The organism is Algoriphagus algorifonticola (assembly GCF_007655305.1).
GTDB classification, from domain to species: Bacteria; Bacteroidota; Bacteroidia; order Cytophagales; family Cyclobacteriaceae; genus Algoriphagus; species Algoriphagus algorifonticola.
In genome coordinates this window covers 119,674-165,235 of sequence record NZ_VLOG01000045.1, presented here as the reverse complement: position 1 = coordinate 165,235, position 45,562 = coordinate 119,674, and the positions used below count along the sequence as shown (strand labels likewise).

Here is a 45,562-nt window from a genome sequence, read left to right as displayed (position 1 = left end):
AAAGGAATCTTTGCCTCTTCTCTTCTTTGCGGGAGACTTAGGACTTTGCGCCGCTGCGCCGCTGCGCCGCTGCGAGCTTTTATAGACCACAGAGGATTAAAAAAATCTTTATTCTTTTCGGACGATTTCCAATTTTCTGACTTTAGAAGTTATTCTCCTTGAGACCGCTTCGTTCCTCGCGGTGACGACTTTAGATTTGTAACAAGCAAGTTTCCTACTGCCTACTTTACTTTGCTTCTTCCATCCTTTGCGGGAGGTTAAAAACTCTGCGTTGCGTTGAGATTTATGAGACTCCTTCGTCGTTCCTCTTCGCAATAACGCTACCGTTTTTTCAGACTTCAGATTTTAGCTTTCAGATTTCCCCAATCAATTCATCCATTTCCCCATAAATTCCAAGAAGGGTTCCTTGTAATTATCACTTACGGAGATGTGGTGAGTGCCGATGGTAATCACATTTTTTGAAACGGACTCTATATGATCCAATCCAATGATAAAGGAGCGATGCACACGCATAAATTTGGAAGTGGGCAAAAGCTCCTCCATACTTTTTAAACTGGTCAATGAAAGCAGTGGGTTAGGCTTGGATTTTAAGTGAACTTTCACATAGTCTTTGTAAGCCTCCACATGCGTGATATCTGAAAGCATTACTTTGACCAATTGATATTCTACTTTCAAAAATATATACTCGGGACTACTTTCCGTCGGGATTGCAGCAGGATTTGGAATCTTGTTTTCCAGCTTTTCAAAGTAATTATAAGCCTTGGTAGCAGCATTTAGGAAATCCTCATAGCTGTAAGGTTTAAGCAAATAATCCAAGGCGTCTACCTTATATCCTTCTATGGCAAATTGATGGTAAGCCGTTGCGAAAATAATTCTGGTTTTGTCAGAAGCTTTTTTTCCATCCAGCACCCTTGCGAGCTCCATCCCGGAAAGATCGGGCATTTGGATGTCCATAAAAATCAATTGAACCTCCTCCTTATTTAGAAATGCTAGGGCATCTATGGCACTGGAAAACTTGCCAACCAAGTCAAGAAAAGCCGTCTGCTGTATGTATTTGCATACTAGTTCGAGAGCAAGTGGCTCATCATCTACGGCTATACATTTGAGTTTCATTCCAAGTTGATTGTCAGATTGACATAATATTCGTCCTTGTCTTCAACTTTGCCAAATTTCAAGCGGTGTTTGTTGGGATATAACAGACTTAGTCTTCTCTGGGTATTGACCAGTCCGATTCCACTTTCTTTTGCCTCTGGGCTATCCTGATTGATAGGGAAAATCTGATTTCTGGTTTCAAAGAATAAGGTGTCCCCCATGATTTCCATTTTAATGTCAATTTTGCTGGGATGCTGAGAACTGATTCCATGTTTGAAGCAGTTTTCCAGAAATGGCAAAATCATCATCGGAGCAATAGTATGGTTGTTTTTGGGTTCGTCCATACTAATATTTAATTGGACTTTATCAGTCAATCTCATTTTCATCAATTCAATATAATCTCTGATGAAATCTACCTCCTTGCTAAGCAGAGTCGACTCCTTTTGATTTTCATAAAGGACATAGCGCATCATTCGGGAGAGCTTTAATAAGGCTTCCTGTGCTTTTTTAATGTCCAGATTGGTTAAGGAGTAGATATTGTTTAGGGTATTGAAGAAAAAGTGGGGGTTAATTTGAGCCTTGAGGTAAGAAAGCTCGGTGTTGATTCGTTGTTTTTCCAGTTCCTGTCTTACAGTTTCGTCTTTTTGCCATTTTTGAACCAATGCCAAAGAAGTACTCAAGCCAATAGATACGGTGTAAAGTAAAAGTTGAAAAACATCTCCGGGCAGCCAGCGTCTTCCGGGTACGAATGGTTTGTCAGGATTGAAAAACTCATGCATTTTCATTGGATACTTGATGAGCTGCTCGAAATAAATAATCGTAAAGTAAAAGACTACAGCTCCCGCTATGACCAATAGGAGGTATATGTAATTTTTTCCTTTGAGTAATATTTTTGGGACCCCAATCGAGGCATTGGTGTAAAAGATGGATACCAAAATTGCGACCAAGAATACCTGTTTGTACCAGAAAGCTATGGGCAATTCATTTTCTCCCATTCTCCAGGATAGAGGAGATAGTAGGATAAGGACTATACATAGCATCAGCCATCCCAGTATGTGAACTAGGAAAGAAAGGTTTTTTTTGGAGGTGATTGATGGCATACGTCTGATTTTCAGGTCCAAACTAATATAAAGAATAGAATTTCAGTTAGAAAATCTACCAATCTGCTGTTTTTCACGGCGAAACTCCCTGATAAGCGGATGAATCGCTTAATCGATGATTTCTTCTGCCTTATCAGGTGAATCGACCTATTTGTCGACAAATACCAATGAATGGTCTATTACCTAAAATAATGCTGAACAAAGCCTTCAATTTTGGGGTATCAATGAGGTGACAGCCCAATATTTGAAAATAAACCACGAAATCAAATTTGAGGTGAAGCTCGCAAAATGAATTATGCGAGTGCCATTAAAATTTTGAAATCATTTATCTAAAACAGATGAAAAATCTATTCAGTCTATTCATTCTTTTTGCAGCCATCGGTTTAAATCAAACCTTCGCCCAGCAAAACCAAGAACAGCCAGCCAGAATTATCGGTGTGGCCAAAGATGCTAAATCTGGCGAACCTGTTGGCTATGCTACCGCGGCCTTATACAGAAAAGGGTCAGATGTGAGTTTAGCAGGCGCCGTCGCTGACGGAGAAGGTAAATTCTTTATTACAGGTTTCGACCCGGGAGAGTACTCCCTTCAACTGACTTTTATCGGATTCGAAACGCTAGTAGTAGACAATATTTCCGTCAAGTCTAAAACAGGTGACATCATCCTGGGAGACCTATCCATGAGCGATGAGGGCTTGGCATTGGAAGAAGTGACCGTACAAGGTCAAAGACAATTGATTGAGGAGCGTGTGGACAGAACAATCTACAAAGCAGAGAATGACAGAACAACCGCAGGTGGAGATGCGACAGATGTGTTGAGAAGAGTGCCTATGCTTTCCGTAGACTTGGATGGAAATGTATCCATGAGAGGAAGTAGCAATATTACTGTTTTGATTGACAACAGACCATCTGCAATTGCCGCCAGCAGTATTACGGACGCATTGAAGCAAATCCCGGCAGACCAAATTAAAGAGGTAGAAGTTATTACTTCACCTTCCGCACGATTTGATGCCGAAGGTACCTCGGGAGTAATCAACATCGTAACCAAGAAAAATAACCTTCAGGGAGTAACTATGAGTATCAACAGTGGCGCTGGCTTGAGAGGTTCTAACTTGGGATTGAATGGAAGTGCAAGAATCGGAAAGTTCGGTTTTTCTCTGGGAGGTTTTGGCCGATCTGGCTATAATATTTTAGGAAGATTTGACAACGAACAGCAATTGATTGATCCATCCGGAAACACGACTACAATTTTGCAGTCAGCAGACACAGAAAGAAGAGACCTTTTTGGTAGATATAATTTTGGAATGGATTATGAAATCGATAAGTATAATTTTATTACCGGTGCGGTAAACTTCGGAATCAGAAACTCCAACAACTGGCAAAATGATTTCCTGACGCAGAATTTTGTGGGAGGTAACCTGACAAGAGAGGCTTTGAGAGAGACTAATTCCAAAGATCAGTCCAATTCCATTGATGTGAGTTTGAACTACACCAAAACCTACGAGAAGAAAGGTAAGGAGGTAAGTTTATTGACTCTTTACAGCAGAAATAACAGAGAAAATAACTTCGTCAATACCCTTTTCAATGAAGATTTTCAAACTATTGACTCAAGGCTGAGAAATGATAACCCAAGCCGAAATGAAGAATTTACAGTTCAGTTGGATTTCGTAAATCCACTAGGAGATAAGGGAAATCAGATTTTGGAGTATGGTGCTAAAAACATTTTAAGAAAAGCCTATTCAGACTTCGCTTATTTCCAAGCAGAAGGAGCTGATGGAGCTTATGTAGAACTGCAGGATCCATCCTTAAGTAATGAATTCAGTTATGATCAAAATGTAACTGCAGGGTACCTTTCATATACTTTTAGCTTCTTGAAGAATTACACCTTGAAGCCGGGATTGAGATATGAGTATACAACCATTTCCGCTGATTTTGCCAATGAATTGGAAGTTGATATTCCTTCTTACGGAACTTTGGTGCCAAGTGTGAACGCTAGCCGCAAATTGAAAAATGGAAACATGATCAAGGCAGCATACAATAGAAGAATTCAGAGACCATCCTTGAGGTTTTTGAACCCGAACATCGAAGCTTCCAACCCGCTTCAAATTTCCCAGGGTAATCCTATTTTGGATCCTGAATTGACGGATAATTATGAATTGGGATATAGCACCTTCATCAAAGGTACTATGCTAAACTTCACCGGATTCTACAGAAATACTACGGGATCGATTCAGGCAGTAAGAACTGTTCAGGATGATGATATCATCTATACGACCTACGAGAATATCGGTCAGGAGCAGGCTTTGGGTACTAACATCTTTGCCAATGTTAGCATCAGCAACAAGTTCTCTTTAAATGGTGGTTTTGATCTTTACTATGCCATGTTGGACAATGGATTGACAGATCCGCTTTTTGCGGCATCTAATCAGGGGTGGGTTGTAAGTGGTAGAATGTTCGGAAACTACTCCTTACCAAAAGACTGGCAGATTCAGCTTTTCACCTTTGCAAGAGGTAGAAGAGTACAACTTCAAGGCTCAAGCGGAGGATTCGCAGCTTATGGTTTAAACTTCAATAAGCAATTCAAAGAGAAAAGAGGAAGTATTGGATTTGGAGCTGAAAACTTCTTAGCGAAGGAATTTATCATCAGAAATGAGACCATTACGCCTACCATTGTACAGAACAGTACAAGTGCTTTGAGAAATATGAATTTCAAGATCAACTTCAGCTACAGAATTGGTAAGCTAAGTATGAACGATAGACCTAGAAGAAGAAGGTCAGTATCTAATGATGATTTGAAAGGCGGTGAAGAAGGTGGAGGAGAGATGATTCAAAACAACCGCTAAAAGAACTTAAAATAAGGGCTGTCTCAAAAGTGATTTTGTCACATTGAGCGGAGTCGAAATGTAGGCCAGGATGATATAATTGGCCTTCGACTACACTCAGGCTGACATTAGAACGATTTATGAGACAGCCTCTTTTTTTGAATATTGTGAAACATTTCTTCTGAATTATCGATTTAGTAATTAATAAACAGATAGATAGATTGGGTAACAAAAAACCCTGACTTTGGTAAGTCAGGGCTTTTTTTGTTAGTAGATATAACTACTCTTGGTAAGTTACTTTTTTGATAGCAGCTACAGTTCTGGCTACATTAGGAATTGTTGCCTCAATGTAAGTAGGAGCATAACTCAATGGAATATCCATGGAGTTAACTCTAATCACAGGGGCATCCAAATAATCAAATGCATATCTCTGGAAATGGTAAGTCAACTCAGATGAGATAGCGGCCAATGGATTAGCCTCTTCTACAATTACTGCACGATTGGTCTTCTTCAAAGACTCTACGCAGGTAGCATAATCGATAGGTCTGACAGTTCTCAAGTCAATTACTTCACAATCCACTCCTTCTTTCGCCATTTCTTCGGCAGCTTCTAAAGCCACTTTCATCATTTTACCGAAGGAAATCAGCGTAACATCTTTCCCTTTTCTTTTGATGTCAGCAACTCCGATTGGTAAAAGGTATTCTGATTCAGGAACTTCTCCTTTATCTGAATACATCAATTCGGATTCCATGAAAATTACTGGATCTGGATCACGGATTGCAGCTTTTAATAAGCCTTTAGCATCATAAGGATTAGAAGGTACTATGACTTTCAAGCCTGGAGTATTGGCGAACCAGTTTTCAAAGTTGGAAGAGTGTGTAGCTCCTAACTGACCTGCATTTCCTGTAGGTCCTCGAAAAACAATAGGAACTGAATAAGCTCCGCCTGACATGGCTAACATCTTAGCAGCAGAGTTGATGATCTGATCGATCGCAACTAGGGAGAAGTTGAAAGTCATGAATTCAATGATTGGAATCAATCCATTCATTGCAGCACCTACTCCCAAACCGGCAAAGCCCAATTCAGAGATTGGAGTGTCATATACTCTCTCTGGACCAAATTCGTCCAGCATTCCCTGTGAAACTTTGTAAGCTCCGTTATATTCAGCTACTTCTTCACCCATCAGGAAGACGTTCTTATCACGTCTCATCTCTTCGGACATGGCCTCTCTGAGGGCTTCGCGAAATTGTATTTCTCTCATTAGTTAAAGACAAAATTTTGGCTCGTAAAAATAGGAAGGAATCGGGCAATTGCAAAAATAGACCGATCGATTATCCCTTTCTATCAGCCAAGGTATACTGTTTTGGTGTTTACAAATTCCAATATTCCATGGCGACTCAGTTCTCTTCCATAACCGGACTTTTTGATTCCTCCAAAGGGAAGATGTGGATTGGATGCCACCAATGAATTGATAAAGACTGCACCGCTTTCTATCCTTGAGGCCAATGCTTCAGCTTTTTCTTGATTTTTTGTCCAAAGTGATGAGCCTAAACCAAACTCAGAATCATTGGCTATTTGAATTGCTTCATCAGCTGATTTTACTCGAAAAACGAGAGCAACCGGTCCAAATAATTCTTCTGAATATGCCGGAGAATCTTTTGGAATATCTGTTAAAATAGTTGGGGAAAATTTGGTGCTTCCTTTTTCTGGGGCTTTTCCTCCCAACAATACCTTGGCGCCTTTTTCTACAGATTTTTGAATTTGTTCATAGAGTTCCTGAGCTAAATCGGGTCTTGCCATGCAGGCATAGTCAGCATTTTCATCCAGAGGCTCCCCGGCCTTAAGGTTTTTTATTTCATTGGAAAATATTTCTAAAAATTGATCATAGACTGTATCCTGAACAATAAACCGCTTAGCGGCGATACAACTTTGGCCAAAATTGATCATTCTAGCTTTAGCTGCAGTTTTGGACGCTTCTTCTATGTCAGCATCTTCCAATATGATAAATGGATCACTGCCTCCCAGTTCTAGTAGGGATTTTTTGATATGTTTGCCCGCAGCTGAGGCAACTGCTGCTCCGGCTTTTTCGCTTCCTGTCAGGGTAACGGCTTTCACGATTGGGTTTTCTATAATTGCCGTGGTTGTTTTCGAATCGATTAAAAGTGATTGAAAAACTCCCTCTGGAAAACCAGCCTTGGTAAATACCTCCTCTATCGCTAAAGCACACTGAGGTACATTGGATGCATGCTTCAATAAACCCGTATTCCCTGCCATCAAGGTTGGAGCAGCAAATCGAAATACCTGCCAGAATGGGAAGTTCCAGGGCATTACTGCCAAAACAGTTCCTATTGGTTGGTGAAGTAATTTGGCCTTTTTTCCATCAGGAAGAGAGATGGGTTCAGGCTTCAAAAATTCCTCGGCATTGTCAGCATAATATTCACAGACCCAGGCGCATTTTTCAACTTCTGAAACTGATTCCTTGATGATTTTTCCCATTTCCAGGGAAATAATTTTCGCATAATGTTCCTTATTTTCCCGTAATTCCTCTGCTGCTTTACGCATCAATTTTGATTTATCAGAAAAGGGAGAAGTTTTCCATTGCTGATAGGCTTTCTCGCCTTTTTGAAGTTTTTCCTGAACTTGATTTTCCGTCAAAAGTTGAAATTCTTTCAGGATTTCACCGGAATAGGGATTAATAGATTTTATTTGACTCATTCTTCTATGGGTTTTCCTTGTTCTTTCCAGGCAGTAATTCCGCCGTCCAACATGATTACTTTTTTAAATCCGGCTTCTTTCATAGCAGCTCCTGCCTTGGCTGTTCTTTTCCCAGTTCGGCAATACAATAAATAAGTTTTAGCCTTGTCCAATTGTTTTATTTCATTTTCAAAGCCATCTGAAAGAAAATTGATGTTTAATGCGCCTTCCAAGTGACCCTCCTGCATTTCTTCAGGTGTTCTAACATCGATAAGGATATTTTTCTTCTTGCTGCTTAGCTTTTGAAATTTTTCAACTGAGACCACTTTGGCTGAATCTGCTGGAGACTGAGCATAAGAAAGTGTGGAGATTCCAAGTATGGCCAGAAAAAAGAGGCCAAGAAATGCTAGGTTTTTCATAGTGATCGTATTGTTTTGGGGTAAGACTTACATTATCAAGGAAAAATTAAAGCCTTTCGTTTCAAATGTCCACTAAAATCGCATTGATTTCTGATTCTCACAGTTACATTGATCACAAAACTCTCCAATATATTGAAGAAGTAGATGAAATCTGGCATGCAGGTGACATTGGTGAGTTGACTGTCATGAATGCATTACCTGATGGGAAAACCATCAGGGCTGTTTATGGCAATATAGATGATACCAATACTCAGAATTTATATCCTGAATGGTTGGAATGGGAAATTGAAGGTGTTCGGTTTTTAATGACTCACATCGGAGGGAAACCTCCCCGCTATGCAAAGGGGGTGAAAAGTAAAATCAAGGAATCAAGACCTCAAGTTTTTATTTGTGGCCATTCACATATTTGCAAAGTGGAGATGGATAAAGAGTTGAACTGTCTATATATGAATCCCGGGGCCATAGGGCAGCAAGGTTTTCACCTGATGAGAACTATGCTTCTTTTTGAAATCAATTCTGGAAAAATAGCCAATCTACGGGTCATAGAGCTTGGGAGAAGAGGAAAACTTACTGAATAGGCAAAAAAAAAGCGGCTCAAGGCCGCTTAATATCTAGAAGGGAAATTATTTCTTCTCGAAAGACTTTTTCAATTCCTCTACATCCACGTTCTTAATCACCGGCTGAGCAGTCAATTGCTTAATTTTGATGATACGTGTATTCTGGCTTTGTCTTTTTCTTCTTAGCTTTCTTTTCAGAGTAGTAACTGCCATGACTATATGTGTTTAAAGATTTTTGTTTCGAAACGGAACGCAAAGGTAAAGAAACATTTTTTGATTGCCTATTAATCTGCGCGAATAAATTGTGGATTATCTCTGAGATCAGGGATTTTTCTGCTTTTTTTCGGTAAATTTGGGCTTTAATCACCAAAATTAATTGCATGCAAAAGCCGAGTTTACCGAAAGGAACCCGAGATTTTGGACCTCTTCAAATGGCCAGAAGAAATTTCATCCTAGATACAATCAAGGATACATTTCAGTTGTTTGGCTACAATCAGATAGAGACTCCTGCCATGGAGAATTTGAGCACTCTGACAGGAAAATATGGAGACGAGGGGGATCAATTACTTTTTAAAATTCTCAATAGTGGAGATTTTTTAAAAAATGTAGGTCCTGAAGATTTACAAAACGGACCTAATGCCACCTTGTCAAAAGTTTCTGAAAAAGGACTTAGATATGACTTGACTGTGCCATTTGCCAGGTTTGTGGTGATGAACCGTAATGAATTGACATTCCCTTTCAAGAGATTTCAGATCCAGCCCGTTTGGCGGGCGGACAGACCTCAAAAGGGCAGGTATAGAGAATTTTATCAATGTGATGCCGATGTGGTGGGCACGGATAGCTTGGTTTGTGAAGCAGAAATTGTTTTGATGATTCGTAGGGTTTTTTCCAAGCTGAATATTGCTGACTATGATATTAAAATAAACAACCGGAAGATTTTAACCGGGATTTCAGAGGTCATTGGTGAAGCTGGAAAAGAAGGGCCTTTGTGCGTCGCAATTGATAAGTTGGATAAAATCGGATGGGATAAAGTTCAGGAAGAATTAGCACAAAGAGGCTTTCAAAATGAATCTATTCAAAAGCTTAGTCCTTTGATTAATTTCACTGGGGGAGTGCAGGAAAAATTAGACTTTCTCAAAAATTTCCTAGCCGGCAGTGAAGTAGGCTTGCAGGGAGTGGAGGAGTTGAAAGATACTTTCGGAATTCTACAGGACATGGGTGAAGACCTGAGTCATGTGGAGTTGGATATGGTTTTAGCTCGGGGTTTGTCGTATTATACTGGAGCAATTTTCGAAGTAAAAGTCAATCATGTTTCCATAGGATCCGTTAGTGGTGGTGGACGATATGATAACTTGACCGGAGTTTTCGGTATGGACGGGGTCTCCGGTGTAGGATTTTCCTTTGGAGTAGATAGAATCTATGATGTGATGGAGGAGCTGAATTTATTTCCTCAGTCAACTGCACAGGGCACACAGGTATTATTGACCCATTTTGATCAGAAAGGGTATCAATATGCTTTGAGTATTCTGACCCGTTTACGCTCAGCAGGGATTGTTTCTGAAATCTATCCAGACCAGGCTAAAATGAAAAAGCAACTCGACTATGCGAGTAAAAATCAGATTCAGTTTGCAGCAATTTGTGGAGATCAAGAAATTGAATCCCAAACTATTGCGCTAAAGAATCTTGAAACAGGAGTTCAGGAAAACTTGGGAGTTGAGGATGCCATAAAGACAGTTTTGGAGTTTATTCCACAGAAAGGATAGAATTGGTGGGAATAGTTACCCCTCCTTTTAGTACTATATATTCCGGCCCAACAGCCCAAACAGTGGTGTTGACTTCATAAACTTGATCTTCTGCTGTACAGAAAGTGATACGTACTTTCGAATGCAGTAAATTACCAAGGGTCTGCGATCTCTCCAGTTTTTGAGATCGAATTTTCCTTTCTTCAGGGGTAGAGATCACCTCTTTTTTGGAAAAGCTCAGATTCTTAACCTGCTCTTTATCAATTTGGACTATCGACTTCATAACTAATTGGCTTGATATTCCTACAGACAGAGAATGCTTGGTTAATGTTGCGTTTTAAACAGTGAAAATTTCCTAAAGAGTTTAATTCGAAATAAAAGTTTGAAATTCAAGAAATTATAAAATAAAATTATAGAGCTATGTTTGATTTGATGAACATGATGAATAAGGTAAAAGAGGCTCAGGCTAAAATCAAAGAAGCCCAAGCCAAGCTAGTTCATCTGACTGCTGAAGGAGAATCCGGTGGTGGATTAGTGAAAGTAACAGTCAACGGGGAGCGTAAAGTGTTGAAAATTGAAATGGATGAATCACTGTTAACCCCTAATGATAAGGAAATGCTCAGTGACCTGGTTGTTGCAGCCACCAATATTGCTTTGGAAGCAATTGAGGTCAAAATCAAAGCTGAAATGAAGTCAGCGACTGAAGGGATGATTCCTAATATTCCCGGAATGGACTTGGGCAGCATGTTTGGATAAAATGAGATTAGGTCAGAAGATTAAAAGCCTTAAAGGACAAGGTTTATTCAGTGACCATTTATAGATTTTTTTTCAATAACCTATCATCAGGAGGATGCAAAACTGCGCAATTGTCATCTTAAATTACAACGGGGAGGAAATGCTCAAACGTTTCCTCCCTTCTGTTATAAAGTTTTCCCAATCTGATGTTTGGGTAATTGACAATGCTAGCCAGGATCAATCCAGAGCCATCCTCGAGAAGAATTTTCCCCAAGTTCAACTGATCTCTCTTGCTGAAAATTTCGGTTACGCAGGTGGGTACAATTGGGGTTTGGAACAGCTAAGAGGGAAGTACGAATTTTTCATTTTGCTCAATTCAGATGTGGAGGTTTCCGAGGGTTGGGATAGCAAACTGCTGGAAGCTTTTCAAAGAGATGAAAAAATAGCAGCTCTTCAGCCCAAGATCTTATCTGCCCAAAATCCCAAAGTTTTTGATTATGCAGGTGCAGGAGGTGGTTTTTTAGACACCTTATACTATCCTTATTGCCGGGGGAGAATTTGGAATGTAATTGAGGAGGACAAAGGGCAATATGATGATTTTTGTCTGGTAGATTGGGCTTCCGGAGCTTGTTTGGCGATTAGATCAGCTTGTTTTTTTGAACATGAAGGCTTTGATGCTCATTTTTTTGCGCATATGGAAGAAATTGATCTCTGTGTGAGGATGCAGCAAGCAGGTTGGAAAATTGCATATACAGGCGACTCTGTTGTTTACCATTTGGGCGGTGCAACTCTTGACAGAAGCAGCCCCAAAAAACTCTACCTAAACATCAAGAATAGCATTAGTTTGATTTATAAGGCAGAATCGACCTTCAATTTTGCTGTAATTTTTATTCTAAAGTTTGTAGTAGAAATGTTAGCTGCCCTAGCTTATACCCTAATTGGAAAAAAGGAGTATGGAAAAGCTATCCTCCAGGGTTATAAAGATTTTTTTCAGAGTAAGGAACAGTTTTTGAAAACTGAAGGATATAAAAAGTTTAGGAAAAAAGGACCCTCATTCTGGATTTATTGGGACTTTTGGGTGACCCGGAAGAAAACTTTTGATAGACTTTAATCAAAAAGAACTGGGTTGTTCATTTTTCTAAAGTACTTTCGAATTTTCATCATCATTGCCATGGATACGTAGATGATTACCGGCGAACCTAGTGTAATGAAGGATGAATAGATGAAAAATAAACGAATACTATCGATGGGGAAATTAAGTTTCTCTCCTAGTCTGGAACAAACACCGAAGGCGCTTTCTTCGAAAAACAGTTTCAGTTTTTGCATGACGTTGATGGTTTAGTTTGGTTGTAAGTTACAAAAATTCAAGTTAGGATAACAAAAGCAAAATGTCTGCCCGAATGTTTTCAAAGAAAATAAAAATATTCAATTTTCTCATTTTGAGTATGTTAGTTCAGGTCTCCTTTGGGCAGGACTTACGTTTTCTCAATGATATTGATGTTAAGCAAGAAAAACTGGTTTATCTGCGAGACTCTGTGAGATTTACAGTGAAAGGAAAAATTCCAATTGAATCTGTAATGACTCCCAGAAATCCACAGCTGAAGATTGTGTGGAAATCTGAGACAGATAGTATCAATTTTGGTCTGCTCAATTTGAAGAAAAATCTTTCGGATTATTCGGTAGAAAAAGATTTTAAAGTTCCATTTAAACCCTGGATGGAATCAGCGGTTTTGGAGGCCCGATTTTTTCAAGGTAAAAAAGCCAGTAATCAACCCTATGAAATTAAGATTTTAAAAAGGGGGGTTGACACAACTCCTTTTTTAGCAAAAATAGGAAGAGTTGTTCCTGATGAACAGATCCCTTCTGTTGGATTGGCTATTCCACTCGGAGTGACAGGACGAGAAGCGGTTAGAAACAGGGAATTTCAGTTTTTTTTCAATTCAGGTGAATCGACTTATTTAAAAAACTCCTCCAATGAATCAGTTTTTGGGGATATGATTTCCTTTTTAACTGAAAATCCTGCTATCGTTTCAGTGAAAATTACGGGTTTGCAATCCCCAGAACAAAGGGAGGGAAGGAGTAGTCGCTTGGGAATGGATAGGGCAACTTCTATAAAAAGCGAAATCGTCAAAAGAAATTTATTACTCAGAGATTCCATCATTCAAGTCTCCTCACGATGGAATGATTGGTTTGACCTTCGACTTCTTTTAAGAGATTTCCCTGAACTTTCCACATCTAAAAAAGACAGCTACTATGCTATTTTAATGAATGGGGAAGATTTTTTGACACAGCAAGAACAATTGAGGTCAATTAGTGGCTTTGACCAGCTTTCCCGCCAGTTATTTCCTAAGTTGAGAGTAGCCAAAGTAGAAATAGTAGCAAAACCGGGATCAGGATTGGGAACTGAAAAGACTGCTATTTTACGGCAAGAGCTGGAGGAAAATAGTGCAACTTCGAAACTTTCATTTCTGGATTGGGCTATTGCTGGAGAGACTGCGCCGAGATTGGAAGAAAAAGCCAGAATTTATTCTAAAATGACCACTTTATTTAGGTCCCCTTTGCCTTATAATAATTTAGGATTAGTGAGAATGAGAGAGGCTCAGCGAACCTTGGATAGAGATGTTCAGGAAAATCTTTGGAATGAGGCAGAATGGTTATTGCAACAGGCCATCAAACTTGAAAATAATCCCTATTCACTCCATAACTTGGGGCAGATTTATGCCTTGAAAGGAAATTACTGGGAAGCATATAAATATCTTTCGGAGGCCTCTGTTTTGACCAGAGATCCTGAGTTTTTGATGATAAATGAAAGTTTGAGAGGTGCTCTGGATATTTTGAGGGGTGATTATAAGTTGGCAACCTTGAGATATGATTATGAATTTACTGATCCAGCAGACTTTTTTAATAAGGGGCTGGCTTATTTTTTGGCGGGTAATTATGGAGAGGCTTCCCTTGCATTTGAAGAATCTGTGATTCGAAGTAGGGACTTTGGCTATGGTTATTATGGTTTGGCTTTGATAGCTATAAATAGTGGTCAAAAGGAAATAGCAATGATCCAATTGGAAAAAGCAGTAGCTGCTAATGAGTCCCTTTACCTTAAAGCTCAGTTAGATCCAAATTTCGAAGAATTAAGAGGAATTCCTGAATTTTTTCAGATACTGAGAAGGAATAAATAAAATTTTTGAAATAGTTTCATTTTCTGTTTCGGGTTAAAAAGTTTCGCTTTTTTGGAGAAATTTTTCAAAAAAGGCCGAAAACAGGTTTTCTTTCAGCTATAAAACATCTAAATTGTTATGAGTATTACTAAGAAAGTGGAATAATGTCTTTCAGAAAGACTCAAATTGCCAAATAATATTTAACCTCTAGAAATTTGATATTTGTTTAAGAATAATTAACATTGATGATTAAGATTACAATAAAACCTAAAATTCTGCCTATGACCTATATTACCTAGCTATTTTCCATCTCTCAAATGGCATCGCTGGATGCTCTCAAACCTAAGAGGAATCTCTCCTTTTGCAGGTATTCGTACCACGGTATAACGGCAATAGAGCTCTGAAATTTCAGACAATACCTATTGCAATTATTTTAAGAATAATCGCAAACGATTGCACAAATCAATTAACAAACAAGTATTTGAGATTAATCTTGTTACCCAATCTATCTATGTTTATGAAAAATGTTTACAAAAGTCTAAGCGCTTTAATATTGCTCTTAGTATTTGCCAGTTCGGTTGCCATGGCGCAACGCGTAGTGACTGGTACTGTGCTAGATGAGTATGATGTGGGGCTACCGGGTGTTTCTGTTTTAGTGAAAGGAACAACCACGGGAACCGCCACAGACATTGACGGGAAATTCTCCCTCAATGTGCCTAATGATCAGGCAGTTCTAGTATTTTCCTTCATCGGCTACACCAAAATCGAGCAGGTTGTAGGAAATAGAAGTGTTGTTGATGTCAAAATGAGACCTGATGAGCAAACTCTTACGGAGTTGGTTGTAACAGGTTATACAATTGATAGCCGTAGAGAAACTACAGGAGCTATCGCCACAGTCGATCCAAAGGACTTGACAGTAATACCAACTGGTAATATTGAGCAAACCCTTCAAGGTCGAGTTTCAGGTGTTACCGTAATTACCAACGGTCAGCCAGGTACTTCTTCTATCATTCGTGTTCGTGGTTTCGGTGCCTTTGGAGGTAATGAGCCATTGTATGTTGTGGATGGGGTGCCAGTTGGATCAACTGACTTCTTAAATCCGGATGATATCGAATCCACTACTGTATTGAAAGATGCGGCAGCAGCTTCTATCTACGGTGCAAGAGCAGCAAACGGTGTAATTATCTATACTACTAAAAGAGGTAGAAGAGGTAACCAAAAATTAAGAGTAGATTACAATGGTATGTTCGGTTTGACCACCCCTGGTGAAGGACTTGACATGATGAACCCTCAGGATTTTGCAACCTATACTTGGCTAGCTGAAACAAACCAAGCTCGAATTGACGGAAGATCTCCAAATTATGGTCATCCTCAGTTTGGAACAGGGGCTACACCTGTATTGCCATATTATATTAATGTGGGTGGAGCTGCAGGCGTTTCTGGTCCTTTCTCTCCTCAAAGAATTGAAGAAGAAAGAGCCAAATACAATATTGACCCTACAAAAGGTCCAGTTTACCAATTGGTAAGAGCTGCTACAGGAGAAGGTACCGATTGGTATCAGGCTTTAACGAGAAATGCTCCTTTGAACAGACATTCAATTGGTTTGAATGGTGGATCTGAAACAAGCAGATTCTTCATAGGTATGGGATATCAGGATCAAGCTGGTATCATGATCGTGAATAACTTCAGAAGATTGACATTCAGAGCTAACTCTGAATTTGATGTGACCAAGAAATTCAGAATCGGTGAAAACTTCCAAGCTACCTACCGTCAGGTATTGGGTCAGCAAGGTGGTACCGGTGGTCGTGGTGTATCAGATGATGAAAATGATATTCTTCAAGCTTTCCGTATGCCTTCTATTATTCCGGTTTACGATGAATTTGGCGGATATGCAGGTACTGCAGCAAGAGGTTTCAACAACCCAAGAAACCCAGTAGCTAACAGAGACGGTCAGAGAGACAACAGAAACTTTAACGCGAATATCTTCGGTAACATTTATGCTGAATACGATTTGATGGAAGATTTGAGATTCAGATCTAGCATCGGTGGTCAGTATAACAACTATTACTACTGGGGTTATTCTAGATTGCAGTATGAAAACTCTGAAAACAACTCTGCATTTGGATACAATGAAGGTTCCGGATTTAATTTTGCTTGGACCTTTACCAATACTTTATCTTGGAAGAGAACCTTTGATAAGCACGCATTTGACGTGATCTTAGGTCAGGAAGCCTTGAATACAGGTGCTGGTAGATTTATTGACGCGTCTGGACAGAATCCATTCTCAAGAGATCCAGACTTCGTAAATATCTCCAACTTGCCTGTATCAACCAGACAAGTAAACTCCGGACTATTTAGAGGTGTAAACTTCTACTCTCTATTTGGTCGTGTGAATTATACCTTCAACGATAAATACTTATTCAGTGCTGTTGTACGTAGAGATGGATCTTCAAGATTCGGTGCGAACAACAGATATGGTGTATTCCCTGCGTTTTCTGCGGCTTGGAGACTTTCTTCTGAGCAATTCTTGCAATCAGCTACTTGGATTGATGATTTGAAAATTCGAGGTGGATGGGGACAAATGGGTAACTCCAATAACGTGGATCCAAACAACCAGTTCTCTCTATTTGGAGGAACAGTTGGAGCTTCTTCTTATGATATTAATGGTTCCAACTCTTCTGCAATTATTGGATTCAGAAGAACAAGAATTGGTAACCCTAATGCACAGTGGGAAACTGCTGTTACGCAAAACATTGGTTTTGATGGTACATTCTTCAACGGTCGTTTGGATGTAATCTTTGACTGGTGGAGAAAAGATACTGAAGACTTATTGTTTACTGTTCCAATTCCATTGACAGCTGGTAGTAACGCGGCAGCGCCTGCGGTAAACATTGGTGAAATGTTGAACAGAGGTTTAGACCTTTTGGTAACAACCAGAGGTAACCTTTCTTCTTCATTGACTTATGAGTTGACAGTTACAGGATCTACTTTGAAAAATGAGATCGTATCTCTTGCTCCAGGTTTGGAAATCATTACTTCCGTAAACCCAGCGTATAGAGGCATTCGTCCAATCCGTAACCAAGTTGGACAGCCTTTGTCTACTTTCTTCGGATATAAAGTAGTAGGCCTATTCCAAAGCCAAGAGGATGTGAATTCTCACGCTACTCAGGCTGGTGCCGCTCCTGGTAGATTCAAGTATGAAGATACAGATGGTGATGGCGTAATTACTCCTGAGGATAGACAAGTTCTTGGTAATCCAATTCCTGACTTTACAGGTGGTGTAAACTTCACAGTAGGTTATAAAGGATTTGACTTATCAGCTTACTTGTATACTTCTATCGGAAACGAAGTATGGAACCAGTCTAAGTGGTTTACTGACTTCTTCTCTACATTCGAAGGAGCAGCTATTTCAGAAAGATTGAAAAATGCTTGGAGCCCATCCAATACCAATGCTACTATTCCAATTGTAGACCGTTCTTCTACATTCTCTACTTCAACAGTTGAGAATAGCTATTACGTAGAAGATGGATCCTATTTGAGATTGCAAAACGTGACATTGGGTTACACGCTTCCTCAAAACTTGCTTCAGAGATGGAGAATAGAAAGATTGAGAGTATTTGCTTCTGCAAACAACTTGTTTACAATCACAGGATATGAGGGGCTTGACCCTGCGGTAGGTGGTGACGCTGACTTGACATTTGGTATCGACGTAGGTAACTATCCTGTTACCAGAGGTTATACTTTAGGTCTGAATGTCAGCTTCTAAGCTAAATACAACAAAGCGAATCGAGTTATAGAAACTATAATAGATTAAATCAAATGAACAATTTTAAATTAAAAATCGGAGCCCTATTATCATCAGCAATGATGATGGTAGCAGTGAGTTGTAGCGATGATTTCCTAGACGTTGCGCCTACAGGCTTGCTAGCGGAAGCTCAGCTTTCCTCCCTTGCGGGGATTGAAGCTTCCTTGATAGCAGCTTATTCTCAGGTGAATGGTCGAGGAAACCGCTTGGGATCCCCATCCAACTGGGTTTGGGGAAGTATCAGAGGGGGAGAGGCTAATAAAGGTACCGACCCTGGTGATTTCACGACCATTAACCCAATCCAGCGTTATGAAAATGATGCTGCAGGAGGGGAAATGGGATCAAAGTGGAATGTATGTTACGAAGGAATAGCTAGAGCAAATAATGTTCTAAGGCTATTGAATAATCCTGGTCCAGATGTAACTGAGGCGGATAAAAAGAGGATTAGTGCGCAAGCTAGGTTCTTGAGAGCACACTACTACTTTGAGTTGAAGAGGGATTATAATAATACTCCTTACGTAGACGAGACGGTGGATTATGGTAGTGGTTTGGAAGATGTGAAAAATGATAAAGACCTTTGGCCATTTATCGAGGCAGACTTCCAATATGCTATTGACAATTTACCAGCTACCCAGGCTCAAGTAGGTCGTGTTAATTCATGGGCTGCAAAAGCTTACATGGCTAAAGCTTTGCTTTATCAAGGAAAATTTGCTCCAGCTAAGTCTTTGTTCGACGATGTGATTGCAAATGGTGTTACTTCTAATGGATTGAAGTATGACTTGGTTCCTTATTATGATGACATGTTCAGAGGAGCTAATGATAACCATCAGGAGTCTGTTTGGGCTTATCAGTCTGCAGCAGGTACTGGTTCTGTAGCAAATGCAAACCCAGAGTTTGACTTGAACTTCCCATACAACACCGGTCCTTCTGGTCCTGGTAACTGTTGCGGATTCTTCCAGCCATCTTTCACTTTTGTGAATGCATTTAGAACTGATGCTAATGGTCTTCCTCTATTGGATAAGTCATACAATGATCCGGCAAATAGGGTTAAGTCTGACATGGGCTTAAATTCTGATCAAGCATTTACTCCAGATTCTGGAAATCTTGACCCAAGATTGGACCATACTGTAGGTAGAAGAGGAATTCCTTATTTGGATTGGCAAGATCATCCAGGTGCTGCTTGGATTAGAAATCAACCAAATGGTGGACCTTATTCTCCTAAAAAGTATGTTTATGAGAGATCTGAGCAAGGTTCTTTCCAAGATAACTCTTCTTGGACTCCAGGATATACTGGTATCAACTTCATGATCATCAGATTCGCTGATGTGTTATTGATGTCCGCAGAAGCTGATATCGAAACTGGAGCTTTGGAAAGCGCTAGAGCTAAAGTTAATAGAGTTCGTGAAAGAGCAATGAACTCTAAGTTGATGAGAGCTGATGGTACTATGGCTGCTAATTATGTAGTATCTACTTACACTGCTCCTTGGACTGACGCAAGCGTTGCAAGAAGAGCTGTTCGCATGGAGCGTATGCTTGAGTTGGGTATGGAAGGTCATAGATTCTATGATTTGGTTAGATGGAATACAGTTCAGGCAGAGCTTGATTTCTACCTAGCTTTGGATGGAACTATCCTAACCGGAGCTCTAGGTGGAGCTAAGTTCACCGACAAATTCCGTTTGGTACCAATTCCTCAAGATCAAATTGACTTGGTAGGAGCTGATATACTTATTCAGAACCCTGGTTTCTAATTTTCTGGAAACAATAATAATTAAGAAGGCCTTCGGGCCTTCTTTTTTTTGTCCTTTCTTTATTAAAAGCCCTTTTTTATTTCGAGACTTTCCAGAGATATGCTAATTTCATAGCTGACTCATTCATCCAATTTACCTATGAAAAACCTATCCTTTTATTTGGCTTTGTTTGCAGGAATTTTACTCCTTTCCTGCAAAAAGTCCGATACCTTATTTGAATTAAAATCACCTGAATCAACCGGAATTTCATTTAATAATGAGATTATAGAAACCGATTCCTTCAACATATTAACAGACGAATATATTTTCAATGGTGGAGGTGTAGCAGTTGCGGATTTTGATCAAAATGGATACCCCGATTTATTTTTTACAGGAAATCAGGTTTCCAATAAATTATACCTCAATCAAGGAGATTTCAAGTTTGAAGACGCATCTGCTTTGGCGGGGATTGAAGCAGCAGACTTTTGGTGTACAGGCTCTGCAGTAGTAGATATCAATGGTGACGGGTGGATGGATATCTATGTAGTTTCTGCCATGAAAACTGGTCCCGGAGAGCGGAACAACTTGCTTTTTGTCAACCAGGGAAAAAATGCGGATGGGCAAATTACTTTCAAGGAGATGGCCGAAAACTATGGAATTGCAGATGCAGGCAACGGGATGGGAGCTGCCTTCATCGACTATGACTTGGATGGGGATTTGGACTTATATGTCTTGAATAATGAGCAAAGTAAAATCATTCCTTCCAACTATAGAGAAAAAATTACTGACGGTTCGGCTATCAACAACGATGCATTTTATAGAAATAACGGAGATGGAACCTTTACCGATGTTACTCTTGAAGCTGGTATCACCATTGAAGGTTTCGGTTTAGGACTTTTAATCGCAGACCTCAATAATGATGGCTGGCCGGACATTCATGTTTCGAATGATTATGTGACTAATGATATACTATATATCAATAATCAGGACGGTACTTTTTCAAACCAATCTTCAAAAAAGCTAAAGCATCAAAGCCAGTTTTCAATGGGATCAGATATTGCAGATTTTAATAATGATCTCAAACCTGACTTGATCACCTTAGACATGCTGGGAGAGGATAATTACAGGAAGAAAACCACCATAGGTAAAAACTCTTATCAGGTATATATCAGTAATGAGCAGTGGGGCTATGAATATCAGCATGTGCGAAATATGCTTCATCTCAATAATGGAGAAAAAGCCCCATTTAGTGAAATTGGGATGTATGCGGGAATATATCAAACAGACTGGTCTTGGTCTCCTTTATTTGGAGATGTAGATAATGATGGACAAAGAGATTTATTGGTTACTAACGGTTTTCCAAGGGACATCACGGATAAGGATTTTGCAAATTATAGGGCTGACGTAGGGAGTATTGCTACCGTCCGGCAACTTCTGGATTCAATTCCGATTGTTAAAATCCCTAACTATGCTTTTAAAAACCAAGGAGATCTGACTTTCAATGATTCTGGCAGGGAATGGGGTTTGGACAAACCATCTTTTTCCAATGGAGCAGCATTGGTAGACTTAGATCTAGATGGGGACTTGGATTATGTGGTCAATAATATCAATGACCCTGCTTTTGTTTTTGAAAACAAGCTGAATGAAAGAAAAGAAAAAGGAGGGTTTCTCAGAGTCAAACTTCAGGGGTCTGTTCAAAACTCTCAAGGATTAGGCAGTAAGGTCATTGTTAGCTTATCGGATGGCAATCAGCTTTTCCAAGAGCAACAAGTTATTAGGGGCTATATGTCTTCCATCGAGGAGGTTTTACATTTTGGAATTCCTGCAGCCCAAACTATCACAAGCCTCAAGGTTCTTTGGCCTGATGGAAAAGTAAATGAACTGTCATCTCCTGAGGTAAATTCCAAAGTTGAAGTTTCATACAAAACTGCAATTCAAGGCCCTAATCAATTGGCTATACTTAAAGGAGGTGGGGAAGACCCCTTATTTGAAGAGGTTTCTGAAAACCTTGGTCTTGTTTATGTTCATCAAGAAAGTGATAAAATAGATTTCAATGTCCAGAGAACTCTTCCTCACAAGTTAACTCAATATGGACCTGCATTGGCTGTAGGGGATATCAATGGGGACTTAATGGAAGATTTGATTATTGGTTCTTCCTCCGGATTCCATCCTCAAGTATTCCTACAGAGTGCAAATGGCACTTTCTCTCAAAGAGATTTATTACCGGGAGAAAATCCAAATTTCGAAGAAATGGGGGTTTTATTGGTAGACCTGGATAATGATGGAGATTTAGATTTATACCTCGTCAGTGGTAGTAACGAATTTCCAAACAATTCTGCAGAATACACGGATAGGGTCTATCTCAACGATGGTGCTGGCAATTTCTCCATAGACAAGAATTTCAACGCGATTAAAGCAAGTGGTAGCACAGTCAGAGCTGCAGATTTTAATCAGGATGGGTTTATTGATCTTTTCGTTGGTGGCCGAACTCCCATTGCACAATATCCTTATCCTGAGAATAGTTATCTCTTGCAGAATAATCAGGGAATTTTGGAAGATGTGACTGATCAAATTGCACCGGAATTAAGGACTGTAGGAATGGTTACAGATGCAATCTGGTCGGATGTGGATAGTGATGGGTTGATGGATTTGATAGTAGTAGGTGAATTGATGCCGATTACATTGTTTAAAAATGATGGATCCCAACTTAAAAAAGTTGAAACGGGATTGGAAAATCATCTAGGGTGGTGGAATTCCATTCAGTCAGGTGATTTTGACCAAGATGGAGATATGGATTTCGTGGTGGGGAATCTTGGAGCAAATAATCATTTTCATCCAACCTTCGAAAGGCCGGTGAAAATCTATGCCAAAGACTTTGATAACAATGGAAGTGTAGATCCTGTAACTTTTGCTTGGTATAAAAATAGGCAAGGATCATATGAATCTTTCCCAAGTCATTTTTGGGATGATCTGTACGGACAAAGCACTCTTTTCAGAAGGAAATTTGAGCGATATAAGCTATATGCTTTAAGTACTGAGCAAACTCTTTTTTCTGAAGAGGAAAGAAAAGATGCCTTGATTTTGACAGGAAATTATGATCGATCCTCTTATGTGGAAAATCTAGGTAATGGAAAGTTTAAAATTCATGAATTGCCAAGTTTAGCTCAACTAGCTCCTGTAAATGGTATTCTTGCGGAAGATGTAAATCAAGATGGTTTCTTAGATATACTCCTGGTCGGAAATGATTATGGGAATGAAATCTTTATTGGAAGATTGGATGCCCTGAACGGCTTGGTATTATTGGGAGATGGTAAAGGTGGTTTTACTCCTGCCAAGTCAGATAAGAGTGGATTTATAGTGCCGGGAGATGCTAAAGCATTGGTCAAACTAAGCTCCGTAAATGGAAGTCCACTATATATTGCTTCTCAAAATAGAGGAGAATTAAAGGTGTTTCGTGGGAAAAATCAGGAATCCCAGTCTATTGAGCCTAGTCAGGAAGTATCTGCTATTTTGGTTGAACTTGAAAATGGGAAAACCCAACGCCTAGAAGTAAACTATGGGTCGGGTTTTTTATCCCAATCCTCCAGAGAAATAATGCTTCCTAAAGGCCTTAAATCTCTTAAGATAGTCGACTATAGTGGTGCGATAAAAGACTTTGACTTATCTGTGTTAGATTAATCAGCGATAGAGTTCATTAGAGTTGACAGAGCAAATATCCAAAATCAACTCTGCGACTTTGTCTGTAACGTCCTCAAAATAACGCCTTCCCTTTTCAGGGGAGGCTTTTTTGGGATTTCCAATGCCAGTATCCTCAGATACCTGCGACCATTTTCTTTCTGCCCAAGCCCATTTTTCTCTGACCCCTGCTATTACGGATTTCTTTTCTTTTCCATCTCCCGCCTCTTCGAGAGGTAAAACCAATTCAGGATGCAAATGCATAATCAAGGCCGTTTCCATTTCGTCCGCATGATCCCCACTTTCTTCGAAGTATTGGGTTTTATCCAAAGCCTGAAACCAATTGCAGGTAAAGAGCATCATGTCTGGGTATTGGAGACCGAGTTCCCGAAGGGCAGTTTTAAAATCATTCCCTCCATGGCTGTTGAGAATTAGGAGTTTTTTTGTGCCTTGTCGATTCAATACTTCAATCAAATCCTTCAAAATGGCAAACTGAGTGCTTGGATTTAGATTCATGTCCAAATAAATATCAGACTGACCTGTATTGACCCCAAATGGAATGGTGGGGAGGATCACTACGTTGCCACCTTTTTCCCAAGCTTTTTTTCCTGCTTCTTCGCCTATTGCATCTGCTTCGTACACATCTGTGCCATAAGGCATATGGTAATTATGAGCCTCGGTGGCTCCCCAAGGGAGAACAGCAAGGTCAAATCGATGTGTCTTTAGAGCTTTCCAATTTGCTTCTTTTAGGATATAGGGTCTCATGGAATTTTATAAGGATTTGTGCGAAAAAAGGCTTATTTAGGGATTTGAAATGGATTTTAAACCCTAAAACCTAAATTAAGCCTAATGTCCCAAAGAAGAAAATTTATCAAGCAATCCCTTTTAGGTTCTGCCATTTTTATACCTGGAGTTTCTCAAGCCTTTACTCAAAAAAAACAAGGATTAGTAAATGGAGAGAAGCCTTTGATTTTGTCAACTTGGAATCATGGCTTGCCTGCCAATGAGGCCGCTTTGAAGAAACTTCAAGAGTCTGGGAGCATAGTAGACGCGGTAGAAGCTGGAGTAAAAGACACAGAACTGGATTTGGAAAATTTATCAGTTGGACTTCAGGGTTTGCCGGATAGAGAAGGAATCACCACCTTGGATGCTTCCATCATGAAAGGTGACGGTTCTTGTGGTTCTGTGGCCTTTGTACGGCAGGTTAAGCATCCGATTAGTTTGGCTAGAGCAGTGATGGAAAAGACGCCACATGTAATGTTGGCTGGTGAGGGTGCCAAGCAGTTTGCTATTGCTGAAGGTTTCCCCATAGAAGAAGAGATTTTAAGTCCCAAAGCCGCAAAAGCCTATGAGGAGTGGAAAAAGACTAGCCAATACAAACCGGTGATCAATATAGAAAATCACGATACCATAGGAATGATAGGTATGGATGCCTCAGGTAAGCTTGCGGGAAGTTGCACAACCAGTGGATTGGCTTATAAAATGCATGGCAGAGTGGGGGATAGTCCGATTATTGGAGCAGGACTTTATGTAGACGATGAAGTGGGTGCAGCTACTGCTACAGGATTAGGAGAATCGATTATCAGAATTTGTGGGAGTTTTCTGATTGTGGAGCTGATGCGGCAGGGAAGAACTCCTCAAGAAGCTTGTGAGGAAGCTGTCAGAAGATTGATTGCCAAAAACAAAAAGGACATCAAGGATATTCAGGCCGGGTTTCTTGCCATCAATAAGGAAGGGCAGATCGGAGCATTTGCAGTTCATCCAGGCTTCAATTTTGCCAAGGGAACTACTCAAGAAAATATCTTGATTGACTCAAAAAGTCATTACTAGTATGAATCAGTATATTTTAGAAGCGCCCGTTTTCAATTTGAACTCGGCATTGGATGCAGCTGATTTTGGAGTTCATAGATTAGAGTTATGTGGAAGCTTCTTGGAGGGAGGGGAGACTCCTTCGGCCGGTATGTTGAAGGTCTTAAAAGAAAAGGTTCAGATTCCGATTTTTGTAATGATTCGACCAAGAGGTGGGGATTTTTGTTATAGCAAAGGAGAGTTGGAGGTGATGAAGAGAGATATTCAACTATTAGGAGAAATAGGCGCAGATGGGTTTGTTTTTGGAGCACTTAAACCAAACGGGGAAGTTGATAAAGTAGCATGTAAAGCGCTTTTGAAATCAGCAGCTGGTAAACCCTGTACGTTTCATAGAGCGATTGATGTCAGCAGAAACCTCTTAGAAAGCCTGGAGGATGTAGTAGATTGTGGATTTACCAGAATTCTCACCTCAGGGGCAAAAAACTCTGTTTCAGAGGGCTTAGAGATGATTAAGCAATTATTGGAAAAGGCTGAAAATCGAATCATCATAATGCCAGGGGGAGGCTCAGAACCAGCACATGTGAAAGAGCTTCAATCTTTTGAAAATTTCAAGGAAATTCATGCTTCATGTAAGGTTAAATTGAAATCCGAAAATCAGTTTACAAACTCAGAAATAAAGTTTTCTCCTGACGAAAATTCATTCTTCGAGCATTTAGGAATTGACGCTGCTAAAGTTCAGAATTTCTTGAAAGCATTTGGCTTATGAGGATTTCCCTACTTCTTTTTGCATTAATCGCTATAGGTTCATCCTGCAACCCTATTTCAGAGCGAAAGCAACCAATTCCAACTCTTTATCAGCTTTCTCAAATGGACTTAAAGTTGGATGGAAAGCAACTTGCTGATGTCTATTGCGGCAATTGCCATCTAAAACCTGACCCAGAGGTATTGGATAAAGCTACCTGGGAAAACAGCGTGCTTCCGGATATGAGACGGCGGATGGGACTTTATTTGGAAGAAGACTTTGGGGTTACTTTACCTCAGGACAAGGGAGTTCCTGAGGGTATTTATTCCAAAATACCGCTAATCAAAGAAAAGGATTGGGATAAATTGAAGGAGTACTACTTGAAAAAGGCTCCAGAATCGCCTTTGCCTCAACCAAAAAAGGAAATACCTCAAAAAGGAATACCTGGATTTGAAGAATCATTGCCTGAGTTTGATTTTGTATTTTCTAATCTCGCTACTATGACTAAAGTAGCCCCGTCTGGCAATATTTGGCTTGGCCATCGATTTAAAAAACTTTTCAAATTAGATTTAAGTAAAGGACCACTTATTCTTGATTCGATTGATACACCTGTTGCTCCAGTATTTATTAAATCAGAAGGAAATGAGAGTTTTGAACTTTTATCCATGGGTTTAATGGATCCTGCCAATGATTCACTTGGAACTTTCAAGAAATTCAAGAAATCTAGTCAAAACTGGACCTCTGAAGATCTTCATCAACAGTTGATCAGGCCTGTTCACATTAGTTTTGGAGATCTAAATGCAGATGGCAAAGAAGATCAAGTAATTGCTCAGTTTGGAGATCATCTGGGAAAGTTGAGTGCTTATATATCTGAAGGAAATGAGCAAAGAGAAATAATTTTGAAGGCTCTTCCAGGCGCTAGGAAAACCTATATTTTGGATTACGATGAGGATGGTGACTTGGATATCATTGGCTTAATGACTCAAGCGCAAGAGGGAATTTATCTTTGGGAAAATGACGGAAAGGCTAACTTCCAAGAAAAAGAGATCCTAAGATTTCAGCCGGCTTTTGGAAGTAGCGATTTTAAATTGAAGGATATTAATGGGGACGGTTTATTAGATATTATTTTAGTTAATGGTGATAACGCTGATCTTTCCCCAATTCTAAAAAATTATCATGGCTTAAGAATTTTTATTAATCAGGGTAATTATCAATTCTCTGAAGAATGGTTTTATCCGATGTATGGAGCAAGCGGCATTGAAGTTGCCGATTTTGATCAAGATGGGGATTTGGATATTGTTGCTATTTCATTTTTTCCAGATAAAGCCCAAGAAGCAAGGCAGGATTTGGTTTATTTCCAAAATAATGGAGGAATGAAATTTAAGCCGTATACAACTCAACTTGATTTTAAAGCTAATCTTTTGGTGGTATCGACGGGGGATATTGATCAAGATGGAGATTTGGATATTTTGGCAGGAACATTTGATTTTGATGATTTGTATAGTCCTGCCAATAAAAAATGGAAGCCAATTTTATTGTTGAAAAATAATATAATGCAATAATAATTATTATGTATATCCGCTTTCTTACCAGTAACAACCAAATACGGCTTATTGTCAGCTAAATGGATCAGAATCACGGAAGCTTCGCCTGCCTGCCGTGGCTGGGTCTTCGGTCATCAGTCGCCTGTACTGAGCGAAGTCGAAGTATCCAATAGGTCGAACAAAGAAAATATGGCAACTGGCATGATTGCGGATAATCAGAATAATAAATTGCAAATAATCTTTTTATCAATACTGAGTTTTAAATTTCATGAAATTTCAGTATCTTATTAGTTCATCTAAAATTCTTTCGACTATGGTAAAAAGTTTTCAAGGAGTAAGGGAAGTAGAACCAAAGAAGTCTCCTATTCATCAAATTTTGGTAAAAGATCATATGAGTACCAACCTTGTGACATTCGGGCCGAATGACACTATAGATAAGGTAATGGAAGTTTTGACTAAGAAAAAAATTTCCGGAGCGCCTGTGGTCGATGAGTCTGGAGGTTTGGTTGGGATTATTTCTGAGGTCGATTGTCTTCGGGAAATTATCAAAGGAAAATATACCAATACCCCTGGGTTTCCCGGAAAGGTAAGTGAGTATATGACCCGAGATGTGATTACCCTAACTCCTGATTTATCATTATTTGATGCTGCAGGAAAATTTTTAGAACTAAAAATTAGAAGATTTCCTGTTTTGAAGGATGGAAGGTTAATAGGTCAAATAAGTCTTTCAGATGTAATACGTGCTTTTCCTAAACTCAAACATACAACCTGGTAGATATGTAAAAAGGTTGTCGAGAGACAACCTTTTTATTTTTACTTTCTACTAAGTTCCAAGGCTCTTTCTACATCAGCAATAATGTCTTCATGATGCTCTAATCCAACAGAAAGGCGAATCAATCCATTGCTAATTCCCACTCTTTCTCTCTCCTCCTCCGAAAGCTTGCTATGGGTGGTAGACGCAGGATGGGTGATGATACTTCTACTGTCTCCCAAATTGGCAGTAACAGAAATCATTTTCAGTTCATCGATAAAGCTTTGGGCTCTTTCTACCCCTCCTTTTAAGTCTAAAGTGATGATACCTCCTCCCTGACTCATTTGCTTTACTGCCAAATCATATTGAGGATGGGATTTTAAAAATGGATATTTGACCGCATTGAGTTGAGAATTACCTTCAAAGTATTCAGCAACTTTTAGCGCATTGCTGCAATGTCTATCCATTCTAACTCCCAATGTTTCCATGCTTTTGGATAGTATCCAGGCATTGAAAGGAGATATGGCTGGTCCAGTGTGACGCGTGAAAAACTGAACCTCCTTGATTAATTCCTGTGCGCCAAGTATTAAGCCTCCCAAAACTCTTCCTTGTCCATCTATATACTTCGTAGCTGAATGCGTAACAATATGTGCCCCCCACTTGGCTGGCTGTTGCAGATAGGGAGTTGCAAAACAATTGTCGACAACCAAAATCAGATTATGTGCTTTAGCAAAATTTCCAGCCCACTCCAAGTCAATAATCTCCAGTCCTGGATTGGATGGAGTTTCTATGAATAGCATTTTGGTATTAGGTTGTATAAGCTTTTCCCAATTTAAATAGTCCGAGATATCTCCGTAGGTAGAGGTAATTCCCCATTTCGGGAACACCCTCGTCAATAACTGGTGGGTTGACCCAAAAAGAGATCGGGCAGCTAATACATGATCGCCTTGCTGTAAAAGTGATGCTATACTTCCAAACATGGCTGCCATCCCGGAAGCGGTTGCTATTCCATCTTCCGTGCCTTCAGCAGCGCAGACTTTTTCAATCAAGTCAGAGGAATTGGGATTGGCATATCTGGAGTAAATATTGCCCTCAATTTCGTCTGCAAATGTTGCTCTTGCCTCTTCTGCAGAATCGAAAGTAAAGCTTGAAGTCAAATAAATAGGAGAGGAATGTTCCTTTTGATTGGACTTGGAGGGGTTGATCCTGATGGAATTGGTCTCGAAATGTTGACTCATAGTCTAAATAGATTTAAGGTTTTTCAGTAAACCGATAGATCTACCCGAGTCAGATTCGAACTAAAAAGGAATAAGGATGAGTTAATGCCAATTTATAGTTCCCGCTTCGGGTAGGATTTGGCACCTTTCCCGAATTAATCGGGATGGTTGCCAGAGGGTCTCAGAGCCTAGTCTCTCGCCTCTTCTTTATAAATCAGTTGCCTGAAGTGCTACAAATAAATAGCGTAAGGGATTCAAATCCAAATAAAAAAATCAATCATTATATTGAGTCATAGTTTGGGCTATTCCAATAGTACAAAAACCCAAAACCATGTCAATGGCCTTATCCATGATTTCCGGAAGTTGATCAAATTCCTCCTGCTTGAATTTGCCTAACACATAGTCAACCTGACGTCCTTTCGGGAAATCGTCACCTATACCCATTCTAAGCCTAGGATAATCCTGTCCTCCGGTCAAAGCTTCAATATTTTTCAAACCATTATGACCTGCAGCACTTCCTTTGGCTCTCATTCTGAGTTTCCCAAAAGGAATCGCTACCTCATCGACTAAGACCAAAATATTTTCTTTGGGAATTGAGAGCTCCTTCATCCAATAGTTTACTGCCTTACCACTGAGATTCATGTAAGTAGTGGGTTTGATAAGATGGATTGTTCGTCCTTTGTGTTTGAATTCGGACTTAAATGCGAGCCGGCCACTTTCCCATTTGGCATCGTATTGATCCGCCAGTCGATCTATTGTCAGAAATCCAATATTATGTCGAGTCAGCTCATATTCAGGGCCTATGTTGCCCAAGCCTACTATTAGATATTTCATGATTCAAATTTGGCTTAAAAATAAAAAATCCTGCCTTTGAGGGGCAGGATTTTAAGAAATGCTCTATGAATTATTCTTCGCCTTTCTTGCCTCTCAATGCTCTTGGGATACCGATGGTAACTACAGAAACATTTGGGCTGGTAAGGATTTCAAATCCTTCTGGCTTCAATTCACTCACTTTGAATGATTTTCCAAGATCCAAGTTGGAAATATCAACTTCAATGAAATCAGGGAAGTTGTTTGCCAAACCTTTTACTTTCAAAGATCTGGTTTTCATTTCCAATTTACCCCCTTTCGCTAAGCCTGGAGAGCTTCCTACAACTTTCACAGGGATTTCAAATTTGATATCTCTGTCTTCAGTGTAAGCCATGAAGTCTACGTGAAGCAATGCATCACTTACTGGGTGGAATTGAGCATCTTTCAATACTGCCTTTACGATAGTACCTTCGATATTTAACTCTACCAAGTGAACTTCCGGAGTGTAAATCAAGTCACGGAAAAGGATAATCGGACTGTAGAAGTGAATTTGCTCAGGGATACCTGGTCCGTAAACCACACAAGGTACGTTACCGGATTCTCTGATCTCATTCAAACTTTGATTGTCGAGATTTGCTCTTTTAAACCCTATAATCTCAATCGTTTTCATATGTATTTTATTTAAAATTGGTTCTTAGATAAATAAAGAACTGATGGAAGTATTCCCTGTCACTGCATGAATTGCTTTGGCGAATAGGTCTGCTACTGTCAGTACTCTGATTTTGGATGATTTTTGCTTCAAAGGAATGGTATCAGTGATTACCAATTCATCCAAAACAGAATTCTCGATGTTTTCATAAGCTTTTCCTGAAAGCACACCGTGTGTCACAATGGCTCTCACAGATTTAGCTCCTTTTGCCATGATGATTTCTCCGGCCTTACAAAGCGTTCCTGCAGTGTCAACCAAATCATCTACCAAAATCACATCCTTTCCTTCTACATCCCCGATTACCTGCATAGAGGCAATCTCGTTGGCTCTTTTTCTGTGCTTATCACAGACCACCATTTCTACTTCAAAATGCTTGGCATAAGCCCTTGCTCTGGCTACACCGCCCATATCCGGAGCTGCGAAAATCATATCCGGAAGGTTGAGCATGCTCAAATAGGGTGCAAAGATAGCTGATCCATTCAAATGATCCAATGGTATATCAAAAAATCCCTGAATTTGACCGGCATGCAGATCGCAAGTCACAATTCTGTCAGCTCCAGCAGAGGTAAGCATATTTGCAATCAACTTGGCAGCAATAGAAACTCTTGGCCTATCTTTTCTGTCTTGCCTTGCATACCCGAAGTAAGGAATCACTGCTACCACCTTGTAAGCACTTGCTCTTTTGGCAGCGTCTATCATCAAGCAAAGCTCTAGGATATTATCGCTCGGAGGAGTGGTGCTTTGGATGACAAAGACGGTACAACCTCGAATTGACTCATTAAAGCTTGGGGACATTTCCCCATCACTAAACTTTGAGAGCGTAATGTCTCCCAGTTTTTTACCATAATTCTTAGCGATTTTTTCAGCGAGATTTTGAGTGTTGGACCCTGCAAATATTTTTACCTCAGATATCATGAAGTCTTGGTTTTAAGGAGGAAGTTTTGATAAGCAATTCATTGCAAAAGTAATAATTTTTGATGGGTTGGGAAGTTGGGATAGCTTTAATCCGAATATTATTTTGATAAGTGGGGCGGAAGGTAATCTCTCTTAAACTCCGATCCTGTAAAAATTAGACGAATGAGCGACTTTCTCCTGAGTAGCTCTCTTTTTAATCTTATTTTAGAGCAAAATACATTGTCCACCAATCTGAAATTTATGAGAAGTAAAATTACCCTTTGGGGTTTGCTGTTTTCATTCTTGATCATTCAAGTTTATGCCCAGCAGGTCCCAACTCCCAAATCACATTTTGGCTTTGAAATCGGGGACGATTATAAATTGGCAAATTTCAGCCAAACAGAAGCCTATTTTAAAAAAGTAGCAGATGCCTCTGATCGAGTGCAAATGACAAGTATTGGAAAAACGGAATTTGGCAGAGAGCAACCCATGCTTATTGTTACAGCCTCAAAGAATTTTCCTCAGCTTGCCAGGTATAAAGAAATTTCCCAAAAACTTGCTCATGCTGAAATTACCAGAGAGGAAGCTGAAGCATTAATCTCAGAAGGTAAGCCCGTGGTTTGGATCGATGGTGGACTTCATGCCAATGAGGTGGTGGGCCCCCATCAATTAATTCAAACGCTCTATGAACTAGCATCCAGAAATGATGAGGAAACTCTCAAAATTTTGGATGAAGTGATTATTCTTTTGGTACATGCCAACCCTGATGGAATGGAAATCATGTCGGATTGGTATATGAGAAAAGAAGACCCGACAAAAAGAGATCAAAATATTCCGGTTCTCTATCAAAAATATGTGGGGCATGACAATAACCGTGATTTTTATATGAATAATATGTCTGAGGCGACTAATATGTCCCTTCAGCAATATGTGGAATGGATTCCTCAAATTATTTACAATCATCATCAATCAGGTCCTGCAGGGACAGTCGTAGCAGGACCTCCTTACCGAGATCCGTTCAACCATGTTTTTGATCCGCTAATTATTACCAGCCTTGATGCTGTGGGAGCTGCTATGATTAATCGCCTCCATCAGGAAGACAGACCTGGATATACCAGATTGGATGGATCAGTTTTCTCAACCTGGTGGAATGGTGGTTTGAGAACTACTCCTTACTATCATAATCAAATCGGAATTTTGACTGAAATTATTGGAAATCCTACACCATCTGAGGTTCCTCTGGTGCCGGAAAGGCTAATTCCCAATAATGGAACTCCCTATCCAATTACGCCTAGAGAATGGCATTTTAAGTCTTCCATAGAGTATTCGGTGTCTTTGAATTATGCGATTCTGAATCACGCTGTAAGACATGGAGATGAACTATTGAGAAATATTTATCTGATGGGCAGAAGATCCATAGAGAAAGGTCAAAAGGATACCTGGACTTTATATCCAAAAAACGCACAGGCTATAGAAGACGCTTTTGAAAAAGCCAGAAAAGAAGGAAAGGCAAAAAGGCCTACAGGTTGGAGATCAGGCTTGCCGGTTGAATTTTATGAGCAAGTATACCAGGACCCTGCCCGCAAAGATCCTTATGGTTATATACTTCCGGCAGACCAAGCTGATTTTCCTACTGCTATTAAGTTTTTAAATGCCTTGATCAAGTCCGGAATCAGAGTTGAAAAGGCTACTGCAGATTTTTCAGTAAATGACAAATCCTATCCTGCGGGCTCTTATGTTGTAAAGACGGATCAGGCCTTTAGACCGCATGTCTTAGATATGTTTGAGCCACAGGATCATCCAAATGACTTCCTGTATCCTGGAGGTCCTCCAATTAGGCCTTACGATGCTGCTGGTTGGACATTGGCGTTTCAAATGGGTTCGGAGATTGACAGGGTTATGCAAGACTTTGATGGGCCATTTGAGCAAGTCCCTTACGGACAAATTCAGACTCCACCAGCCAAGTCTCTGGCAAATGGATCTGGTTATCTAATCGATATCAGAGGGAATAATGCATTCATGGCAGTCAATGATTTGCTGAAGGCAAAAGTAAAAGTGTTCAGGACTCAGCAGGAAGTAAATGGTTTGCCTGCGGGATCCTTTTATGTTGGTTCAGCAGGTAAAAAGATGTTGGAAAAAGCAGCTCAAGAATATGGAGTCTATGCCAAGCCAGCGTCCCTGCCTAAAGGAGCGACAGAAATCAAACCTGCTAGAATTGGGCTATACGATTATTATGGGGGTTCAATGCCTTCTGGTTGGGTTAGGTGGATGTTAGAGCAGTTCCATTTTGATTATAAGCAAGTCTTCCCTCTTGAAATTGATCAGGGCAATCTTAAAGATAAGTATGATGTGCTATTATTTATCGGTCCGGGTATACCTTCTGTAGGAAGCAGAGGTGGTGGAAGATCCCAGCCGGATTCTTCTGAAATTGACCCTCAATACCACCACATGCTTGGGAATTTCTCAGCTGAAAAATCCTTGCCACAGATTAAAGCTTTCTTGGAAAACGGAGGAGAAGTCTTAACTGTAGGTTCAGCTACGGAATTGGCTTTTCATTTAGATCTTCCAGTTTCTGATGCCTTAGTAGAGATGGGGCCTGACGGAAAAGAAACATCATTATCGGGAGAAAAATATTATATCCCGGGTTCGGTTTTGGAAATGCATGTGGATAATAGTCAGGCGATCAATTATGGAATGGGAGAGAAGTCCTACATCATGTTTAACAGGTCTCCTGTCTTCAGACTGGATCCTGAAGCGGCAAACCAAGGAGTAAAAGCTATTGCTTGGTTTGGGGAAGAAGAACCCTTGAGAAGTGGTTGGGCTTGGGGTCAATCCTACCTGAAAAATGGAGTAACTGCCTTCGAAGCTAAAGTTGGGAAAGGAAAGCTCTATGCTTTTGGGCCTGAGATAACTTTCAGAGCGCAATCTCACGGAACATTTAAGATGCTTTTCAATGGGCTATATAAGTAATTAATCCAAAAATTCTTAAGAAGGCCATATCGATTTTCGGTATGGCCTTATTTTTTGAAATTCATTTTTTATCTTAAAAGAAAAAATTAAGAGATGGATTCGGATTTTATACCTGGCATATATAATTGGTGCGATCGATGGTGTGAACGTTGCTCCTTTACTTCCCGCTGCAGAGTCTATGAAAAAACAGAAAACACGAGCAATTCCGAACCTGAGGAGTTTTGGGAGAATCTTTCTCAAAGTTTTCAGGAAACAATTGATTTACTCAAAAATACAGCTGAAGAATTCGGAATAAATTTGGATGAAATAGAAGAAGAGATACCCTTGGAAGAGGAGGAGGAAGAGGAGTATAAAGTTGCGGAGGAACCCTTATATCAAGTCACTAATAGCTATCTGAAAACTGCAAGAGTCTGGTTGGAATCCGATAGCTTCAAAGCTTTTATTACTAAGCTGGAGGAAAAAGGGGAATTAGGCCTGATTACTATTTCTGAAGCTGAAGATAAAGTCATCGCCTTAAGTGAGGCTGTAGAGGTGATACATTGGTATTTATTTTTCATCCATGTAAAAAGTAGCAGAGCACTCAAGGAGAAACAGGAAGATTTTTGGGATGAGTATACAGAGTCAGAAAAATCCTATAATGGAACAGCTAAAATCACCAAAATCGCAATAGAAAGAAGCATGCAGGCATGGATCCATTTGTTAAATCAAATGCAAGAGGATCAAGATAGAATCGTGGAAATCTTGGCACTTCTGGAAAAAAGCAGAAAGCTATTGGAGAAGGAATTTCCGAACTTAGATCAATTTATCAGACCGGGTTTTGATGAAGAATAGGCAGAGTTTAGCTTAACTCTGCCTATTCTTTCATTTCAATTATCCCTGAAATTTGTTTTTCAAGTAAGTAATAGCCATTTCATAAGCTTCTTTACTTGCTTCGGGGTCAAATCTTGGGTTGCTTGGATTAGAAAAGCCATGAACTGCCGGGAAGATTTTGTAAGTCAACTTCTTGTCTGCCTGCTGCATTTTTGAAGCGAAGTCTTCTATGATTTCCTTGGATATATATTCTTCTGTCGCGAATAGTCCCAGCACATCTGAGTTAAGTGTTTTCAAAGTTTCTACATCTCTAACAGGCATGCCGTAATACATGACGGATCCAATATTTTGAGAGCCTGTCAATAGTGCGGACTTCAACGACCAACTTCCTCCAAAGCACCAGCCTACATTTGCTATTTCAGCATTTTCCCCTGCATGCATCAAAGCCCCTTTTACAATGTTTTGTAGCCTTTCTTCTTTCACATTTCGCATGAATTGACCAGCCTCTTGGGGGTTACTGGTCACTTTTCCGTCGTACATATCCAGTGCTAGTACATTGACTGACTTTCCTAAATCAGCATAGAATTTATCTGCTTCTTTTTTGATATGATCGTTCAGCCCCCACCATTCTTGGTACACGAATAGCCATTGATCTGAAGGGTTTTCAGCAGGAATGAAGTATGCATTGGCATTATCTCCATCTGGAGTAGGGAAGCTGATCATTTCCCCAGCTCCATCGAAATTTATTGCATTAGGAGAAGGATGAAAAGAAAGGAATCCAGGAGCATCAACGAATTGCGCCATATCATCCGAGGGATTATGGCAAAGTGTGATGGAGCTGAAAGGGTCTTGAGCCGGATCGGTTTCATTACCGAAATAAAGAGCTCCAATCAGACTCAAAATAAGTAAATAAACTGGCTTTATCATGGGATGATTGTTTTGGAATTGATACCTTGAATAACCTGAATTGGAATGAAAAGTTTGCATGGATAATTATGATCAGTACATACAGGCTGAGGTTGGTTCCTGGCTGTTTCAAATGAAGAAGCCTCCTTCGTTGGGAAGTAAGTTGACGAATGGAGTTCAGAAGAAAATAAATGATTGGATTCCTGAAAAAGTGCACAAGGCTATCACCACAGCTATTGAAAATATGGTTAAGGCTGTTTCAACTGGATCCTCTTGGGTTGTGCCTAGGCCTGAGCAAAACATGTCATTCAAGGAAAGAGAATTTAAGGTGCGAAATAGAATCAAATGGTATAGAAATACAGCCTCAGTGGAAGGTGCTGTAACAGGTGCCGGAGGAATACTCATGGGCTTCGCTGATTTCCCCGCATTTCTGACTATTAAAATGAAAATGCTCTTCGATATAGCTGCACTTTACGGAGTGAATACCAAAGAGTATCAGGAGCGATTGTTTTTGCTTTATGTTTTCCAGTTAACTTTTTCCAGTCAGCAAAGAAAAAATAATTTGATAGAGCTGATAGAAAACTGGGAATCCCATAAAGAATCCTTGCCAGCAAGCATGGATGAGTTTGACTGGAAGACCTTCCAGTTAGATTACCGCGATTATATAGATCTAGCCAAATTGGCTCAATTGATCCCTTTGATAGGAGCAGGTGTCGGAGCAATAGCCAATTATAGGCTTACTGAACAGTTGGGGAAAAATGCTATGAATGCTTTCAGGTTACGCCTGCTGACTCAATAGCTTCAGCTATAAAAATCAAAAAAGCCTCAAATCTTTCGAAATGAGGCTTTTTTGTTGACCTACTAGGGCTCGAACCTAGACTCTTCTGAACCAAAATCAGACGTGTTGCCAGTTACACCATAGGTCAGTATTTAGTGAAAAACCCGTTGGCTTTTCTTAGAGTGTCACAAAGGTAGAATTCCATTCTTTTTTTTCCAAATCCCTTTCGGAAGAATTTTGGCTTTATTCCAAAGGTGCTGAATAACAGGAGGTAATTTTTTGAAATGCGGAGGATTTATTGGGTGATTTTGAAAAATATTGATTGAAAAATATATGTCGAAATCGATTGAAAATTGTGATTGTGTTAATTATTTCACACTTATATTGTTAATTTTAAAATAATTACCGTGATTTGTTTCAAATTTTAAGAAAACACAAACCTTATTAAACCATGCAAACAGAAAAGATGGAAAAAACCGTGATCGAAACGGTTAGCAAACTGGAGAAGTTAAAGATCGGTGATTCTTTGGCTGCTGAATTATCTTGGTGCTGGAATAGCTACAAGTATGATCAGAATCCAGTTGGTTTGATTGAAAAGAGCCAGAAGGCTGTAGAACTTTTCAAAGAAGTAAGAGAGAAAAACAGCAGGGCTGTCTCTAAGAAACTAGTGGAGGATTTGGAGAAATTTCTAAACTAATCCAAACAAAAAAAAAGCTCGCCAAACGGCGAGCTTTTCTATTTTTCTGAGTACTGCTTATTCAGCTACTACTACAAACTTAACGTCAGTTTTAACTTCTCTGTGAAGATCAACTTCTGCAGTGAATTCTCCTGCTCCGTCTACTGGAGTATTGATGGAGATTTTCTTTCTGTCGATGTCGAATCCTTGACTGGATAAAGCGTCAGCAATCTGTAAAGTAGTTACTTTACCGAAGATTTTTCCTGACTCACCGATTTTCGCTTTGATCTCCAAAGTTACTTCAGCAAGTTTAGCTGCGATATTCTCAGCTTCAGTTTTGATCTTTTCAGCTTTGTGAGCTGCCTGCTTGATGTTTTCAGCAAGGATTTTTTTGTTCGAACCGGTAGCTAGTACCGCGAAGCCTTGAGGGATTAGGTAGTTTCGGCCGTATCCAGGCTTTACACTTACCAAATCATTTTTATAGCCAAGACCTTTGATGTCTGTTTTTAATATGATTTCCATTTGTAATGATCTTTATTGGTTGGACGATACAAGACCGAATTATTTCAAACCATCGGTTACGAATGGCAACAAAGCCAAATGTCTTGCTTTCTTAACTGCTTGAGCTACTTTTCTCTGATATTTCGCAGAGTTACCAGTCAGTCTTCTAGGAAGGATTTTTCCTTGCTCATTTACAAACTTCAACAAGAAATTAGGATCCTTGTAGTCGATGTACTTGATGCCGTGCTTCTTGAATCGGCAATACTTTTTCTTGATTTCGCCTCTGTTGATTGGCTCGTTGAATAGTGTCATTAGGCTTGCTCCTCCTTAGCTTCTGATTTTTTGTTAAACTCTCCTTTTCTTCTTCTTTCGGCATAAACAATAGCATGCTTGTCCAAAACAGTAGTAAGGAATCTCATTACTTTCTCATCACGTCTGAACTCAAGTTCAAACTTGCGGATGATAGTTGGATCAGCCTTGAACTCAACTAATACATAGAACCCTGTTGTCTTCTTGTCAATGGTATAAGCCATTTTCTTCAGACCCCAGTTCTCCACATTGATTACATCTGCCCCCTCTTCTTTTAACAAGTTCACAAACTTGTCGACAGTATCCTTCATCTGAACATCAGACAAAACGGGAGTTAAAATGAATACCGTCTCGTAATTTCTTTGGAACATTTTTTTAATGTGTTTAAGGAATTTGAATAAACAGACCGCAAAAGTAGATCAAAAACTTCTGTTATCCAAATGAATATCTATTCTTAAATGGCATGATGGCATAAAAAAAGCCTCTTCCGAGAAGAAGAGGCTTGAGTTGAAATAAGTTCTCTTATTTGACGCTGAAAGTCTTGGAACCAACCAAGTAATTATCCACGAAAATTCTTACTTCATGATCGCCAGAAGTGTAATCTGATCCCTTTTCGTAGAAGAATGTCAAGGTTTCGCCAGAGTTTTCAAATAGGATATCCTGCTTCACCGTGTAAAACTGCTCTGCACCATTGACACGGAAAGTTCCAGATCCTTTAGCTACGTCAAAGATTGGCTGGGAATTAGGAGCCATGATTTGAACGTAAACGTTTCTAGGACCTTTTTCAGCTACCTTATTATCTGCCAAATTGAAACTTACCTTGATCTTCTCTATCTGACGATTTCTAAAATCTTTGGTAGTCTCTACGCGTTCTTTTCCCCTGGAATTAACAGCGGCAATTTCGATGTTCTCAGCTTTCAGCATGGAAGCCACATTGACTTTTGCCTGCAGATTCTCCTTTTGGATATTGAGCTGGGCTACTTCTTCCTCTATCTGTGCCTGAGTAGTTTTTAGATCCTGATTTTCTGCATAAAGCTGCTGATTCATGGCTCTCAATTCGAGAATTTCCTGATCCTTCTGTTCAAGTAAGCCTGAGTAGCTGTTGATTTTCTTATTCAAAGCAGCAATCTCATTGGCGCTTCTTTGTCTTACTGAGTTTCTTTCTGCAATCAGCTGATCCCTAACTTGCTCTAGGGCAGCGATATCTCCTCCTAATTTTTCAATTTCCTGAATTCTGAGATTCAATTGATAAGTTACAGAGTCTAATCTTTGATTTAATTCGTTGTTTTCGGTGGAGAGAAGCAGAATCTCCTCCGTTTTTTTGGTTCGGTCAACATAATCAGTGTATAATTTAATTCCACTGATGATAACCAAGAGAACAAGGACTATAATGATAATATTTTTTCCCTGATCCTTTTTTTGGCTAGATTCTTTTTCAAAATTGCTGTTCATGTGTTTGACTTAATAGGGCTGTATGATGATTAAATTAGATGAAGACTTTTGGACAGAGCGATATAGACAAGGCTACACCGGCTGGGACATCGGTTATCCATCTACCCCGATAGTACAATATTTAGACCAAATTCAGAATAAAAATTGCCGTATACTGATTCCGGGTGCAGGAAATGCCTACGAGGCCGCTTATGCATGGAATCAGGGCTTTGTAGGCACACATATTCTGGATATTTCAAAAGATCCATTAACAAAATTTAGCACAAATCACCCCAATTTTCCCCAAGCTCAAATTTTCCACCAAGATTTTTTTCAGCACGAAGGAAAATATGATTTGATAGTGGAACAGACTTTCTTTTGTGCTTTGGATCCAGCACTTAGAGAGGCTTATTGCCAAAAGATGCTCGAATTACTTCAGCCTAGTGGCCGTTTGATAGGTCTGTTATTTGGAGTGCAATTTTCAAAACAAGGGCCTCCTTTTGGTGGAAGTCTGGAGGAATACCAATTGCTTTTTTCAAAATACTTTAAAATTCACAAGCTGGAGCTTTGCATTAATTCCATTGCCCCTCGAAGAGGAAATGAGATTTTCATCAATCTGTCTCCTCAGTAGGAGAGTACGTAGTGGGATTTTTTACCAGGATAATTGAAAATCAAAATCCCGCATTCATAAAAATCCAGACTAAGTGTCACTTCTTTTCGGCTTTTGATTTCTTCCCAGGCGGACTGCATTTCCGGCGACCAATAGATATCAGCCACTGCGACAATACTGGAAGCTTGTAAATGTTGACTGATTAAATTGTATGAATTGATGGTTCCCTCATAAGTATGGTTGGCATCTATTAATGCAAAATCAATAGGAGTATTTTCTTTCAAAAACTCAGGTAAGGTTAGAGCTATATCCCCTAAAACAGTATGCAGGTTTTGGGGCTGGTCTTTCTCAAAAGCCACATTTAATAAGTCTTCTGACCCTTCAAATGTAAAAACATCTCCTTTGCAGATTCGACTTAAATACCGGGTATTGATACCCATGCATGTTCCTAATTCCAACACTCTTTTAGCAGGAGTCAGACTTACAAAGTATTGATAGAGCAGGTTGAACTTTCTGGAACTTGTTGAATACCTAGTTACTTCTGAAATAGGTCTGGTCTTTCCATTTACTTTTTTGGATCCGGCACCTAGATCCAGTACAGGAACTGATGATTTACTGCTAAGAAATTCTTTTCGTAAGTCTTCTAAATCAAGATCCTGCTGTTTTCTTTCTTGAACAAAACTTTTTAAACCGGTATAAATTTGAAATACAGAAGGACTTTGAAGAGAGTGCTTATCTTCTTTTGTTAACCAGTATCGGAAATATGCGAGGAGTGGAAATAACTTCCTATACAAAATTAATTGTGGAAAATATTGGCAATCATTTGAAATTCGGGAACGGCTACTTCCAGGATTTTTCCATCAAAAAGTTTTTGCATGGTGTAAACGCCCTTCATTTTTCCCAAACCGGACTTTAAATTGCATCCGGAAACGTAAGAATGACTTTCACCTGGCTCAAGGGTAGGCTGTTGACCAACTACTCCTTCTCCTTCTACGATTTTGGTGTTTTCAGCTGCATCAGAAATTTCCCACCTTCTTCTTAACAATTGAACAGTTTGTGCGCTTTTGTTTTGAATGGTTACTTTGTAAGTAAAAACATAATGATGCTGAAGCGGGCTGGAGAATTCAGCCTGATATGTCACTTCAACACTTACTTCTATTCCGTTGGTGGTTGCAGTTACCATTATTATAGCCTTTAAAAGTTAGCAAATATACAATGAACTCTTTGAATATCAATAAAATTACTAATGGATGTAAAAATTGAAACAAGCTGGAGAGAAATTTTAACCCCTGTCTTTCAGCAAGCCTACTTTCATGAGCTAGTTCAGTTTGTAAAAGACGAGTATTCTTCCTTCAAGGTTTATCCTCCAGGGAAAGAAATTTTTAATGCATTTGATTACTGTCCTTTTGATCAAGTTAAAGTAGTGATTTTAGGACAAGACCCTTATCATGGAGAAGGCCAGGCTCATGGTCTTTCCTTTTCCGTGAAGCCAGGTATTCCTTTCCCACCAAGTCTTTTGAATATTTTCAAAGAAATTAAAGCGGATTTAGGGAAAGATATGCCAGCTAATGGAGATTTGTCTAGGTGGGCAAAACAAGGAGTGTTTTTACTGAATGCCACTCTAACTGTTAGGGCGAATCAAGCAGGCTCTCATCAGAAAAAAGGATGGGAGGAATTTACCGATTCAGTGATCCAAGCAATCAGCGATCAAAAGGAACATGTGGTTTTTCTACTTTGGGGAGCCTATGCTCAAAAAAAGGAGCTGTTGATTGACTCTGATAAGCATTTGATTCTAAAAGCTCCACATCCAAGTCCACTTTCAGCTCATCGTGGTTTTTTGGGTTGTGGCCATTTCTCCAAAGCTAATGAGTATTTGAATTCCAAAGGGATCAGGCCTATCAATTGGTGAGGGGAGCGGATTTGGTTATTGAGTAACTGAGTAATTGTGGAATTGAGTAAAAAGCAATAACAGTTCACCGTTCCCTCCTTCGGCAGGCAGGCACCGTTCATCGTTGGGCTCGCTTAAAAGGTCTCGAATTAGAATTAAGTCTACTCTGCCCAGAAATACTTCGCTATTTATTATTCGATGTTCAATATTTTTAAAGTGTAATGAGGATAGAGTCTTCTTTGCTGTTTGTAATTCCTATATCTTTTCAACTCGTCTCTAGCTTTTAGTCTGTTGCCTCTCGCATCTCGTCTCTAATCTCCAATTCCAACAAAAAAGCCTCGAAATCTAAATCCCGAGGCTTTTTTGATAGGTTTTGATCCTTAATCAATTCCTTTGAAAATTCTGCTCCATCTGATCTTATTGAACATGGATTCAAATTGGTCTAGGGATAGCCACAAGAACCAAGCTTTGCCGACCACATGATCCTCCGGAGTAAATCCCCAGTATCTTGAATCCAAAGAATCATGTCTATTATCTCCCATCATGAAGTAATAGTTTTGGGTAAAAGTGTAAGAGTCTACAGGCTTTCCATCAATAAATAATTGCTCGCCCCTGATTTCTACCTGATCCAATCCTTCGTAATTTTTGATGGTTGAACCATAGCGAATCACATTATCGGGCGTCATTTCCATGGTCATTCCCTCTCCTGGAATGGTTAAAGGACCAAATTGATCTCTGTTCCATGCAAGTTTGCTTTCATCAGGGAAGATACCTCTCTCGGCTCCTAAACCTCTGATTCTTTTAGTGACGCTGGTAATAAGTGGCGATGATTTTAGCCTTTCGATCACTACGTCAGTGGCATTTACTCCATATGCGGCTCCATCTGTATAAGCCCAGTAACTATCCGGATTGATTCCATAATCATTGAAAAAGTCCTGATTTAAAGGCCGACTAGCAATCACATCGTAAGAAAATTGCATTTCCTCAGGGTGCATTCCTGGTTCACCGTTCACGTACAAATCACCATTTTTGACTTCAATTACATCCCCCGGTACACCTACCGCTCTTTTGATATAATTGGTTTTTAAATCATTCGGATATTGAAATTCTACCGGATAATTAAAAACTACCACATCATTTCTTTTAACCTCGGAGAAGCCGGGTAATCTATAATAAGGGAGCTGAATGGCATCAGAATAAGAAGGGATTTCAGTCCCCCAAATTTTCTGATGTGTTAGTGGAACTTGCAATGGAGTTTTAGGAATTCGGGTTCCATAGTGCATTTTACTTACGAAAAGAAAATCACCAACTAGCAGGGATTTTTCCATTGAAGCGGTAGGGATAGTAAACGGTTCCAGTAATAACCAGCGTATTAAACTTGCTGCAACTACTGCAAATACCAAGGCGTCTACCCATTCTCGGGCAGCTGATTTCTTTTGTTTTTTAGTACTCATTTTTCAATTGATCAAAAAGACAGAAAGTCGTTCATAGAAAGTACTCCTTTTTTATTCTTAATCCATTCTGCAACCAAAATCGCACCAAGGGCAAACCCTTGCCTGCTGTGGGCAGTATGGCTAATTTCAATATCATCTATTTCAGACTGATATCTGATAATATGTGTCCCGGGAGCGGGGTCAATTCGTTTGGAGACGATAGGCAATTCATTTTCCTTTTCTCCATTTCCTTCCAATAAATACCAGTCTTTTAGACTGCTGTTATTGTTTAATATCCCTTCTGCCAATGTGATTGCAGTTCCTGAAGGAGCATCTTTTTTAGCGGTATGATGTATTTCCTCTATGCTAGCTTTATAGCCAGAGGTTTCATTCATCAGCTTTGCCAAGAATTCATTTACCTTGAAAAACACATTGACACCAATGCTGAAATTGGAAGCATAGAAAAAGGTGCCGTTTTTCTCTTTGGTCATTGCTTCGATTTCAGGCTTTTGAGATAACCAACCTGTAGTGCCGGATACGATAGGAATTCCTTTTTCAAGACACCATTTGATATTTTCTACAGCAGCCTCAGGTTGACTGAATTCGATAGCAGCATCCACGTTAGAGGGGTTGAGCTGATCAAGGTCTTCTCGGTTATCAATGTTTATCTTTCCTGCGAGGTGATGGCCTCGGGATTCAGCTATTTCTCCGATAAGCTGTCCCATTTTACCATATCCTAGTAATAATATGTTCATTATTTGAATTTTAACTTTAAAGTTACGCCCAAGGATTGATTTTGGGCAGAAAAGGTCTCAAAATGCGGCTCTATTCCCAAGGCCAGATCATCTGAAATATCAAAACCTGATAAATGAGCATCCACATTAGCATCTATAATATTGAGTGCATAAATAGCTCCCAATAGTAAAATGGTCATATCTCTGTTACTTCTCCAATAATCCACATTTCTAACCAAGGCTTGTCGGTTCAGATTTGGGAAGATATTCGGTTCGCCATCATCCAAATTAAATAAAGCTTGACGGAAAACCTGATACCGCTTGTTGTTAAAGTTTATGAAATAAATATCTGTGATAAAGCCAGCATATAAAATAGGAACTTTCCAAGCCTTTCCATTATAAACCTGCCCAGCTCCCGGAATCACAGCCGATAGTATGGTTGCTTTTCTAGGGTTTTTTGGAAGAGAAGAAAAATTGGGTCTGTCATTATCCCGCTGATTTTGCTCCTCAGTTTGACCTT

Annotated in this window: 42 protein-coding genes, 1 tRNA gene and 1 riboswitch (1 of these 44 cut by a window edge); of the genes, 19 read left to right on the top strand and 24 right to left on the bottom strand. The window is 39.6% G+C overall.

Features of this window, described 5'->3' with window-relative positions; all coding sequences use genetic code 11:
• Positions 1 to 366: 366 nt before the first annotated feature.
• Both FL972_RS12060 and FL972_RS12055 read right to left on the bottom strand, forming a co-directional pair.
• The gene (locus tag FL972_RS12060) at positions 367 to 1,113 is read right to left on the bottom strand and encodes a LytR/AlgR family response regulator transcription factor (RefSeq protein ID WP_144605709.1); all 747 of its coding nucleotides are present in this window, start codon (positions 1,111 to 1,113) and stop codon (positions 367 to 369) included.
• Positions 1,110 to 2,192 (bottom strand): sensor histidine kinase, encoded by a 1,083-nt coding sequence (locus tag FL972_RS12055; RefSeq protein WP_144605708.1) that lies wholly within the window; start codon positions 2,190 to 2,192, stop codon positions 1,110 to 1,112. The genes FL972_RS12060 and FL972_RS12055 overlap by 4 nt, the downstream gene beginning before the upstream one ends.
• Before the next feature lie 338 nt (positions 2,193 to 2,530).
• Here FL972_RS12055 and FL972_RS12050 point away from each other — a divergent pair, with 338 nt between their 5' ends.
• On the top strand, positions 2,531 to 5,032 hold the full coding sequence (locus tag FL972_RS12050) for a TonB-dependent receptor domain-containing protein (RefSeq protein WP_144605707.1): 2,502 nt from the start codon (positions 2,531 to 2,533) through the stop codon (positions 5,030 to 5,032).
• A 259-nt stretch (positions 5,033 to 5,291) separates the two neighbouring features.
• On the opposite strand, the gene FL972_RS12045 is transcribed toward FL972_RS12050, so the two are convergent.
• The 3 genes from FL972_RS12045 to FL972_RS12035 all read right to left on the bottom strand — a co-directional run bounded on the left by FL972_RS12045 (position 5,292) and on the right by FL972_RS12035 (position 8,124).
• A complete protein-coding gene (locus FL972_RS12045; RefSeq protein WP_144605706.1) occupies positions 5,292 to 6,272 on the bottom strand; it encodes a pyruvate dehydrogenase complex E1 component subunit beta in 981 nt (326 codons plus the stop codon).
• An 83-nt stretch (positions 6,273 to 6,355) separates the two neighbouring features.
• Entirely contained in the window at positions 6,356 to 7,726 is a 1,371-nt protein-coding gene (locus FL972_RS12040) for an NAD-dependent succinate-semialdehyde dehydrogenase (RefSeq protein WP_144605705.1), read from the bottom strand.
• On the bottom strand, positions 7,723 to 8,124 hold the full coding sequence (locus FL972_RS12035; RefSeq protein WP_144605704.1) for a rhodanese-like domain-containing protein: 402 nt from the start codon (positions 8,122 to 8,124) through the stop codon (positions 7,723 to 7,725). Before FL972_RS12035 ends, FL972_RS12040 begins: the two co-directional genes overlap by 4 nt.
• Positions 8,125 to 8,189: 65 nt before the next feature.
• On the opposite strand from FL972_RS12035, the gene FL972_RS12030 reads away from it, so the two are divergent.
• Complete coding sequence (locus FL972_RS12030) at positions 8,190 to 8,702, top strand: metallophosphoesterase family protein (protein ID WP_144605703.1); 513 nt, start codon at positions 8,190 to 8,192, stop codon at positions 8,700 to 8,702.
• A 45-nt stretch (positions 8,703 to 8,747) separates the two neighbouring features.
• Here FL972_RS12030 and FL972_RS19440 read toward each other — a convergent pair whose 3' ends face one another.
• On the bottom strand, positions 8,748 to 8,894 hold the full coding sequence (locus tag FL972_RS19440; RefSeq protein ID WP_175557949.1) for a hypothetical protein: 147 nt from the start codon (positions 8,892 to 8,894) through the stop codon (positions 8,748 to 8,750).
• Positions 8,895 to 9,061: 167 nt separating this feature from the next.
• Here FL972_RS19440 and hisS point away from each other — a divergent pair, with 167 nt between their 5' ends.
• Positions 9,062 to 10,444 carry a histidine--tRNA ligase gene (gene hisS, locus FL972_RS12025; protein ID WP_144605702.1) on the top strand — a complete coding sequence of 461 codons (1,383 nt, stop codon included), beginning with the start codon at positions 9,062 to 9,064 and terminating at the stop codon, positions 10,442 to 10,444.
• Here the strand turns inward: hisS and FL972_RS12020 are convergent.
• Complete coding sequence (locus tag FL972_RS12020; RefSeq protein WP_144605701.1) at positions 10,425 to 10,706, bottom strand: hypothetical protein; 282 nt, start codon at positions 10,704 to 10,706, stop codon at positions 10,425 to 10,427. The genes hisS and FL972_RS12020 overlap by 20 nt on opposite strands.
• Before the next feature lie 137 nt (positions 10,707 to 10,843).
• Here FL972_RS12020 and FL972_RS12015 point away from each other — a divergent pair, with 137 nt between their 5' ends.
• Positions 10,844 to 11,179, top strand: coding sequence for a YbaB/EbfC family nucleoid-associated protein (locus FL972_RS12015; protein WP_144605700.1), 336 nt, complete (start codon positions 10,844 to 10,846; stop codon positions 11,177 to 11,179).
• A gap of 94 nt (positions 11,180 to 11,273) precedes the next feature.
• A complete protein-coding gene (locus tag FL972_RS12010; protein ID WP_144605699.1) occupies positions 11,274 to 12,269 on the top strand; it encodes a glycosyltransferase family 2 protein in 996 nt (331 codons plus the stop codon).
• On the opposite strand, the gene FL972_RS12005 is transcribed toward FL972_RS12010, so the two are convergent.
• Positions 12,266 to 12,484 (bottom strand): PspC domain-containing protein, encoded by a 219-nt coding sequence (locus tag FL972_RS12005; protein WP_091655618.1) that lies wholly within the window; start codon positions 12,482 to 12,484, stop codon positions 12,266 to 12,268. The genes FL972_RS12010 and FL972_RS12005 overlap by 4 nt on opposite strands.
• A gap of 119 nt (positions 12,485 to 12,603) precedes the next feature.
• On the opposite strand from FL972_RS12005, the gene FL972_RS12000 reads away from it, so the two are divergent.
• From FL972_RS12000 to FL972_RS11985, 4 genes are all read left to right on the top strand, one after another.
• The gene (locus tag FL972_RS12000; protein WP_186300111.1) at positions 12,604 to 14,334 is read left to right on the top strand and encodes a tetratricopeptide repeat protein; all 1,731 of its coding nucleotides are present in this window, start codon (positions 12,604 to 12,606) and stop codon (positions 14,332 to 14,334) included.
• A 490-nt stretch (positions 14,335 to 14,824) separates the two neighbouring features.
• Positions 14,825 to 18,079: a SusC/RagA family TonB-linked outer membrane protein gene (locus tag FL972_RS11995; RefSeq protein ID WP_144605697.1), complete on the top strand. Its 3,255-nt coding sequence runs from the start codon at positions 14,825 to 14,827 to the stop codon at positions 18,077 to 18,079.
• A 53-nt stretch (positions 18,080 to 18,132) separates the two neighbouring features.
• A complete protein-coding gene (locus FL972_RS11990) occupies positions 18,133 to 19,866 on the top strand; it encodes a RagB/SusD family nutrient uptake outer membrane protein (RefSeq protein ID WP_144605696.1) in 1,734 nt (577 codons plus the stop codon).
• A gap of 138 nt (positions 19,867 to 20,004) precedes the next feature.
• On the top strand, positions 20,005 to 23,523 hold the full coding sequence (locus FL972_RS11985; protein WP_144605695.1) for a VCBS repeat-containing protein: 3,519 nt from the start codon (positions 20,005 to 20,007) through the stop codon (positions 23,521 to 23,523).
• Here FL972_RS11985 and FL972_RS11980 read toward each other — a convergent pair whose 3' ends face one another.
• Positions 23,524 to 24,285 (bottom strand): creatininase family protein, encoded by a 762-nt coding sequence (locus FL972_RS11980; protein WP_144605694.1) that lies wholly within the window; start codon positions 24,283 to 24,285, stop codon positions 23,524 to 23,526.
• A gap of 84 nt (positions 24,286 to 24,369) precedes the next feature.
• Here FL972_RS11980 and FL972_RS11975 point away from each other — a divergent pair, with 84 nt between their 5' ends.
• The 4 genes from FL972_RS11975 to FL972_RS11960 all read left to right on the top strand — a co-directional run bounded on the left by FL972_RS11975 (position 24,370) and on the right by FL972_RS11960 (position 28,390).
• Positions 24,370 to 25,350: a N(4)-(beta-N-acetylglucosaminyl)-L-asparaginase gene (locus FL972_RS11975; RefSeq protein ID WP_144605693.1), complete on the top strand. Its 981-nt coding sequence runs from the start codon at positions 24,370 to 24,372 to the stop codon at positions 25,348 to 25,350.
• Position 25,351: 1 nt separating this feature from the next.
• Entirely contained in the window at positions 25,352 to 26,095 is a 744-nt protein-coding gene (locus tag FL972_RS11970; protein ID WP_144605692.1) for a copper homeostasis protein CutC, read from the top strand.
• Positions 26,092 to 27,633 carry an FG-GAP repeat domain-containing protein gene (locus FL972_RS11965; protein ID WP_144605691.1) on the top strand — a complete coding sequence of 514 codons (1,542 nt, stop codon included), beginning with the start codon at positions 26,092 to 26,094 and terminating at the stop codon, positions 27,631 to 27,633. The genes FL972_RS11970 and FL972_RS11965 overlap by 4 nt, the downstream gene beginning before the upstream one ends.
• Before the next feature lie 295 nt (positions 27,634 to 27,928).
• Entirely contained in the window at positions 27,929 to 28,390 is a 462-nt protein-coding gene (locus FL972_RS11960) for a CBS domain-containing protein (RefSeq protein WP_091655626.1), read from the top strand.
• Positions 28,391 to 28,428: 38 nt separating this feature from the next.
• On the opposite strand, the gene FL972_RS11955 is transcribed toward FL972_RS11960, so the two are convergent.
• From FL972_RS11955 to FL972_RS11940, 4 genes are all read right to left on the bottom strand, one after another.
• Positions 28,429 to 29,604, bottom strand: a complete 1,176-nt coding sequence (locus FL972_RS11955) for a trans-sulfuration enzyme family protein (protein ID WP_144605690.1) — start codon at positions 29,602 to 29,604, stop codon at positions 28,429 to 28,431.
• A gap of 89 nt (positions 29,605 to 29,693) precedes the next feature.
• Positions 29,694 to 29,799, bottom strand: a riboswitch (SAM riboswitch).
• A 57-nt stretch (positions 29,800 to 29,856) separates the two neighbouring features.
• Entirely contained in the window at positions 29,857 to 30,417 is a 561-nt protein-coding gene (gene pth / locus FL972_RS11950; protein WP_144605689.1) for an aminoacyl-tRNA hydrolase, read from the bottom strand.
• 70 nt (positions 30,418 to 30,487) lie between these two features.
• Entirely contained in the window at positions 30,488 to 31,063 is a 576-nt protein-coding gene (locus FL972_RS11945) for a 50S ribosomal protein L25/general stress protein Ctc (RefSeq protein ID WP_091655629.1), read from the bottom strand.
• A gap of 24 nt (positions 31,064 to 31,087) precedes the next feature.
• Complete coding sequence (locus FL972_RS11940) at positions 31,088 to 32,014, bottom strand: ribose-phosphate pyrophosphokinase (RefSeq protein ID WP_091655665.1); 927 nt, start codon at positions 32,012 to 32,014, stop codon at positions 31,088 to 31,090.
• Positions 32,015 to 32,257: 243 nt separating this feature from the next.
• Between FL972_RS11940 and FL972_RS11935 the strand changes: the two genes are divergently transcribed.
• Together FL972_RS11935 and FL972_RS11930 are read left to right on the top strand one after the other, a co-directional pair.
• On the top strand, positions 32,258 to 34,966 hold the full coding sequence (locus FL972_RS11935; RefSeq protein ID WP_144605688.1) for a M14 family metallopeptidase: 2,709 nt from the start codon (positions 32,258 to 32,260) through the stop codon (positions 34,964 to 34,966).
• A 93-nt stretch (positions 34,967 to 35,059) separates the two neighbouring features.
• Positions 35,060 to 35,797, top strand: a complete 738-nt coding sequence (locus FL972_RS11930) for a hypothetical protein (RefSeq protein ID WP_144605687.1) — start codon at positions 35,060 to 35,062, stop codon at positions 35,795 to 35,797.
• A 39-nt stretch (positions 35,798 to 35,836) separates the two neighbouring features.
• Here the strand turns inward: FL972_RS11930 and FL972_RS11925 are convergent, their stop codons facing one another.
• Positions 35,837 to 36,703: a dienelactone hydrolase family protein gene (locus FL972_RS11925; RefSeq protein WP_144605686.1), complete on the bottom strand. Its 867-nt coding sequence runs from the start codon at positions 36,701 to 36,703 to the stop codon at positions 35,837 to 35,839.
• Positions 36,704 to 36,761: 58 nt separating this feature from the next.
• Here FL972_RS11925 and FL972_RS11920 point away from each other — a divergent pair, with 58 nt between their 5' ends.
• Entirely contained in the window at positions 36,762 to 37,481 is a 720-nt protein-coding gene (locus tag FL972_RS11920; protein WP_144605685.1) for an EcsC family protein, read from the top strand.
• Positions 37,482 to 37,535: 54 nt separating this feature from the next.
• On the opposite strand, the gene FL972_RS11915 is transcribed toward FL972_RS11920, so the two are convergent.
• A tRNA-Gln gene (locus tag FL972_RS11915) sits at positions 37,536 to 37,608 on the bottom strand.
• Positions 37,609 to 37,911: 303 nt separating this feature from the next.
• Between FL972_RS11915 and FL972_RS11910 the strand changes: the two genes are divergently transcribed.
• Positions 37,912 to 38,157, top strand: coding sequence for a hypothetical protein (locus FL972_RS11910; protein WP_091655633.1), 246 nt, complete (start codon positions 37,912 to 37,914; stop codon positions 38,155 to 38,157).
• A 57-nt stretch (positions 38,158 to 38,214) separates the two neighbouring features.
• On the opposite strand, the gene rplI is transcribed toward FL972_RS11910, so the two are convergent.
• The 4 genes from rplI to FL972_RS11890 all read right to left on the bottom strand — a co-directional run bounded on the left by rplI (position 38,215) and on the right by FL972_RS11890 (position 40,398).
• Positions 38,215 to 38,658 (bottom strand): 50S ribosomal protein L9, encoded by a 444-nt coding sequence (gene rplI / locus FL972_RS11905; RefSeq protein WP_091655634.1) that lies wholly within the window; start codon positions 38,656 to 38,658, stop codon positions 38,215 to 38,217.
• A 39-nt stretch (positions 38,659 to 38,697) separates the two neighbouring features.
• The gene (gene rpsR, locus FL972_RS11900) at positions 38,698 to 38,949 is read right to left on the bottom strand and encodes a 30S ribosomal protein S18 (RefSeq protein ID WP_026955569.1); all 252 of its coding nucleotides are present in this window, start codon (positions 38,947 to 38,949) and stop codon (positions 38,698 to 38,700) included.
• Positions 38,949 to 39,317: a 30S ribosomal protein S6 gene (gene rpsF, locus FL972_RS11895; protein ID WP_144605684.1), complete on the bottom strand. Its 369-nt coding sequence runs from the start codon at positions 39,315 to 39,317 to the stop codon at positions 38,949 to 38,951. The genes rpsR and rpsF overlap by 1 nt, the downstream gene beginning before the upstream one ends.
• 151 nt (positions 39,318 to 39,468) lie before the next feature.
• Complete coding sequence (locus FL972_RS11890; RefSeq protein ID WP_091655636.1) at positions 39,469 to 40,398, bottom strand: hypothetical protein; 930 nt, start codon at positions 40,396 to 40,398, stop codon at positions 39,469 to 39,471.
• A 22-nt stretch (positions 40,399 to 40,420) separates the two neighbouring features.
• Here FL972_RS11890 and FL972_RS11885 point away from each other — a divergent pair, with 22 nt between their 5' ends.
• Entirely contained in the window at positions 40,421 to 41,008 is a 588-nt protein-coding gene (locus tag FL972_RS11885; RefSeq protein WP_222116033.1) for a class I SAM-dependent methyltransferase, read from the top strand.
• Here FL972_RS11885 and FL972_RS11880 read toward each other — a convergent pair.
• The gene (locus FL972_RS11880; protein WP_144605683.1) at positions 41,002 to 41,781 is read right to left on the bottom strand and encodes an O-methyltransferase; all 780 of its coding nucleotides are present in this window, start codon (positions 41,779 to 41,781) and stop codon (positions 41,002 to 41,004) included. The genes FL972_RS11885 and FL972_RS11880 overlap by 7 nt on opposite strands.
• A 2-nt stretch (positions 41,782 to 41,783) precedes the next feature.
• Positions 41,784 to 42,170 (bottom strand): Co2+/Mg2+ efflux protein ApaG, encoded by a 387-nt coding sequence (gene apaG / locus FL972_RS11875; protein ID WP_091655638.1) that lies wholly within the window; start codon positions 42,168 to 42,170, stop codon positions 41,784 to 41,786.
• Between the two features lie 63 nt (positions 42,171 to 42,233).
• On the opposite strand from apaG, the gene ung reads away from it, so the two are divergent.
• A complete protein-coding gene (gene ung, locus FL972_RS11870) occupies positions 42,234 to 42,896 on the top strand; it encodes a uracil-DNA glycosylase (protein ID WP_144605682.1) in 663 nt (220 codons plus the stop codon).
• 359 nt (positions 42,897 to 43,255) lie between these two features.
• Here the strand turns inward: ung and lepB are convergent, their stop codons facing one another.
• The 3 genes in view from lepB to FL972_RS11855 are tightly spaced (at most 11 nt apart) and all read right to left on the bottom strand, a layout consistent with a single transcriptional unit that may run on beyond the window.
• A complete protein-coding gene (gene lepB / locus FL972_RS11865) occupies positions 43,256 to 44,329 on the bottom strand; it encodes a signal peptidase I (protein ID WP_144605681.1) in 1,074 nt (357 codons plus the stop codon).
• 11 nt (positions 44,330 to 44,340) lie between these two features.
• Entirely contained in the window at positions 44,341 to 45,063 is a 723-nt protein-coding gene (gene dapB, locus FL972_RS11860) for a 4-hydroxy-tetrahydrodipicolinate reductase (RefSeq protein ID WP_144605680.1), read from the bottom strand.
• Positions 45,063 to 45,562 carry the 3' portion of a DUF5683 domain-containing protein gene (locus FL972_RS11855; RefSeq protein WP_144605679.1) on the bottom strand. 109 nt of this gene lie beyond the right edge of the window, so only the last 500 of its 609 coding nucleotides appear in the window; the start codon falls outside the window, past its right edge; the stop codon is at positions 45,063 to 45,065. Before FL972_RS11855 ends, dapB begins: the two co-directional genes overlap by 1 nt.

Bases quoted from the DNA above. Each gene is read 5' to 3' on its own strand.
- FL972_RS12060 (WP_144605709.1), bottom strand. From the start codon at position 1,113: ATGAAACTCAAATGTATAGCCGTAGATGATGAGCCACTTGCTCTCGAA.
- FL972_RS12055 (WP_144605708.1), bottom strand. From the start codon at position 2,192: ATGCCATCAATCACCTCCAAAAAAAACCTTTCTTTCCTAGTTCACATA.
- FL972_RS12050 (WP_144605707.1), top strand. From the start codon at position 2,531: ATGAAAAATCTATTCAGTCTATTCATTCTTTTTGCAGCCATCGGTTTA.
- FL972_RS12045 (WP_144605706.1), bottom strand. From the start codon at position 6,272: ATGAGAGAAATACAATTTCGCGAAGCCCTCAGAGAGGCCATGTCCGAA.
- FL972_RS12040 (WP_144605705.1), bottom strand. From the start codon at position 7,726: ATGAGTCAAATAAAATCTATTAATCCCTATTCCGGTGAAATCCTGAAA.
- FL972_RS12035 (WP_144605704.1), bottom strand. From the start codon at position 8,124: ATGAAAAACCTAGCATTTCTTGGCCTCTTTTTTCTGGCCATACTTGGA.
- FL972_RS12030 (WP_144605703.1), top strand. From the start codon at position 8,190: ATGTCCACTAAAATCGCATTGATTTCTGATTCTCACAGTTACATTGAT.
- FL972_RS19440 (WP_175557949.1), bottom strand. From the start codon at position 8,894: ATGGCAGTTACTACTCTGAAAAGAAAGCTAAGAAGAAAAAGACAAAGC.
- hisS (WP_144605702.1), top strand. From the start codon at position 9,062: ATGCAAAAGCCGAGTTTACCGAAAGGAACCCGAGATTTTGGACCTCTT.
- FL972_RS12020 (WP_144605701.1), bottom strand. From the start codon at position 10,706: ATGAAGTCGATAGTCCAAATTGATAAAGAGCAGGTTAAGAATCTGAGC.
- FL972_RS12015 (WP_144605700.1), top strand. From the start codon at position 10,844: ATGTTTGATTTGATGAACATGATGAATAAGGTAAAAGAGGCTCAGGCT.
- FL972_RS12010 (WP_144605699.1), top strand. From the start codon at position 11,274: ATGCAAAACTGCGCAATTGTCATCTTAAATTACAACGGGGAGGAAATG.
- FL972_RS12005 (WP_091655618.1), bottom strand. From the start codon at position 12,484: ATGCAAAAACTGAAACTGTTTTTCGAAGAAAGCGCCTTCGGTGTTTGT.
- FL972_RS12000 (WP_186300111.1), top strand. From the start codon at position 12,604: ATGTTAGTTCAGGTCTCCTTTGGGCAGGACTTACGTTTTCTCAATGAT.
- FL972_RS11995 (WP_144605697.1), top strand. From the start codon at position 14,825: ATGTTTATGAAAAATGTTTACAAAAGTCTAAGCGCTTTAATATTGCTC.
- FL972_RS11990 (WP_144605696.1), top strand. From the start codon at position 18,133: ATGAACAATTTTAAATTAAAAATCGGAGCCCTATTATCATCAGCAATG.
- FL972_RS11985 (WP_144605695.1), top strand. From the start codon at position 20,005: ATGAAAAACCTATCCTTTTATTTGGCTTTGTTTGCAGGAATTTTACTC.
- FL972_RS11980 (WP_144605694.1), bottom strand. From the start codon at position 24,285: ATGAGACCCTATATCCTAAAAGAAGCAAATTGGAAAGCTCTAAAGACA.
- FL972_RS11975 (WP_144605693.1), top strand. From the start codon at position 24,370: ATGTCCCAAAGAAGAAAATTTATCAAGCAATCCCTTTTAGGTTCTGCC.
- FL972_RS11970 (WP_144605692.1), top strand. From the start codon at position 25,352: ATGAATCAGTATATTTTAGAAGCGCCCGTTTTCAATTTGAACTCGGCA.
- FL972_RS11965 (WP_144605691.1), top strand. From the start codon at position 26,092: ATGAGGATTTCCCTACTTCTTTTTGCATTAATCGCTATAGGTTCATCC.
- FL972_RS11960 (WP_091655626.1), top strand. From the start codon at position 27,929: ATGGTAAAAAGTTTTCAAGGAGTAAGGGAAGTAGAACCAAAGAAGTCT.
- FL972_RS11955 (WP_144605690.1), bottom strand. From the start codon at position 29,604: ATGAGTCAACATTTCGAGACCAATTCCATCAGGATCAACCCCTCCAAG.
- pth (WP_144605689.1), bottom strand. From the start codon at position 30,417: ATGAAATATCTAATAGTAGGCTTGGGCAACATAGGCCCTGAATATGAG.
- FL972_RS11945 (WP_091655629.1), bottom strand. From the start codon at position 31,063: ATGAAAACGATTGAGATTATAGGGTTTAAAAGAGCAAATCTCGACAAT.
- FL972_RS11935 (WP_144605688.1), top strand. From the start codon at position 32,258: ATGAGAAGTAAAATTACCCTTTGGGGTTTGCTGTTTTCATTCTTGATC.
- FL972_RS11930 (WP_144605687.1), top strand. From the start codon at position 35,060: ATGGATTCGGATTTTATACCTGGCATATATAATTGGTGCGATCGATGG.
- FL972_RS11925 (WP_144605686.1), bottom strand. From the start codon at position 36,703: ATGATAAAGCCAGTTTATTTACTTATTTTGAGTCTGATTGGAGCTCTT.
- FL972_RS11920 (WP_144605685.1), top strand. From the start codon at position 36,762: ATGGATAATTATGATCAGTACATACAGGCTGAGGTTGGTTCCTGGCTG.
- FL972_RS11910 (WP_091655633.1), top strand. From the start codon at position 37,912: ATGCAAACAGAAAAGATGGAAAAAACCGTGATCGAAACGGTTAGCAAA.
- rplI (WP_091655634.1), bottom strand. From the start codon at position 38,658: ATGGAAATCATATTAAAAACAGACATCAAAGGTCTTGGCTATAAAAAT.
- rpsR (WP_026955569.1), bottom strand. From the start codon at position 38,949: ATGACACTATTCAACGAGCCAATCAACAGAGGCGAAATCAAGAAAAAG.
- rpsF (WP_144605684.1), bottom strand. From the start codon at position 39,317: ATGTTCCAAAGAAATTACGAGACGGTATTCATTTTAACTCCCGTTTTG.
- FL972_RS11890 (WP_091655636.1), bottom strand. From the start codon at position 40,398: ATGAACAGCAATTTTGAAAAAGAATCTAGCCAAAAAAAGGATCAGGGA.
- FL972_RS11885 (WP_222116033.1), top strand. From the start codon at position 40,421: ATGATGATTAAATTAGATGAAGACTTTTGGACAGAGCGATATAGACAA.
- apaG (WP_091655638.1), bottom strand. From the start codon at position 42,170: ATGGTAACTGCAACCACCAACGGAATAGAAGTAAGTGTTGAAGTGACA.
- ung (WP_144605682.1), top strand. From the start codon at position 42,234: ATGGATGTAAAAATTGAAACAAGCTGGAGAGAAATTTTAACCCCTGTC.
- lepB (WP_144605681.1), bottom strand. From the start codon at position 44,329: ATGAGTACTAAAAAACAAAAGAAATCAGCTGCCCGAGAATGGGTAGAC.
- dapB (WP_144605680.1), bottom strand. From the start codon at position 45,063: ATGAACATATTATTACTAGGATATGGTAAAATGGGACAGCTTATCGGA.